51 protein-coding genes and 1 rRNA gene (1 of these 52 running past the window's edge) are annotated in these 57,671 nt (G+C 34.7%); 29 read left to right on the forward strand and 23 right to left on the reverse strand.

Annotated features, from left to right (window positions below):
* Positions 1–75: ribosomal RNA gene (locus BC781_RS00005) — 16S ribosomal RNA — on the reverse strand; the annotation flags it as partial.
* Between the two features lie 767 nt (positions 76–842).
* Here BC781_RS00005 and yaaA point away from each other — a divergent pair.
* From yaaA to BC781_RS00020, 3 genes are all read left to right on the forward strand, one after another.
* Positions 843–1,613 carry a peroxide stress protein YaaA gene (yaaA, locus tag BC781_RS00010; RefSeq protein WP_109615198.1) on the forward strand — a complete coding sequence of 257 codons (771 nt, stop codon included), beginning with the start codon at positions 843–845 and terminating at the stop codon, positions 1,611–1,613.
* 34 nt (positions 1,614–1,647) lie between these two features.
* Positions 1,648–3,222: a S8 family serine peptidase gene (locus BC781_RS00015; RefSeq protein ID WP_158281353.1), complete on the forward strand. Its 1,575-nt coding sequence runs from the start codon at positions 1,648–1,650 to the stop codon at positions 3,220–3,222.
* Positions 3,223–3,361: 139 nt separating this feature from the next.
* Positions 3,362–3,796, forward strand: a complete 435-nt coding sequence (locus tag BC781_RS00020) for an FKBP-type peptidyl-prolyl cis-trans isomerase (protein WP_109615200.1) — start codon at positions 3,362–3,364, stop codon at positions 3,794–3,796.
* 124 nt (positions 3,797–3,920) lie between these two features.
* On the opposite strand, the gene BC781_RS00025 is transcribed toward BC781_RS00020, so the two are convergent.
* Positions 3,921–5,309 carry a hypothetical protein gene (locus BC781_RS00025; protein WP_109615201.1) on the reverse strand — a complete coding sequence of 463 codons (1,389 nt, stop codon included), beginning with the start codon at positions 5,307–5,309 and terminating at the stop codon, positions 3,921–3,923.
* Positions 5,310–5,582: 273 nt separating this feature from the next.
* Here BC781_RS00025 and BC781_RS00030 point away from each other — a divergent pair, with 273 nt between their 5' ends.
* The gene (locus BC781_RS00030; protein WP_109615202.1) at positions 5,583–5,813 is read left to right on the forward strand and encodes a hypothetical protein; all 231 of its coding nucleotides are present in this window, start codon (positions 5,583–5,585) and stop codon (positions 5,811–5,813) included.
* Positions 5,814–6,055: 242 nt separating this feature from the next.
* The gene (locus BC781_RS00035; RefSeq protein WP_158281354.1) at positions 6,056–6,646 is read left to right on the forward strand and encodes a biliverdin-producing heme oxygenase; all 591 of its coding nucleotides are present in this window, start codon (positions 6,056–6,058) and stop codon (positions 6,644–6,646) included.
* Between the two features lie 4 nt (positions 6,647–6,650).
* On the opposite strand, the gene BC781_RS00040 is transcribed toward BC781_RS00035, so the two are convergent.
* Entirely contained in the window at positions 6,651–7,259 is a 609-nt protein-coding gene (locus tag BC781_RS00040; protein WP_109615204.1) for a HupE/UreJ family protein, read from the reverse strand.
* 137 nt (positions 7,260–7,396) lie between these two features.
* Here BC781_RS00040 and BC781_RS00045 point away from each other — a divergent pair, with 137 nt between their 5' ends.
* The 7 genes from BC781_RS00045 (at position 7,397) to BC781_RS00075 (ending at position 16,881) form a co-directional block, all read left to right on the forward strand.
* The gene (locus BC781_RS00045; protein WP_158281355.1) at positions 7,397–8,071 is read left to right on the forward strand and encodes an SOS response-associated peptidase; all 675 of its coding nucleotides are present in this window, start codon (positions 7,397–7,399) and stop codon (positions 8,069–8,071) included.
* Positions 8,072–8,327: 256 nt separating this feature from the next.
* Entirely contained in the window at positions 8,328–9,095 is a 768-nt protein-coding gene (locus BC781_RS00050) for an EI24 domain-containing protein (protein ID WP_109615206.1), read from the forward strand.
* A gap of 74 nt (positions 9,096–9,169) precedes the next feature.
* Entirely contained in the window at positions 9,170–10,054 is an 885-nt protein-coding gene (locus BC781_RS00055) for an NUMOD4 domain-containing protein (protein WP_109615207.1), read from the forward strand.
* 170 nt (positions 10,055–10,224) lie between these two features.
* Complete coding sequence (locus tag BC781_RS00060; RefSeq protein WP_109615208.1) at positions 10,225–12,858, forward strand: TonB-dependent receptor; 2,634 nt, start codon at positions 10,225–10,227, stop codon at positions 12,856–12,858.
* A gap of 2 nt (positions 12,859–12,860) precedes the next feature.
* A complete protein-coding gene (locus tag BC781_RS00065) occupies positions 12,861–13,682 on the forward strand; it encodes a DUF4249 domain-containing protein (protein WP_109615209.1) in 822 nt (273 codons plus the stop codon).
* Between the two features lie 559 nt (positions 13,683–14,241).
* Positions 14,242–15,579 (forward strand): ammonium transporter, encoded by a 1,338-nt coding sequence (locus BC781_RS00070; RefSeq protein ID WP_245935557.1) that lies wholly within the window; start codon positions 14,242–14,244, stop codon positions 15,577–15,579.
* A gap of 123 nt (positions 15,580–15,702) precedes the next feature.
* Entirely contained in the window at positions 15,703–16,881 is a 1,179-nt protein-coding gene (locus BC781_RS00075) for a porin (protein WP_109615210.1), read from the forward strand.
* A 159-nt stretch (positions 16,882–17,040) separates the two neighbouring features.
* Here the strand turns inward: BC781_RS00075 and BC781_RS00080 are convergent, their stop codons facing one another.
* Positions 17,041–18,255: a saccharopine dehydrogenase family protein gene (locus BC781_RS00080; RefSeq protein WP_109615211.1), complete on the reverse strand. Its 1,215-nt coding sequence runs from the start codon at positions 18,253–18,255 to the stop codon at positions 17,041–17,043.
* Between the two features lie 363 nt (positions 18,256–18,618).
* Between BC781_RS00080 and BC781_RS00085 the strand changes: the two genes are divergently transcribed.
* Positions 18,619–19,086: an NDR1/HIN1-like protein gene (locus BC781_RS00085; protein WP_109615212.1), complete on the forward strand. Its 468-nt coding sequence runs from the start codon at positions 18,619–18,621 to the stop codon at positions 19,084–19,086.
* Positions 19,087–19,153: 67 nt separating this feature from the next.
* Positions 19,154–20,962, forward strand: coding sequence for an AMP-dependent synthetase/ligase (locus BC781_RS00090; RefSeq protein ID WP_109615213.1), 1,809 nt, complete (start codon positions 19,154–19,156; stop codon positions 20,960–20,962).
* Positions 20,963–21,046: 84 nt separating this feature from the next.
* On the opposite strand, the gene BC781_RS00095 is transcribed toward BC781_RS00090, so the two are convergent.
* Positions 21,047–22,312, reverse strand: coding sequence for an AGE family epimerase/isomerase (locus BC781_RS00095; protein ID WP_109615214.1), 1,266 nt, complete (start codon positions 22,310–22,312; stop codon positions 21,047–21,049).
* Positions 22,313–22,449: 137 nt separating this feature from the next.
* Positions 22,450–24,693: an NADP-dependent isocitrate dehydrogenase gene (locus BC781_RS00100; RefSeq protein ID WP_109615215.1), complete on the reverse strand. Its 2,244-nt coding sequence runs from the start codon at positions 24,691–24,693 to the stop codon at positions 22,450–22,452.
* 448 nt (positions 24,694–25,141) lie between these two features.
* On the opposite strand from BC781_RS00100, the gene BC781_RS00105 reads away from it, so the two are divergent.
* The 3 genes from BC781_RS00105 (at position 25,142) to BC781_RS00115 (ending at position 29,797) form a co-directional block, all read left to right on the forward strand.
* On the forward strand, positions 25,142–25,807 hold the full coding sequence (locus BC781_RS00105; protein WP_146201583.1) for a class I SAM-dependent methyltransferase: 666 nt from the start codon (positions 25,142–25,144) through the stop codon (positions 25,805–25,807).
* Positions 25,808–25,961: 154 nt separating this feature from the next.
* Positions 25,962–27,632: an AMP-binding protein gene (locus tag BC781_RS00110; RefSeq protein ID WP_109615217.1), complete on the forward strand. Its 1,671-nt coding sequence runs from the start codon at positions 25,962–25,964 to the stop codon at positions 27,630–27,632.
* Between the two features lie 191 nt (positions 27,633–27,823).
* Positions 27,824–29,797 carry an LruC domain-containing protein gene (locus BC781_RS00115; protein ID WP_109615218.1) on the forward strand — a complete coding sequence of 658 codons (1,974 nt, stop codon included), beginning with the start codon at positions 27,824–27,826 and terminating at the stop codon, positions 29,795–29,797.
* A 100-nt stretch (positions 29,798–29,897) separates the two neighbouring features.
* Here BC781_RS00115 and BC781_RS00120 read toward each other — a convergent pair whose 3' ends face one another.
* The 4 genes from BC781_RS00120 to BC781_RS00135 all read right to left on the reverse strand — a co-directional run bounded on the left by BC781_RS00120 (position 29,898) and on the right by BC781_RS00135 (position 33,144).
* A complete protein-coding gene (locus BC781_RS00120; RefSeq protein ID WP_109615219.1) occupies positions 29,898–30,341 on the reverse strand; it encodes a hypothetical protein in 444 nt (147 codons plus the stop codon).
* A gap of 4 nt (positions 30,342–30,345) precedes the next feature.
* The gene (locus tag BC781_RS00125) at positions 30,346–31,248 is read right to left on the reverse strand and encodes a haloalkane dehalogenase (protein WP_109615220.1); all 903 of its coding nucleotides are present in this window, start codon (positions 31,246–31,248) and stop codon (positions 30,346–30,348) included.
* 120 nt (positions 31,249–31,368) lie between these two features.
* A complete protein-coding gene (locus BC781_RS00130) occupies positions 31,369–31,875 on the reverse strand; it encodes a flavodoxin family protein (protein ID WP_109615221.1) in 507 nt (168 codons plus the stop codon).
* A 228-nt stretch (positions 31,876–32,103) separates the two neighbouring features.
* On the reverse strand, positions 32,104–33,144 hold the full coding sequence (locus tag BC781_RS00135) for a serine hydrolase domain-containing protein (RefSeq protein WP_109615222.1): 1,041 nt from the start codon (positions 33,142–33,144) through the stop codon (positions 32,104–32,106).
* A 301-nt stretch (positions 33,145–33,445) separates the two neighbouring features.
* Between BC781_RS00135 and BC781_RS00140 the strand changes: the two genes are divergently transcribed.
* The gene (locus tag BC781_RS00140) at positions 33,446–34,933 is read left to right on the forward strand and encodes a DUF389 domain-containing protein (protein WP_109615223.1); all 1,488 of its coding nucleotides are present in this window, start codon (positions 33,446–33,448) and stop codon (positions 34,931–34,933) included.
* A 70-nt stretch (positions 34,934–35,003) separates the two neighbouring features.
* Here the strand turns inward: BC781_RS00140 and BC781_RS00145 are convergent, their stop codons facing one another.
* The 3 genes from BC781_RS00145 to BC781_RS00155 all read right to left on the reverse strand — a co-directional run bounded on the left by BC781_RS00145 (position 35,004) and on the right by BC781_RS00155 (position 36,998).
* Positions 35,004–35,630, reverse strand: coding sequence for a MarC family protein (locus BC781_RS00145; RefSeq protein ID WP_109615224.1), 627 nt, complete (start codon positions 35,628–35,630; stop codon positions 35,004–35,006).
* A 36-nt stretch (positions 35,631–35,666) separates the two neighbouring features.
* Positions 35,667–36,632 carry a helix-turn-helix domain-containing protein gene (locus BC781_RS00150; RefSeq protein WP_109615225.1) on the reverse strand — a complete coding sequence of 322 codons (966 nt, stop codon included), beginning with the start codon at positions 36,630–36,632 and terminating at the stop codon, positions 35,667–35,669.
* A 129-nt stretch (positions 36,633–36,761) separates the two neighbouring features.
* Positions 36,762–36,998: a hypothetical protein gene (locus BC781_RS00155; RefSeq protein ID WP_109615226.1), complete on the reverse strand. Its 237-nt coding sequence runs from the start codon at positions 36,996–36,998 to the stop codon at positions 36,762–36,764.
* A gap of 288 nt (positions 36,999–37,286) precedes the next feature.
* Here BC781_RS00155 and BC781_RS00160 point away from each other — a divergent pair, with 288 nt between their 5' ends.
* Positions 37,287–38,315, forward strand: a complete 1,029-nt coding sequence (locus BC781_RS00160) for a LacI family DNA-binding transcriptional regulator (RefSeq protein WP_109615227.1) — start codon at positions 37,287–37,289, stop codon at positions 38,313–38,315.
* Positions 38,316–38,393: 78 nt separating this feature from the next.
* Here the strand turns inward: BC781_RS00160 and BC781_RS00165 are convergent, their stop codons facing one another.
* From BC781_RS00165 to BC781_RS00185, 5 genes are all read right to left on the reverse strand, one after another.
* Complete coding sequence (locus BC781_RS00165; protein WP_109615228.1) at positions 38,394–39,449, reverse strand: aldose epimerase family protein; 1,056 nt, start codon at positions 39,447–39,449, stop codon at positions 38,394–38,396.
* Positions 39,450–39,455: 6 nt separating this feature from the next.
* Positions 39,456–40,514 (reverse strand): UDP-glucose--hexose-1-phosphate uridylyltransferase, encoded by a 1,059-nt coding sequence (locus BC781_RS00170; protein WP_109615229.1) that lies wholly within the window; start codon positions 40,512–40,514, stop codon positions 39,456–39,458.
* A gap of 13 nt (positions 40,515–40,527) precedes the next feature.
* On the reverse strand, positions 40,528–41,691 hold the full coding sequence (gene galK, locus BC781_RS00175; protein ID WP_109615230.1) for a galactokinase: 1,164 nt from the start codon (positions 41,689–41,691) through the stop codon (positions 40,528–40,530).
* A gap of 225 nt (positions 41,692–41,916) precedes the next feature.
* On the reverse strand, positions 41,917–42,948 hold the full coding sequence (gene galE, locus BC781_RS00180; protein ID WP_109615231.1) for a UDP-glucose 4-epimerase GalE: 1,032 nt from the start codon (positions 42,946–42,948) through the stop codon (positions 41,917–41,919).
* Between the two features lie 277 nt (positions 42,949–43,225).
* Positions 43,226–44,953, reverse strand: a complete 1,728-nt coding sequence (locus BC781_RS00185) for an L-dopachrome tautomerase-related protein (protein ID WP_109615232.1) — start codon at positions 44,951–44,953, stop codon at positions 43,226–43,228.
* A 256-nt stretch (positions 44,954–45,209) separates the two neighbouring features.
* Between BC781_RS00185 and BC781_RS00190 the strand changes: the two genes are divergently transcribed.
* Together BC781_RS00190 and BC781_RS00195 are read left to right on the forward strand one after the other, a co-directional pair.
* On the forward strand, positions 45,210–45,836 hold the full coding sequence (locus BC781_RS00190; protein ID WP_109615233.1) for a peroxiredoxin-like family protein: 627 nt from the start codon (positions 45,210–45,212) through the stop codon (positions 45,834–45,836).
* Positions 45,837–46,004: 168 nt separating this feature from the next.
* The gene (locus BC781_RS00195) at positions 46,005–47,258 is read left to right on the forward strand and encodes a pyridoxal-dependent decarboxylase (RefSeq protein ID WP_109615234.1); all 1,254 of its coding nucleotides are present in this window, start codon (positions 46,005–46,007) and stop codon (positions 47,256–47,258) included.
* Between the two features lie 123 nt (positions 47,259–47,381).
* Here BC781_RS00195 and BC781_RS00200 read toward each other — a convergent pair whose 3' ends face one another.
* Complete coding sequence (locus BC781_RS00200) at positions 47,382–47,573, reverse strand: cold-shock protein (protein ID WP_109615235.1); 192 nt, start codon at positions 47,571–47,573, stop codon at positions 47,382–47,384.
* Positions 47,574–47,852: 279 nt separating this feature from the next.
* Positions 47,853–48,659 carry an O-methyltransferase gene (locus BC781_RS00205; RefSeq protein WP_109615236.1) on the reverse strand — a complete coding sequence of 269 codons (807 nt, stop codon included), beginning with the start codon at positions 48,657–48,659 and terminating at the stop codon, positions 47,853–47,855.
* 185 nt (positions 48,660–48,844) lie between these two features.
* Here BC781_RS00205 and ychF point away from each other — a divergent pair, with 185 nt between their 5' ends.
* The 7 genes from ychF to BC781_RS00240 all read left to right on the forward strand — a co-directional run bounded on the left by ychF (position 48,845) and on the right by BC781_RS00240 (position 54,656).
* Positions 48,845–49,945: a redox-regulated ATPase YchF gene (ychF, locus tag BC781_RS00210; RefSeq protein WP_109615237.1), complete on the forward strand. Its 1,101-nt coding sequence runs from the start codon at positions 48,845–48,847 to the stop codon at positions 49,943–49,945.
* A gap of 104 nt (positions 49,946–50,049) precedes the next feature.
* On the forward strand, positions 50,050–51,153 hold the full coding sequence (locus tag BC781_RS00215) for a glycosyltransferase (protein ID WP_109615238.1): 1,104 nt from the start codon (positions 50,050–50,052) through the stop codon (positions 51,151–51,153).
* Complete coding sequence (locus tag BC781_RS00220) at positions 51,144–51,749, forward strand: RNA polymerase sigma factor (protein ID WP_109615239.1); 606 nt, start codon at positions 51,144–51,146, stop codon at positions 51,747–51,749. Before BC781_RS00215 ends, BC781_RS00220 begins: the two co-directional genes overlap by 10 nt.
* Positions 51,750–51,918: 169 nt before the next feature.
* The gene (gene rsmG / locus BC781_RS00225) at positions 51,919–52,539 is read left to right on the forward strand and encodes a 16S rRNA (guanine(527)-N(7))-methyltransferase RsmG (RefSeq protein ID WP_109615240.1); all 621 of its coding nucleotides are present in this window, start codon (positions 51,919–51,921) and stop codon (positions 52,537–52,539) included.
* Between the two features lie 39 nt (positions 52,540–52,578).
* Positions 52,579–53,553, forward strand: coding sequence for a polyprenyl synthetase family protein (locus tag BC781_RS00230; RefSeq protein WP_109615241.1), 975 nt, complete (start codon positions 52,579–52,581; stop codon positions 53,551–53,553).
* A 137-nt stretch (positions 53,554–53,690) separates the two neighbouring features.
* The gene (locus BC781_RS00235) at positions 53,691–54,179 is read left to right on the forward strand and encodes a hypothetical protein (protein ID WP_109615242.1); all 489 of its coding nucleotides are present in this window, start codon (positions 53,691–53,693) and stop codon (positions 54,177–54,179) included.
* Positions 54,180–54,245: 66 nt separating this feature from the next.
* The gene (locus BC781_RS00240; RefSeq protein WP_109615243.1) at positions 54,246–54,656 is read left to right on the forward strand and encodes a GNAT family N-acetyltransferase; all 411 of its coding nucleotides are present in this window, start codon (positions 54,246–54,248) and stop codon (positions 54,654–54,656) included.
* Between the two features lie 23 nt (positions 54,657–54,679).
* Here BC781_RS00240 and BC781_RS00245 read toward each other — a convergent pair whose 3' ends face one another.
* From BC781_RS00245 to BC781_RS00255, 3 genes are all read right to left on the reverse strand, one after another.
* Positions 54,680–56,011: an ankyrin repeat domain-containing protein gene (locus BC781_RS00245; RefSeq protein ID WP_109615244.1), complete on the reverse strand. Its 1,332-nt coding sequence runs from the start codon at positions 56,009–56,011 to the stop codon at positions 54,680–54,682.
* 111 nt (positions 56,012–56,122) lie between these two features.
* Complete coding sequence (gene lpcA, locus BC781_RS00250; RefSeq protein WP_109615245.1) at positions 56,123–56,704, reverse strand: D-sedoheptulose 7-phosphate isomerase; 582 nt, start codon at positions 56,702–56,704, stop codon at positions 56,123–56,125.
* A gap of 62 nt (positions 56,705–56,766) precedes the next feature.
* Entirely contained in the window at positions 56,767–57,546 is a 780-nt protein-coding gene (locus BC781_RS00255; protein WP_317047217.1) for a helical backbone metal receptor, read from the reverse strand.
* Between the two features lie 114 nt (positions 57,547–57,660).
* Here BC781_RS00255 and BC781_RS00260 point away from each other — a divergent pair, with 114 nt between their 5' ends.
* On the forward strand, positions 57,661–57,671 hold the start of the coding sequence (locus BC781_RS00260; protein ID WP_109615247.1) for a mechanosensitive ion channel family protein. Its footprint extends 811 nt past the window's final position; 11 of the gene's 822 nt are visible here — the first part of the coding sequence; it begins with the start codon at positions 57,661–57,663; its stop codon lies beyond the right edge, outside the window.

Consider the following 57,671-nt stretch of genomic DNA (forward strand, 5'->3'; position numbering starts at 1 on the left):
CTGTTACCCCTCGACTTGCATGTATTAAGCCTGCCGCTAGCGTTCATCCTGAGCCAGGATCAAACTCTCCATTGTAAGATCCTTAACATGTATATTTCAACATGTCGCTGTGTGACTCTAAGGTTGACTTCGTGTTTTCGATAAAATAACCTTGAAGACTAATCTCCAGAGTCACTTACCTGATTACTACATAACTATTCTTTCAAAGAACTTTTGAGACTTTCTATCAGAATTTTAAAGCATTTAAAACTCTCAATCTCAATGTAAAAACTGACTTCTTCAGCCTCTATTTATTTCGTTTTCTGAGTCGTTTTCCTCAGAAGACGGATGCAAAGGTAAGAACTTTTTCTTTTCAACTCCAAAACTTTTTTCAAGTTTTTTTTTTGGAGTGTTTTGAGAAGCATTTCTTCAAAACCTTTACGCATGACATTGTTTTACGTCTTTTCTGTGATCGTTTTCACCAAAGACGGCTGCAAAGATAAGAGATTTAATTCGATCTTTCCAAATCTAATTTTGTTAAGCGATTTAAATAAAATGAACTGACTTCATTTTCAGCATTAAAAAACTTAAGCTCTTTCTTATTTCTTTAGCAAACTGGTGCTTGAATCTCGTTTTTCAAGCGTGCTTCTCGTTTGAAGCGGGTGCAAAAGTGAGGGTTTTATTTGGACTGTGCAAATCATTTCAATTAAACACATGCAAATGGCTTGATTATCAGATTGAATAATTCAAACTATAGATTAATACTATCCAACTATAGAAAGATAAACTAACTAAAACTAGTTGAGAAAGATGGATTCTGATTACTTTTACTCTCATAATTAAAAGACTAAACAATAGAGAATATGATTAGTATTATTTCCCCTGCGAAAACACTAGATTACGAAACAAAGGCGAATACTTCTGATTTTACGATTCCAAACAAACTGCAAAAATCAGAACAACTGATAAAAGAACTCCGAAAACTAAAAGTTGAAGATATAAAGGGATTGATGAAAATTTCTGATGATTTATCAGCTTTAAACCATCAGAGATTTCAAGATTGGCATAAAGACTTTAGTATTGACAATGCTAAACAGGCTGTTTTAGCATTTAAAGGAGATGTTTATGTTGGACTTGATGCATACAACCTTAATGATAAAGATTTTGAATTTGCTCAAGACCATCTAAGAATTTTATCTGGCTTATACGGAATACTAAAACCATTGGACCTTATCCAACCATATAGATTAGAAATGGGTAGCAAGTTCTCATTCAAGGAGTATAAACACTTATATGATTTTTGGGGTAACTCACTTACAGAAGAAATAAATCATGAATTAGAATCCCACAACTCTAAAAACATTATAAACCTTGCCTCTAACGAATATTTTAAAGCAATAAAAAAGAAAGAATTAAATGCTGAAATAATTACTCCAATTTTTAAAGACTCTAAAAATGGACAATATAAAGTAATTAGCTTTTTCGCGAAGAAAGCGAGAGGTAAAATGGCTGCTTTTATTATTAAAAATCAAATTGATCAAGCTGAAGCACTCAAAGATTTCAATGATGAAGGCTACATCTTCAATCAAAACTTATCTAAAGGCAATGAATGGGTTTTCACAAGAGAGGAATAATACTCCTCTCTCCCATTTTTTAAAAATTACAACTATGAAAGTCTTCATTACAATATTTTTTATCTTATCCACTCCGCTACTTTCATTTGCTCAATCTGAATACAAGCTTATTCTTTTAAAAGATAAAACATCGTCAAACTATTCAATTGATACCCCCTCAGAGTACCTCTCTGAGAAATCTATCCAAAGACGGAAAAAACAGAATATTCCAATTAACGAAACAGACCTCCCTGTATCCAATTATTATGTAGAAGAAATTAAAGAAACTGGAGTTGAAATTGATTACACAAGTAAATGGCTTAATGCTGTTTTAGTTAAGGGGAATGATGAACAAATAGAATTGATTAGGAATCTAGACTTTGTTGGGAACATAGCTTCTCTTACTTCAAAAGCAAATGATTATTTTCAGAGCCCAAATGAACTAGAATTTAATGGTAGCAACTCGGTTACTACAACTGAATTGCAAAATAAACTATTAGGGATACCTCAGATGCATCAAGATGGATTCAAAGGTGAAGGAATTAACATTGCTGTTTTTGATGCAGGTTTTATACACCGAGATTGGAATTCTTATTTCGGGCACATTAATATTAATGATGAATATAATTTCGTAGGTAAGAATACAGACATTAATCTATATCATCATCATGGATATTCAGTATTATCTACGATTGCATCTTATAATAAAAATGAAATGATAGGTACGGCATACAATGCTAACTTCTCTCTTTATATCACCGAAGATGTTTCTAACGAAACTCGGCTAGAGGAGCTTTACTGGTTGTTTGCGGCAGAAAGAGCTGATAGTGCAGGGGTTGACATCATAAACTCATCTTTAGGGTATTTTACTTTTGATAATTCATCTGAAGATTATTTTCAAGACGAATTAAATGGTAAGACCTCATGGATAAGTTTAGCTGCAAATTTTGCATCAACAAAAGGTATGCTTGTAGTTACTAGTGCAGGAAATGAAGGCAATAAAAATTGGGAGAAAATTATATTCCCTGCCGATTCCCCATTTGTACTTAGCGTAGGTGCTATAAAAAGCGATATGGATTTAGCTGCATTCAGCTCCATTGGCCCAACCGCAGACAACAGAATAAAACCTGATGTAGTCGCATTAGGACAATTAGCTACTGTCCTGAGTAGCTCATCTAACCCCGTTCTTTCAAATGGGACCAGCTATTCTGCTCCTCAAATTGCTGGACTTGCTGCCGGACTATGGCAAAGACAACCAGAGTTAACAAACTTGGAGTTAATTGAATTGATTAAAAGCTTAGGTAATAATAAGCACACCCCAAACAATAGCTACGGGTGGGGTCTACCCACCTATGATTCATTGATCACTTCGATAGAGTCTCCTTTAAAAAACATTAATGTTTACCCAACTCTTGTTGAGGGCAAACAAATAAGTATCCATAATATCCCACAAAATGTAAATGATCTAACTTGTAACATTTACAATATTGAAGGTAAAAATATAGGAATACACCATTTTAAAAGCCCTAATGAAATAGTAACGGTTAACATTCCCAATAAACGCCAAGTCTATTTTTTGCAAATTATTGCGGGCAATGCACAAAAAACCATACGTATCTTTAAGAAATAGTCACAACCTTAAATATTTGCTGATTTCTTAGTAAGAATCTAAGTCCACAAATAGCAAAACAAACTAATTATATAGAATATGCCATAGATTCTCAGCCATTCTATTATCTTTGAGCTTTCAAATCACGAATCATAATATAATGAGCGTAGCAAAAAAAGGTGACAAAGTAAAAGTACATTACGTAGGTACTTTCGACGACGGAGTAAAATTTGATTCATCTGTTGATAGAGGAGAGCCAATCGAATTCGAAGTTGGCGCTGGTCAAATGATCAAAGGTTTTGACGTTGCTGTTGAGGGAATGGAGTTGAACGAAAAGAAAAATGTTCACATCCCTTGCGAAGAAGCTTACGGACCTGCTTCAGAAGAGAACGTGGTTAAATTCCCTATTTCTCAAATTCCAGAAGGAATGAATCCTAAAGTAGGTGATCAGCTACAGCTCTCTGATCCAGAAGGTAGACCAATCCCTGTTGTTGTAAAAGAAATCAACGCTGAGGAAATCATCTTGGATGCAAACCATCCAATGGCTGGTAAAGACCTTAACTTTGAAATTGAATTAGTAGAAATCGTTGGATAATTACTTAAAAGTTCATTTCGTAAAATCCTTCTCAACATCATTTGGGAAGGATTTTTTTTATCAAAAAGCCTAACCAGTTCAACTGATTAGGCAAACACACACTTACAAATACATACAGCTAGTTTTATATCTTAACTTGAAGCTGTAAAATAAACATTCCTTTATGATCATCAATTGTCAAAGACTCACTATTATAAATTGGCCTTGTAGAATACTGTCCTGTTACTTTTAGGTTGTTTCCATGAATCAAATAGTGCATACCTAAATCACCCTGCCATGAAGCTTCATTCAAACCTTCTAAATCTTTATAAGTAGCAGCAGCAAATGGCATCAGTTTTTTATTAGTATTTGGAATCACATATCCAGCATTCAAATAAAATACATTACCTGTACCAAAAGTATACTGTTGAATTCCTCCCCCTTGAGCCGGAACCACATCACTATTTGGATCATTTGCAGCAAAACCTCCCATTACAGTTGTTTTCCACAAATAATTATCTCCATAGTCATAATGATAAAAAGCAGAATAAACTGTCAAGGCACTTTCATGTGGTAAAGGAGTCTCAAACAAAACATCTGCAGCTACAGCAGATTGACTATGAAAACTCACATCATTTGGAGATTCTTCAGAAACAATTGCAGAAGCATCATTTACGTACTGAAAACCCGCTCCAAGATTAAGAATCAGACCTTTGTTGCCAAAATAACTCATCGCTTTATATGGAGTAGTTGCTACCTTTTCATTGTAGAAAAAGTTATAAGAAACATATCCTTTATATGAGAAATTATTGTGATATGTATTTTGAGCTACACCGTAATTCTCAGGATTAGATTCAACCAATTCTAATAATTCATCTTTTGTATATATTTTAGAAGAACCACTTTCTAAGAATGGCTGATTAACTGCAAACTGATACTCTAAACGACCTGCTTTACCTTGCCAAAATACACCAACTTGACGAACAACCTGATCACCTACATTTACATTTGGAAAATTAAATCCAGGATTATCTAATGTCATAATAGAGGCATAACTCACATTTGATAGCCTTGAAAGACCATTCCACATATGAAGCCCTGCTCCTATATACATATCTTTAGCTATCTTATATTTCCCCCAAAGTGAGTGAAAATGCATCCCCTTTCCATTCGTTCCGTAAGTAGGATAACTAGTATTACCAAATTGAGTGTAGAAAATAAGTTTATTGTCAAAGTTTGCCATCATTGAAGCACGCAATCTCCGCATCTCAAAATCACTGTAATGATCGATTGCTTCCCCTGTATTTTTATCAATTGTCCCAGGATTCATTTCCATAGACCTAAACCAAAAGTTCATTCCCATACCAAATGAAAGATAAGAAGAACCTGAGTCATTTAATTTCAGTTTCAAACCTTTACCTAAAACGGCTAACGGATCTTTATTCTCCTCTTTTTTCTCCCCAATCTCTTGTCCATATGTAGTTACATATAATGTAATTAAGACTACACTGAATAACCATTTTAACTTTTTCAAAATATCTCTTGTTTGTTGCTGTGTATCTCCTAACTAAAGGATAATTATTAGACACAAATTTCATCCTTTAAGGATTTTTAAGAAGTGAGAACAATCACCTATTCATGGTAATCTTTTATTCATGAATAAATACAAGTAAAAAACACACTGACTATAAGTACATTAAGCACAAAAAACTACCCTTCATTTAAAAAAGAAAGGCTACAATATATAATAAGTAAAAGTTTTACGTTTTTCTATAGTAAAATGCCAACATCTAAACTACTTCACATAATGCACTTCAAAAATCTTTCATTAGATAATAGAGCTGAATTAATATTCACTTATGGTACATATCTTGGTTATCAGTTAGAATACAACATGTTAAAAGAATTATTTTACTACAAAGACCTTTATGTAGAAATGATTTATGAAATGGGAACAGATTTTATTTTAGACATCAGAACGATTGAATTTAATCAGATTGATGAAGATTATCACTTTAGTCAAAGATTCGCTCTTTAAAAAATAATAATCTACATTCTTTCATACACGGTTCAATAACTACTTATACACTTCATAAATTATTTATATTATCATAAAATTGACTCGTATAAAGTAACATTTGCATAAAACGGATAGCATTGCATGGATTTTCAGACATTAGAAGAAGATTTCTTACAGAGATATTAAATTGATAATACTAGATCTCTCGAAATCATTCTTTTACTATCAACCCAAAAGCCATGTCTGTTCTAATGAATACGATGAGCAAAATCCGGAAGGAGACCCAAAGTCAACGAATAAACATTGAAAATCATTCGTATTGGAGTCAAATAAGAATGCAAATACTTGACAGATCAGCCTACAACGAACTCATCTTAAAAAACTACTCTTTCTACCGGATCATTGAAAAAGAGCTAAAAGATAAACTTGATAAAGAACAAAGCCCTCTCATCTTTAAAAACAGAAAACTCCGGTCAACTATTTTAGAAGATGATATCATTCAAATTGGCCTCGAAAATATTGCTGAAAGTATTATCCTACCAGGAAAAGTAGAAATTCATAATTTCTACGAGGCACTAGGCGTACTTTATTCAATAGAAGATATATCCCTTCTCAATATCATGTTCAAAAAAGATCTTGATTTGAATAAAAGCATTAGCCAGCAGAAATTAAATTTCTTTGATAACCTCAATCACAATGTTTCTCAAAATTGGACTACTGTCACACAATTAATTGAAGAATATTGCGATTCATATGAAAAAACAAAGCAACTCATCGAAAAATCTAATGATACATTTAGATTCTACAATAAGTTGCTCAATACGGATTTATTCTTACAAGAAGCGTTCTAATTATTTACCACCTTTCTATCATCATCTGACAAGCCAATGTAAAAGCTCCACCTGAAATCCAAAGATTCCAATCTCGCTGTCTAGCTCTGAGAAACTCAACTACAAATGTTGACACCAATAATAGAACAAGAACAATAGCGATTTGCCCCAATTCCAAACCAATATTAAATGACAATAAAGGCAATACAATTTCAGCTTCTTTCCCTAAAAGGCTACTTAAATAGTTAGAAAAACCTAATCCATGAATCAAACCAAAAAGTAAAGCTGAGGTGTATCTCAATATATCTTTATTAGCAGTCTTTGAATTTCTATTTTCATATATTCTATTCTTAGAATTCTTATTATAGAAAATATTAGAAAAAGCAGTAAGTGCTATTGTCAATGGAATTAAAAATTCAATTAGACTTGCATTCACATCTACTACATCCAATACTGCCAACACTAAAGTAATACTATGCCCTAGAGTAAATGCTGTTACCAACCAAAGTACTTTCTTCCAATCCACAAGACTATAGATAGCACCCAAAGTCACAATAAATAATATATGATCATAACCATTCGGGTCAGTGATATGCTCTAAACCTAACTTTAAATAAATACTTATCTCCTCCATGTTCTGTGTGTTATTTTAGTTGCAATCAAAAATAAGAAAATTTATAGGAAATCATTAGATTCAAAGGGATTTCCACAATGTTATATCACAATAATTTCATACCTTATCCGTACTTACAATCAAAGATCAACATTATCATGTGTGGTAGATATAGCTTAATTACAGATGAAAAAAGTCTTTTAAAACAATTCAGATTAAAAGACTCAACCAAACCTATAATTCCAAGATTTAACGCTGCACCAGGTCAACTACTCCCAGTTGTCACAAATTTAAACAAAGAAAAAATACAACATTTTCATTGGGGATTTATTAGTAAATTCAACAGCACCCTAAAACCAATAAATGCACGTACTGAATCGATTAGAGAGACTAAAATGTTTCGGAATGCATTCAACACTCAAGCTTGTATTGTTTTTGCTGATGGTTATTATGAATGGGAGAAAAATGCAAAACAGAAAATACCATATAGGATTCAATTAGAAAGTAAAAAAGTGTTTGCTATGGCTGGAATTTGGAGCACGATTAACACTTCAAATACGATAATTGAGTCTTTTTCCATCCTTACAAAACCCGCTTCAGAAAGCATAAATAAAATTCATGATAGAATGCCCGTTATCCTTAATGATCAAAATATTGACTTATGGTTAGACAATAATCTCAGTACCAATCAACGTTACGACCTAATCACAAACCCTAACATTCTAGATTTGAGTTTTTATACCGTAAATCCTAAAATTGGTAATGTTCGTAATGATTCAAAAACGGTGATTGAACCTTACAAATACTACAAACAAAAAAGTTTATTTTTATAAAAAATGCAACCAAAATATTATATCTCCGTAGCTAAAGAAGAAAGCTACAATAACTTAGCTTCGCACAGTTTAAACAAATATTTACGTTCGTTCCTTTTCATATTACAATATTTTATTCTATAATCGCACATATATTAAACTTATATCCCTAAGACATCATAGAATATATGGGAATCTGAGTTTTAAATCATCACATAATAGTATACATCTACACACATTAGAATAATCATCTGTTCAATAAAGAAGCCGAAGACTTATGTTCAGTGAAACGACCAAGGATAAGCGTTCTTCAGCTACATTTATTTCAGCTTTGAGGACATATCCCCTAGCAATAAAGTGGCTATTCGCTGATGGTAAAAAATATTTATTTCATTTTGGAGTAATTGCTCTATTAGTTATCCTTCTTTTAGGATTCTTTGCTAGTCAGACAAGTTATTGGACTTCTCAGTGGCTAAGCACATTTTTCTCTGAAAGCTATGGAGGTGAATACGGCCAATATTACACCATCCTTACTGGAATACTTATTTTCATTCCACTTATATGGATAAGTACCTACTTGTATAAAACACTTTATCTGTTATTTGCAGGATCGTACATCAATCTATTTGGAGAACATATTTACTCTGATTTGTTGAAAAAACCAGCTGCTAAAATTTCTTTTGGATCTGCTCTAAGAAGTTTTTGGATAATTTCAATTCCGATTATATTTATTGAAGTTATCATTACTACATTACTAGGAGGAATTAGCCTTATTCCTGTGATTGGAATTCCAGCAGCTATACTAGGTATGATTATGAGTAGCTATTTTTGGGGTGCTAGTATGTTTGACTTATACCGAGAAACATCAGGAGTAGACATACCTACTCGAAAGAGAGATTTAAAATCTAATAAGATGTTTTCAATAGGAAATGGCATTGGCTTTTTTCTATTATTACTTATACCGATTGCAGGACTCTTTATTGCTCCAGCCGCTTCATTTGTTGCAGCTTTTATGGCTGCTGATAAAGCTGAGATTTCAAGGTAATTAAAGTCATTTATTGAATGTTCGATCAACAATTTCACTAAATAATTAGATAACTTAAGAAACAATCCATTGTTATGAAACCAAACGATCATGACAAACAGTCAACAATAGAAGAAATCGTGGAGGAGTGGAAACAACTAGACTTCACAGACCACAAATATGAGATTTCCAATTATGGAAAAGTAAAATCATTCGCCAGAAATAGTAAAGGTGAGCTTATAAAAGGGCGTGATTCTACAGGATATTTACAATTAGACTTACGAGTTAAAGGGAAAAGAAAATCGTTCTTTATCCATAGGCTTGTAGCTGAATATTTCTGCCGTAAATCATATGCAAATTCTACTATCGTTATCCACAAAGATGGCGATAAGAAAAATAATCATTTCTCAAATCTTGAATGGTGTCTACCTGAAGAACAGATCAAGGTTAAAAGAAAATATTTACCTAAGCATCTACATAGTAAGTTAGGAGGTAGTGTCAGTAAAAAATCTGATAAAAAACCAGAAGATGGAAAAGACTACTTCATGTTTGGGGATAAATACCATAGAATTTCAGACAATGGTAGCTGTTTATTTATTCGTGTAAAATTCGGAGATAAGTGGAAAAGCTTAGCCCTTGCCGAAATTATCATGGAACGAGACGACAGACCAAAACCTTCAAATAAACACAAACTAGGATATATAGATTGGGATTATAAAAACTTAGATCCTAATAACCTTATTTGGGAAACTCAAGCCGATAAAACTGAACGTTTATATGACGTCCGTCCTCTTCAAAAGGAACGAGTAAGACAAATGGGGTTATCGCACACTAAAGATATTCACCCAAAAAAGAAACAGAAAATAGATGAGTATTTGAGTAAAGGAAAGACAGTTAGTTTTATTTCTAGAGTCTTAAATATGCCTTACTCAAGAGTTAGAAAATACGTTTTAGCTCAAAAAGAAACTGAGCAAAGTTAATTAGATGAAGACTACCCACTGTGGTAGTCTTTTTTTTAACCTTTTCCTTAATATGATTTCTTTGTAGAAATCGTATATTTACCTATAACACTATATTAAATACTATTTCTCAATATGTGTTTATATTTTCATTCAGACTAAGCATCATTCAAACTATTGTATTATCCATAATGTCTAAGGACTTCTTTCATAAATTTTTTCTGTTTTTTTTAACTTTCACCTTTCTATTCTTTGGGCACATCAAGAAATCCATTGCTCAAAGCGAAAAACTATATACACTTACTATTTCAGATCTATCTTATGAAGAAGCAATAGAAAGTATTAGTAAAACGACCGACTTAAATTTCATTTATAGTTCTGATCAAATTCCTCAAATCAAAAGGGTAAACATACAGCTAAAAAAAGAACCGATATCAAAAGCTCTAAACCTTCTATTCGATGGAAAAAAATTATCTTATAGATTAAATGGAAATGATGTCATCATCAAAACAATCACAAAAGCTGAAAGAGAGAAATTAAAATCCGTATTAAGTGGTGTAATAAAATCTGCTGACCAAAAAGACCGTTTGATCGGTGTCTCTATTTATATAAATGAATTAAAATCAGGAACTATCTCCAATGAAGATGGTAAGTTTTCACTAGCTATACCCAAAGGAAAATACACATTCCGTTTTAGTTATCTAGGATATAAACCCATCCAAAAAATTATTGAACTAGATGGAAATAAAGAGCTTGAAGTCTTGATGGAAAGTAAAGACGAAGAGCTTGAAGAAATTTGGGTCTATGGTAAAGAAGAAGAATGGCACATCCGAAAAATGGAAAGTAGCAACGGTATAAAAGGCTACTTTGTAAAAGAAGCTCCTGCCATGCTTGGAGAAGCTGATGTAGTAAAATCACTACAACTGCTTCCCGGAATTACCGGAATAGAAGGACACCCAGGTTTTTATGTAAGAGGTGGAAATAACGGACATAATCTTATGCTTCTCGATGATATCCCAATCTATGGGAGTTCTCATATGCTAGGCTTCTTTTCTATTTTCAATCCTTACATTGTAAATGAAGTAGAACTATATAAAGCAGGATTACCAGCTAGATACGGAGGACGATTATCCTCAGTGACCAATGTGAGTTTAAAGGAAGGTAACAATGAAAGACTTGCAGTTTCTGGTGGCTTAGGTTCTTTAGCAAGTAATCTTATGCTTGATGGACCACTCTTTAATAAAAAAGCTAATTTCGTTTTTGCAGTAAGAAGAAGTTATATTGACTTATTATTCAGAGATATTTCAAATACATCCTCAGCTACCAATGACCTTTCATTCTTTGACTCAAACTTTAAATTCAGTTATGATTTCGATAAATCTAATTCATTTGATGTCGAATCTTACTTAGGCTCTGATCATACTGGAGTCAAAAATATATTATCTAATGATTGGTCTAGTTACTTTATTTCTGGAAAATGGACACATACATTTTCCCCTCAACTTTACGCAAAACTTTCGGGTTGGCATTCAAAATACAATGCAGAATACAGTGTAAACTTCATTCAGCTTTTAGGTTATAAATCTGGCTACTCAATTAAAGATAATGGGCAAAAGTCCGAACTGCTTTATTATCCCAGCCCAGAAACAAGCATTGTTCTTGGCAATGAACTCATCTCTCATACATTTGACTATGGAGATATTCAACCTATATCTGATGTTACAGTTGTAGATGGAAAACCAGCAACACCACAAAATAATCTTGAAACCAACTTCTATGGAAGTATCGAACAGCAATTAGGAACCAGATTCTTTTTGCGAGCAGGATTGAGATACTCTAGATTTACGAGTATTGGAGAGGCTAGAGAATACGTATACGATTATCACGAACAAGACATCAATGGAAATTTCTACACAATAACTGACACTCTTTTCCATGGCAAGGGAGAAAGATACCATTATTATGATAATTGGGAACCCCGAATTTCCCTCAATTACATTGTTAACAACCAAAGTTCAATCAAACTTTCCTACGACAAGACTGTTCAATACCTTCACCAGTTAACCCAAACTAACACACCATCAGATGCACAAACTTGGGTACCATCAAATAGATATTTGAAACCTGAGATCAATCATCAATTGTCTTTTGGTTTCTATCATTCACTACCTAAACTAAAGTTAGAGTTCTCTTTAGAAGGCTATCATAAGCAGATGTACAATATTCTTGACTACAGACCTAACGCTGATCGTCAACTTAATGATAACTTTGAAACTCAATTATTATCTGGAGAAGCTTCAGCAAAAGGATTAGAATTTCTTGTAAGAAGGAACAAAGGTAGACTTACAGGCTGGGTGGGCTACAACTTAGCTTTTGTAGACCAACAAATAGATGGGATAAATGATAACAATCTTTATCCTGCAAATAATGACAGTAGACATCAAGTCAATATTGTAGGTAACTACAAATTCAATGATCAGATAAATGTTTCAATGAATTGGAACTACGCATCAGGCCTTCCATCTACTTTTCCAGTAGGAAAATACGAACAAGATGGTTTCATCATTCCATACTATTCTGAAAGAAATGGCTTCAGACTACCACCAACCCATCATTTGGATGTTGCCGTGACAGTATACAGAAGGATGAATCCATACAAGAAAAATGAAAGTAGTTTTCAATTTTCAATTTATAACCTATACGCAAATAAGAATACTTATGCCTATATATTTAGGCAAAGTGAAACAGACCGAACACAGATAGAGGCGGTAAAAATCTATTTATTTACCATTTTACCTTCATTTTCATATCACTTTAAATTTTAGACATGAAACACCCATACCTTATATTATCAATCTTTATCATCACTTTTTTCAATTCTTGTGAACAACTAATAGACTTAAAATTAACCTCTATACCACCAATACCTGTAGTTGATGCTTGGATTTATAGTGATTCTGTTTTTGCTTATATCTCTGAAACTACTCCTTATGATAATAATAACAACACTCCTTTATTAGATGTAGACTATATCAAATTAGAAGTAGGTAATAATTCTATTTATTTGAATAAAATAGAAACTGGAAAATATGGTGTTAAGCTCTCTGAAACACCACCTTCATTTACCCCAATTAACTTAGAAATTAAAGTAAAAGACAACACATTTATATCTGCAAGTAACTCTTTACCTTCAAAAGTAGCTATAGACTCAACTTACACTGTTTACAAACCACAAGGAGGTATTTGGGGATCTGGGTATTATATCACGATTCTTTTTGAGGATATTTTTGAAGAAGAAAACTTCTATAGAATCAAAATCTTTAACAATGGTATAGAACTAACCGCAAACAATATTTTATTGGAGTCAGATATCAATAAAAATGGCGTTCAAATTCCATACGAGTTACCTTATGCTTTTTCATTAAATGATTCAGTAGAGGTTGAATTATTAAGTCTATCAAAGTCTAGCTATCAATATTTAGTAAGTCTTGATCAATTAAGTGCAATCGGAAGCCCTTCTCAAAGTACCCCTGAAAATCCTCCTTTCAATGTAAAAGGTGATGCTATTGGTTTTTTTGGTGCTGCCACAAAAGATCAAAACAAATTACGTATTCACGTAGAAAATGATTCTTCAGTATTCTCCAATTAATACACCAAACTTACTTAATCTCTTAACGAACACAGCTTCAGCTTAAAAACTCTTAGTAAAGAATGAAATTCGCATTATAAATAACACTATAACAACTTCAAATTGAATCTTTACAAGTATTTTTAACACTTGTTAAATTTAAATATATTTATTTTAAAACCCCTTCATTTACAATATTCACATTAATCAGTGTGTTATTTTTTAATTTACGTAATTATGTAAATATTTTTCACAATTCTTTTCATTTACTAAGTATTTACTTAATTTTACATTAAAGAAATAGGAAATATTATTAATTAATTTCGTTTCTAATCAATCCCTCAAAATAATATTCCTTTTCCTGACAACTAACATCATTTAATTACTCTAAACCATACTGCACATGAATTCTACTAAAACAACAAATTTAAGTATATACACTTAACACAATTACTCTTTAGTTAAGAACATTTCTTCGTGAGCTTTGCTCACACTTAAAAAATCATCGCTGCCATTTTTTCCCTTTTGTCACAAAAGGGGTTGGCTAAATACATTCTAAAGTTTTCTAAAAACTATAATTATGCTTATTACTCAAAACTTGATGCATGTAGCCTCAACATTTGCGGCTGAAGCTACTGCTGGAACTGCTGCGACAGCTGAATCTGCTGCAACTCTTGCGTCTCAAATTTCTGCAAATGCACTAACTACCAACAATGTATGGATGATGCTTGCTACAGCATTGGTATTCATCATGCACCTTGGTTTCGCTGGTGTAGAAGCTGGTTTTACGCAAGCTAAAAACACTGTAAATATTCTATTCAAAAACACACTTACTCCTGCTATAGGTCTCCTATCTTATGCGGTTGTAGGTTTCGTTATGATGTATCCATCTGAATGGATTGTTGATGGTGTATTTGGTATTGGTTTCGGACTTTCTGCTCCTACTGGTGCTGATGGATCTTTAGACCTTACTTACAATGCTGGTTATACGTATTGGACTGACTTCCTTTTCCAAGGTATGTTTGCTGCTACTACAGCTACTATTGTATCTGGTGCTGTTGCTGAAAGAATCAAAATCAGCTCTTACTTGATTTTCACTGCTATCTACGTAAGCTTTGTATATCCTTTAGTAGGATCATGGCACTGGGGTGGTGGATTCCTTGCTGAACTAGGTTTCCATGACTTTGCTGGTTCAACTATTGTACACTCTGTAGGTGGATGGGCTGCTCTTGCTGGTATCATCGTTTTAGGTCCTCGTTTAGGAAAATATACAAAAGATGGTAAAGCAAATGACCTTCCTGGTTCTTCAGTGCCTTTGGCTGTAATTGGTGTATTCTTATTATGGTTAGGATGGTTCGGATTTAATGGTGGTTCTGTATTGAGCGCTGACCCTGCATCAACTTCTCTTGTATTGGTAACTACGTCTCTTTCTGCTTGTGCTGGTGCTGTAAGTAGTATCATCGCTGCAAAATTATTATTGAAAAGACTTGATCTTGGAATGGGACTTAACGGTATCCTTGCAGGTCTTGTAGGTATTACTGCTGGTGCAGATTTGATGAGCCCAATGGAAGCAATCATCATCGGTTTGATCTCAGGTGTTATCGTAGTTGTTGCTGCAATTTCTCTTGATAAATTGAAACTTGATGACTGTGTAGGTGCGATTCCTGTACACTTAGCAACTGGAGTATTCGGTACTTTAGCTGTAGGTATTTTCGGTTCTAAAGCTGGTATGGATCAAGTGATTAACCAATTGATCGGAATTGGAGCAATCGGAGCTACATCATTTGTATGTTCATTCATCATCTTCAAAGGACTTGATATGATCAGAGGTATCAGAGTTTCTGAAGAGCATGAGAAAACTGGTCTTGATAGCCACGAACATGGCATGAGAGGCTACACTATCGTCTTCGACGAATAGAATTGACGCTACATTACTATTATATACTTACTTTTCTTAAGCATGGAGCTTAATCCCCTCCATGCTTTCCCCCCTACTGCATATAGAACTCTACTATATATATAAACCAAACACTCTACTATTATGAAAATTCTTAATCTAGTAGTCACAGGACTATTACTGATCTCGTACACCCAATTGTTTGCTACAGACAAAGACAAGGACAAAGAGAAATCTAATGAAGTAACAGAAGAAACTAAAGTTGATGCGCCTGTTTTTGGAGGTCTTCAAATTTCAGGTTTCGTTGATACTTACTACAAGATGAACTTTGGCGAATCTGGCGTACCTACTTCGTTTATGGAAGAAAGTAATTCGTTTGCTCTAGGTATGGCTAATATTGTTTTATCAAAACAAACAGGCAAGGTAGGATTTGTTGCTGATCTAGCATTTGGTCCAAGAGCTGAAGTTGCTAATGGTTACACAGGTATCTACACTGATTTATCAACTGGTGAAGGAGTTTCATCTCCTACATTATCGATAATTAAGCAATTGTATGTTACTTATTCTCCAACGGAGAAATTAACTTTTACAATGGGTAATTTCTCTACGTTTGTAGGTTACGAATTGATTGATTCTCCAGGTAACTTCAACTACTCTACTTCTTACATGTTCTCAAATGGTCCTTTCTACCACACAGGGGTAAAAGCTGACTATGCCATTTCAGATAAAGTTGGCGTTATGGTTGGTGTATTCAATGAGACTGACTCAAAAATGTCTTTCCAAGATCCTAAGTTATATGGTGCTCAACTTTCATTTGCACCAAATGAAAAGACGGCAATCTACTTAAACTACTTAGGAGGTAACTATGAATACAGTGATATCGATAAAGATGCTTTTGCTCAGATCGACCTTACTGCTACATTCCAAGCGAATGATCAATTATTGATTGGTGTAAATGCTACAAACCAGTCATGGAATTACCAAATGGAGGGACAAGACGATATTAAAACTTCATGGTTTGGAGGAGCTCTTTATTTGAATTATATGCTTACTGAAACAGCTGGAATCGGTTTCAGAGGTGAATATATTGGCGATGATGACGCACTAATTCTAGGAGGTTATGATACAGGTGATGTAGAAGATATGGGCGGAAGTATCACTTCATTCACTCTATCAGGAAACATCAACATAGGAGACCTTAAACTTATACCAGAAGTTCGTTATGATATGGCTTCAGACAATGTTTCTGAATTCCTTGACGGCGATGGTATGGCGACTAACTCAACAGGCTTCCTAGGTTTAGCGGCTGTTTACAGCTTCTAACATCGCAGTATGATAAATCTGTTCCTAGTGGAAACACAAGAAAGAGAACAGTAAATTACAACACCTTACAGACAGATGTTTGTAGGGTGTTTCTTTTTAAAAGAAAAAAGACAACGAATATATCGCTGTCTTTCATCTTAACTACACCCTTTGAGATTATTAATAATAATCTTCGTGAGGTAAAATAGGATTGAATTCTTCTTTCCAAGGTAAACCTTGTACATTCAATTGGTGCATAAATGGATCAGGGTTGAACTCTTCTACATTATAAACACCGGCTCCAGACCACTCTCCTTTCAATACCATCATGGCACCGATCATAGCAGGCACGCCTGTAGTATAAGCAACTGCTTGCCCTCCGACTTCCTTGTATACTTCTGCGTGGTCACAGTTGTTATAAACATAATATGTTTTTTCCTTACCATCCTTTAGGCCTTTCAATTGACAACCAATAGATGTTTGCCCTTCGTAATTCTCTCCTAGTTCAGATGGCTCAGGAAGAACAGCTTTAAGGAACTGAAGAGGAACAATTTCTTTTCCTTCATAAATAATTGGATCAATACGAGTCATTCCAACATTTTGAAGCACTTCTAAATGCTTGATATACTCTTGTCCGAAAGTCATCCAGAAACGAGCACGTTTCATATGAGGAATATTTTTCACAAGAGATTCCAATTCTTCATGATAAAGCAAATAAGATTCTCTAGGACCAATATTAGGATACTCAATTGGTTTATGAATCTCTAGAGGCTTTGTTTCTACCCAAGCTCCTTTTTCCCAAAATTTACCATTCTGCGTAATCTCGCGAATATTAATCTCGGGGTTAAAGTTTGTAGCAAATGCTTTCCCGTGATCTCCAGCATTACAATCTACAATATCCAAGAAATGTATTTCGTCAAATTGGTGCTTTTGGGCAAATGCTGTAAACACACCAGTAACTCCAGGGTCAAAACCACACCCTAGCACTGCAGTAATTCCAGCTTCTTTAAATCTTTCTTGATAAGCCCATTGCCAACTATACTCAAACTTAGCCTCATCAATCGGTTCATAGTTAGCGGTATCCAGGTAATGAACCTTTGTTTCCAAACATGCATCCATAATCGTTAAATCTTGATATGGAAGTGCCACATTGATCACAATAGCAGGTTTTACCTTATTGATTAGTTCCACTAATTCTGGAACATTATCAGCATCAACTTGAGCTGTGGAAATTTCCACGCCTGTACGTTGCTTTACTTCAGCTGCAATCTCATCACATTTGATTTTACGGCGACTAGCCAAAGTAATTTCAGAAAAAACTTCTGAATTCATCGCACATTTATGAGCTACGACGTTACCTACGCCACCAGCTCCAATTATCAATACTTTACTCATTTTCTATGAATAGAATTTAACCTATCCTTTCAACACATACACGATTGAAATAATTTTATTATTAGCTTAAAACCATGTTTGTATTTAGGCTAATAGCTAACTTTTCCGCAAAAATAGAAGGTCAAACCAAAACTGCAAAAGAGTTGTCAGATTTGATTGACAATTGTCAAGTATTCATTTAAAAAGGCGTGATTTTAACACCTTATTGGCTTAATTATGAAAATTTCTCTCCATTAAATCATATCATATGTGAAAAAAAACATATTTTTGACCTGTATTAGTGTTTATGCTCTGTGTAGTAACATTGAGTGTTTATTATTTTTCACTCGATAATGTAAAACAACATTTTATTACCTAAAATTTATGGCTAAAAGAAAGAATTACTTGTCGCTTATTGTTTTATCATTACTAATGATTTTTGGTCTTGTTTCATGTAAGATTCACGAACCAGAATTTAAGAGCATAGATAACCTGAGTGTTAAACGTATAAGTAGCGGAGACATCCTACTTACTGCAGATGCTGAATTTTACAACCCGAATGGGATTAAAATGGCTCTAGACAGCGTAAGTATTGATGTAATCATTAACGATGAGATTGTAGGTTCAATCAATCAACCTTTGAAAACAACAATGCCATCAAAAGCTGATTTCACACTACCTTTGGAGGTTAGATTTCCTTCAAAGAAGTTATTCAGCAATGTATTAGATGGTCTTTTCAAGGTTCTATCGAATGAAAAATTTGAAGTGAAATATAATGGTTTTGTTCAGACCAAAGCAGTAGGTATTCCTGTAAAAGTACCTGTGAGAGCAAAATCGACCATTGAGATTTAGAAAATACACTGTCTGTATTTTTTAAGTATTATCAAAAAACATAACAAACAAATCAAAGTAGCAAAACATGAACGATTCAAAAAGAGTGCATCTCGTTGAGGCGATAAGGGCTAACGTTCAGAAGTATGGAGAGCGAGCTGCATTCAAATATCAATCTCCAGGATCAAATGAATGGGTTGCCACTTCTTGGAAATCCTTTGGTGAGAAAATAGATAAATTAGCAAAGTCTCTAATCAAACTTGGGGTTAAATCTCAAGAAACGATTGGTATCTTTTCTCAAAATATGCCACAATGGTCTATCACAGACCTTGGCGCACTTAGTGTAAAAGCCATCACAGTTCCTATTTACGCCACAAATACAGCCGAACAAGCTAGTTATATCTTAAAAGATGCTGCTGTCCGAGTATTGTTTGTTGGAGAGCAGGATCAACTTGATAAATCCCTAGAAATTCTTGATCAACACGAAGAACTACTGAAAATTGTAGCCTTTGAAAAAGACATTGATCTTAGAGGTTGTCAGAAAGCAATTCATTTTGATGATTTAATTGCTCAAGAATTCACTGCTGAAGAAGAAGCCGAATATCAAGAAAGATTAGCAAATGCAAAATTTGACGATCTTCTTACCCTAATCTATACTTCTGGTACTACAGGTACGCCTAAAGGGGTAATGCTAGACTACAGCAACTTTGCTAAAACTTTTGAGATTCATGATATCCGAGTTCCTGTAAATGAGTCCGACCATTCTTTATGTTTCCTTCCACTTAGCCACGTTTATGAGCGTACATGGAGTTTCTATGTATACTACAACGGAGCTACAAACTTCATTTTGAAGGATCCAAAGCAAATTGCACAAGCAATTCCTGAGGTTGCACCAACAGCCATGTGTTCTGTTCCTCGTCTTTATGAAAAAATCCATACAGGAATTCTTCAAAAAGCTGGACAAGCAACTGGCGTTAAGAAAAAGCTATTTGATTGGGCTATTGCTACAGGATTAGAATTTGTTGAGCACAAAATTGAAGGAACTTCTCCTTCTATCATCTTAAAAGCTAAGAACTCAATTGCCGACAAACTTATTTTCTCAAAATTGAGAAATGCCATTTTTGGTGGTCAACCTCGTCTACTTCCTGTAGGTGGTTCTAAACTTTCTGATGAAATCACGAAGTTTATGCATGCCATCGGTCTTCCTATCAATTATGGGTATGGAATGACTGAGACTGTAGCTACCGTTTCATGTTTTGTAGAGAATGAGACACCTATCGGTTCAATCGGTACACCAATGCCAGATGTTCAAATTAAGATTGGTGATAACAATGAAATCTTAGTGAAAAGTGAAACAGTAATGAAAGGTTATTACAACCTTCCAGAAGCTACTGCTGAAGTTTTCACAGAAGATGGCTGGTTCAGAACTGGAGATGCTGGTTACATCGATTCTAAAGGTCATATGGTACTTACAGACCGTATCAAAGACTTGATGAAGACCTCTGGAGGTAAATATATTGCTCCTCAATTAATTGAAGCAAAAATCTCAAATGACCAGTTTGTAGAACAAATTGCAGTTATTGGAGATGAAAGAAAGTACGTTTCTGCTTTGATTGTCCCTGCCTTTGAAGCGTTGGAAGAATATGCTAAAAACATGGGTATCATGTTTAAGAACAGAAAAGAATTGATCGAAAATGTTCAGATCAAAGAAATGTTCGATCAGCGTATTGAAGAACTTCAAAAGAGCTTGGCTAAATTCGAGAAAATCAAGAAGTTCACTCTTTTACCAGCAGAGTTTACAATTGAAAAAGGTGAAATCACTCCTACACTTAAAGTTAAGCGTAAAGTAGTGATTGATAACTATAAGAAACTGATTGAGAAAATGTATAAACATTAATCTCAACTTTGTTTAAAAATAAAAGAGTCATTCCGATTTTAATCAGAATGACTCTTTTTGTTTATCTAAAAATTGACTTTTACCTTACTCACTTTCTTTCTCCATCAGAAAACGAATCATTTCAGTTGTATGATAAGTAGATTTTCCGATACTGCCTTTCCACTCTGTCCTCACAGGCTCATTATCTTTAGTGATAAAGAAATACTCTCCACCATATTTATGGTCTGGGAAATGACTGAAAAAGAAATTCTTTAGCAACTTTAACTCTTTTTCATATCGATCATCTTTCACTAAAGATAATGCTAAAATAGCTTCAGCATGTTGCCACCATGTTTTTCTTTCATCTAAGATTTCATTTGTGAATGGATTTACCTCGCTGTAAAAACCATTTTTAATTTTCCCTTCATGATAAATACTTCTCTTATTCAGCGTAGCTTCTAATATTTCAATTCCTCTTCTTTGATATTTCTCGATTTCTTTATCTGTAAAAAAAGTAAATCGATCAGTTCTTAGAAAAAGAGAGGCTAACTGAAAATTATGACCAGGGGTAACTGTAAAACATGGCTTATTTGGATCTTCAGAATTGCAAACTGACCAATCATCATTGAATTTGACATTCACCCAATTTGTGTCTTCATTCCATGCATTTTTATAAAGAAGTGCTATATTTTCTTGAATGAAAGGCTCATACTTCTTTCTATTCTCTTTGTCAGCAAGCCATAAATTGGCTGTATAAGCTGTTATCGGATACATCAGAGATTGTAAGGATTTACTGCCCGATTGTCCACCTTTCCCTATCTCATAGTTACTCCAAAAACCACCATTAGTTACATCATGGAATCGTGATACAAAACCATCGTGTAAAGCATGGATTTTTTCTAATAGCGCTTTATTAGGTTTTTGTCTGTAAAATTCACTCAAACCACACAAACCATAAGCTTGTTGCCAAATATCTAAAACTTGAGTTGAATCCTTTACCCCATTTTCAATTGAAGAAATAGAATAAAGCCCAATAGTGTCAGAAGCAATCAAAGATTCTAACTGGAACTTGATGAGTCGTTCAGCTTTATCTAAATTTTCTGGGTAAAATTCTGAGGTATATGACAAACCATAAATCAATCTACTCAGAGCAACTGTATATACTTTTTCAGACTGTAAATTCCCTTCATTATCAAGCTCGGAATAATACACACCCAAGGAATCATTCCAAGCATTTTTATCAAAAAAGCCAATTAAGTTTTCGATATTCTGCTTATAGACATCTGGTAACTTTGGTGTACTAACTTCTTTTTGGGGAGCACAAGAAAATACTGTCAGAAAGAAAACAGAAAGTAATGTTTGTCGAATCATAATTTAGTTTTGATCATTATTTAGACAAAACTACGCTTTCTATTCTTAAAAAAGAGGGGGATTTGTTTCAATTTGGAAACAAAAAAGGCAAGAAGTATATAACTCCTTGCCTTCATCTATTCTTAAAGAAGTGACAATTAGATCACTGCTTTTGAAATTGAGTCTAATGCATTGTTCAATGTAGCACTTGGTCTCATTGCTTTAGAAGCTAGCTCTTCGTTAGGGCTGTAGTAACCTTCAACGTTTACAGCATTTCCTTGAACAGCGATAAGCTCTTCTACAATCTTAGCTTCGTTGCTAGACAATTCAGTTGCCAAAGGAGCAAAAATTGCTTTCAACTCAGCATCTTTATCTTGAGCTGCTAATGCTTCAGCCCAATAAAGTGCAAGGTAGAAGTGGCTACCACGGTTATCAATCTGACCTAGCTTACGCGCAGGAGATTTATCTTCATCCAAGAATTTACCTGTAGCTTCATCCAAGGTATCTGCAAGAACTTGAGCTTTGTAGTTTCCAGTTTTTGCGCTTAGGTGCTCCAACGAAACTGCCAATGCCAAGAACTCTCCCAATGAATCCCATCTCAAGTAGTTTTCTTCCTCAAACTGTTGAACGTGCTTAGGAGCTGATCCACCTGCACCAGTTTCGAACAATCCACCACCGTTAATCAATGGAACAATTGAAAGCATTTTCGCACTTGTACCAAGTTCAAGAATTGGGAACAAGTCAGTCAAATAATCACGAAGTACATTACCTGTTACTGAAATTGTATCTTTTCCTTCTTTGATACGCTCTAGAGAGAATTGAGTAGCTTCTACTGGTGCTAAGATATGGATTTCCAATCCTTCAGTATCATACTCAGGAAGGTATTGCTCTACTTTCTTGATCAATTCAGCATCATGTGCTCTGTTCTTATCCAACCAGAATACTGCTGGAGTACCAGTTGCTCTCGCTCTGTTTACTGCCAATTTCACCCAGTCTTGAACAGGAATATCTTTCACTTGACACATTCTGAAGATATCACCTTCAGCTACTGATTGCTCGATCAAAACGTTTCCTTCTGCATCAATTACTTTTACAGTACCCTTACCTTCCAATTGGAACGTTTTGTCATGAGAACCATATTCTTCTGCTTTTTGAGCCATCAAACCAACGTTTGCAACTGAGCCCATTGTAGAAGGATCAAATGCACCATTCTTCTTACAGAAGTCGATTGTAGCTTGATAAACACCAGCATAAGAACGGTCTGGAATAACCGCTTTTGTATCTTGTTGATTACCTTCTTTGTTCCACATTTGACCAGATGTACGGATCATTGCAGGCATAGAAGCATCAATAATCACATCTGAAGGAACGTGAAGGTTTGTGATTCCTTTATCAGAATTCACCATTGCCAATGCTGGACGAGTAGCATAAACAGCATCGATTGCTGCTTTAACTTCGTCTTGTTGAGCTGCTGGTAACTTTCCGATTTTAGCATATACATCACCAATACCGTTGTTAGCATCAACACCCAATTCAGCAAATAGCTCTGCATATTTTTCGAAGACTTCTTTGTAATACACTTTCACTGCAGCACCAAAGATGATAGGATCAGAAACCTTCATCATTGTAGCTTTCATGTGAAGAGAGAAAAGAACTCCTTGTGCTTTTGCATCTTCGATCTCTTTTGCAATAAAGTCTTGAAGTGCACTCATGCTCATTACGGAAGCATCAATGATTTCACCCGCAAGAAGAGATACTTTTTCTTTTAAAGTCTTAGTTTGTCCGTTTTCAGCTACGAACTCAATACTTACGTCCGTATTTTTCTCAATTGTCACTGACTTTTCACTTCCGTAAAAGTCATTACCTGGCATACTTGCCACATGCGACTTTGAATCAGCAGACCAAGCGCCCATGCGATGTGGGTTTTTCTTGGCATAATTCTTAACTGCTTTCGGCGCACGTCTATCTGAATTTCCTTCTCTTAGTACTGGGTTTACAGCACTACCTTTAATCTTGTCATAACGAGCCTTAATATCTCTTTCAGTATCGTTTTGTGGCTCTTCTGGGTAATAAGGAAGATCGTAACCTTGTGCTTGTAATTCTTTAATTGCAGCTTGAAGCTGAGGGATAGAAGCACTAATATTTGGGAGTTTGATAATATTTGCATCAGGTGTCTTTGCCATTTCCCCCAATTCAGTTAAAGCATCTCCAATTTTCTGAGCCTCTGTCAATCGCTCAGGAAAATTAGCGATGATACGTCCAGCCAGTGAAATATCACGAGTTTCTACCTCAATGTTTGCTGTGGAAGTATAAGCTTTAATGATAGGAAACAAAGAATAGGTAGCTAATGCAGGTGCTTCGTCTGTTTTCGTGTAAATAATCTTTGGCTTCTTTTCAGTCATTTGTTTCAAGTCGTTTAGAGGTTATGTACCAAGGTAAAAGTCTTAATAAAAAATCTTTACCTAACCAATTAATCGCCATTTGGTAGGAATGGTCTAACAAATAGTAATTGCGCAAATATATAAATTGATATTGCTACTTTATAATTGTTACTCAAAATACTTCAACAAGTTAAAACAAGATTTATAGTGGTTTGTTCCTAAATTTTAAAAAAATCAGTCAATTTCTTCCAACTTCTTAAATATTACAGTATTTGATTCTATTCACTTCTACAGAAGAAATTGTAGATTTTATAGCACCGTAAATTATGTAAGCACTTAAACTAAAAAATCTTTTTATAATTCCTTAGTTAGAAATGTAATTTATTTCGGAAAATGATAAACAATGGCAAGATTTGTGATTGCATTTTACACAGAGAGGAATGTATTATTTATTCTTAATTTGTAGGTATTGCAGGAACTTGACGAACAACAGGAACGATTTGTAGCATCCAACATCACATTTTATAATAACATGGAGATTTCGCAGTTTAAAAAATTTGCGAATCTTATCGGGTTGGATCAAGGTGAAGATATTGACGAGATTTATGATGAAATTTCGAAGGCTGATCGTGTCCTAGAATTAGGTTCTGGTTATGGTCGCGTGATTGAAGTTTTACGTCGTAAAGGATTCAAAGGAGTTATATCGGGTGTAGAAAGATCCCTAAAACTACGCGAATATGTTCAAAATACCTTTAACGAAGATGTTAGACTTTTTAAAGAACTTCCTTTAGAATTAAATGAGAAATTCGATGCGATACTTTACGTATGGTCGGGTATTCTAGAACAAGAAAGAGACATTCAGAAAGACATTGTTAAACAGTGTGCAGAACTGTTAGACGAAGGGGGGAAATTATTGATAGAAACTCCTTTTAAGGAAATAAAAAAACTAGGTGACTTAAAAGAAGACACCAAAACGATTAGGGTGAAAGAAGAATGGGGTACACTCTCAGCTTATTTTACTTCTGCTCAAGACATTGAAGAATATGCCAAAGAAGCAGGATTTAAAAACATTAGAGAGGTTTACTATCACACAAGGACAAATCTGTCTCGTATTTTTTACATTCTTCAAAAATAATCACTAAAATTGCTGTTCTTAGTTTGTACACTATGAACTAGATAATTAACAAACTCCTAATCTATACTAACTTTTTGGCATTAAAATGTGCTTTCAGAGTTGGAGAAACTGCGTGGGTTTAAAGAAAGAAAGGTATTACTAATTTTCAATAAGAATGTTGTTTCCTTGGTATGCAAAATACGATGAACAAGTAGTTCATGACATCGATTTAACGAAATACAATTCAATCCTAGATATATTAGAAGAAGGCTTTGAGAAATATGCTGACCAACTCGCTTATGAGTGTATGGGGCAGCAAATGACTTACCGCCAAGTTGACGAAGCCTCCAAACAGTTTGCCGCTTATCTACAAAAAGACCTTGGTTTACAAAAAGGTGACCGAGTAGCTATACAGATGCCTAACACATTGCAATACCCTATTGTAATGTTTGGTGTACTTAGAGCTGGTATGATTGTAGTAAACACCAATCCTCTATATACAGAAAGAGAAATGAAGCATCAATTCAATGATGCGGGTGTAAAAGCAATTGTTATCTTGGCAAACTTTGCTTCAAAACTAGAGCGTATTTTAAAAGACACTCCTGTTGAGCATATCATCGTAACAGAGCTTGGAGATCTTCATTCGCCATTAAAAGGTTGGTTTATTAACACTGCGGTGAAGCATCTCAAAAAGATGGTCCCAGCTTATAATTTACCAACTGCAATTGGATTCAAGAAGGTAATGAAAAAAGCAGCTTCCTTGACTTGGGATAAACCTAAGGTAAAACAAGAAGATGCAGCATTTTTACAATATACAGGAGGTACTACAGGAGTTTCTAAAGGTGCAATTTTATCTCATAGAAACATTATTGCCAATGTAGAACAGAATTACCAGTGGATGCGCTACAAATTAAATGAGGGCGAAGAAGTTGTTATTTCTGCATTGCCTCTTTACCATGTCTTCTCAATGTCAGTAAACTGTCTGACTATGTTTAGAATGGGCGCATTCAATGTACTAGTTACGAATCCTAAAGACATTCCTGGATTCATCAAAATCTTATCTAAGCATAGATTCACCTTCTTCACAGGAGTAAATACATTATTTAATGCTTTGATGAATGATCCATCTTTTGCTCAACTAGACTTCAGTGGACTACATATTTCTATTGGTGGAGGTATGGCTGTACAACAAGCCGTTGCTAACCGTTGGGAAGAAATGACTGGATGCCCTCTAATGGAAGGCTATGGACTTTCTGAAACATCACCTGTAGTAAGTACACAGCCTTTTAAAGGTGAAGTAAGATTAGGTACGATTGGTCTACCATTCCCAAGTACACAAATGTCTGTTCGTGATGATGATGGAAATGTGGTAGAACAAGGTGAAGCTGGAGAAATCTGCATCAAAGGCCCTCAAGTTTTTAGCGGATACTGGAATTTACCAGAAGAAACTAAAGAGGCATTCTTCGAAGGTGATTGGTTCAGAAGTGGCGATATCGGGACAATGGATGAGGATGGATATTTCAGAATTGTAGACCGTAAAAAAGATATGATCTTAGTTTCTGGTTTCAATGTATATCCAAATGAAGTAGAAGATGTACTCGCTATGCATGAAAGTGTAGCAGAAGTAGCTGTAATTGGTATTCCTGATGAAAAAACTTCTGAAGCAGTAAAAGCATATATTGTATTTAAAGAAGGCAAAGAAGCTACAGATAAGGAATTACAACAACATTGTAGAAACTACCTTACAAACTATAAAGTGCCAAAGCATTACTCTTTTGAAAAAGAACTTCCTAAGTCAGGTGTAGGTAAGATCTTAAGAAGATTATTAAAAGAAGATGCTAAATAAAAGCAATACAACGATATAACTTCTTGCCCTTGGCAGTTGAAAGTACTTAGAAAATGAAATTAGGAGACCTTATAGTGAGGTCTCCTCTTTTTTTACAATTATCATTAGGAGTGTAAGAATGGTTTTGGCTTATAATTAAAAATTAAAAACAATCCTCCCACCTTTGAGCTACCAAACCTATTATCACCTAAATGAAAAAACTAAGACACTTTATTTTAATCAGCTTTTGTATTAGCTTTTTGGCTTGCCAAGATCAAACTTTAGATACAACACCAGATAACACAGATGATGCATCTTCTTTTGAAAAGCTAAATGTCGACCCAGACTTTAACTACAAAACTGCAGAAGGTTTTGAAATAAATTTCTCAGAAGAAAGTACTGATATTTCAGCTGTATATACATTTTTCTTGCTAGACGACAGTCGTCAAATGATTGAAATAGGAAAAGGGAGATCAATTGAGGGTAATTTGTACATGAAAATTACGCTCCCCACTTCTACTCAAAAAATCTATGTACAACGCAGTGAAATGGGTTTAGTAAGAGGGGCTTCTTTTCCAATTTCAGGAAATACCCTTGAGCATACTTTTAATGCAGAAGAAATACCATCAAACACTCAAGTTTTCTCAAATAATACTAGAATTTCGTCAGGTTGTACTGAAAAACTATATGCAGTAAATGGTAATGGAGAATTCTATTGGATAAATTCCGAATCTGGAGATTATGAAGCTACACAATTATCCGACTTGGCAGGAGGAAGTTCTATTGCCTGTGCTGTAGATCGTGAAAATAGAATTGTATACTACAATACAGGAACTACGCTTCGAAAGTATGATATCGATGCACAAACCTTCCATGTGGCACAACAAGGAAATCCTTTTAATGGAAACTATCCTCGAATGGAGTATAACAATACAAATGGGCTTTTATACATAGCCAAGAATGAAGATATGTACATTATCAACCCCTTAAATAACAATGTCGTGTCTACTATTGACATTGTAGGGCTAGAAGAACCTGTAAGTGGTGGAGATATGGCGATATCTTTGGATGGAACAATCTATATGTGTTGCTTTTCTGGCTTATACCGATTAGAAGTCACTGGTAATACAGCAAATGCGACTCGTATTAGTGCAGAAAACCTACCTTTCCAACCTACTTCTATGGCTATTGATAGAAACGATCGTTTGTACCTAGCTACAAATGATAATAATTCACAGGTCATTGAAATGGATAAGTTTGATGGAGCATGGGTCGTTAGAGAAACATATAACCATAAAATAAACGACTTGGGTTCTTTACCTTGTGCCGCTGATGAACTTGATCAAACAGACTCTGATGGAGATGGAGTAATTGATATTGAAGATGACTATCCTAACGATGACACCAAAGCAACAGATATTTATACTCCTAGTAAATTAGGATGGGGTTCTTATGCTTTTGAAGATTTATGGCCAAGAAAAGGTGATTATGACTACAATGATCTAGTTGTAAATTACAGATACACTGGTGTTCATAATTCATCTAATGAATTAGTAGAGTTCAAATTATCCTACCAAATAAAGTCTCTCGTTGGAGGATATCATAATGGGTTTGGTATAGAGATTCCGATAGATGCTTCATTGATTTCATCAGTTACTGGTTCAAAACAAACACTCGGACTCACTACCCTTAATGCAAAAGGACTTGAAGATGGTCAAGCAAGTCGTTCAGTCATCGTCGTTTTTGAAGATGCCTATCATCATACCACGGCGGGTAACTGTAACAATCAAAACTCTGAATTGCTAGAATTAACAGTGGTATTTAACAATCCTGTAGCATCAAGTTCTTTTGATATGACAGCGCTTAATCCGTTCATATTTACCAATGGCGTTAGGTCACGAGAAGTACATTTGGCTGATAAAGCACCAACTGAACTGGCTGATCCTGGACTATTCCAAACAGAAGATGATAACTCAGATGCTAACGAATCAATTTATTATAAGTCAACAGAAAACCATCCTTGGGCAATCGATATTATTCACAGCTTCAAACCTCCTAGAGAAGGTAGGGCAATTACCTTAGGCTACAGAGAATTTGGTAACTGGGCTGAATCTCGTGGAGTGAACAAAAGGGACTGGTACAAAGATAACTCTGGTTACAGAGATGAATCTAAGCTATGTAACTAACTCAGACTTCCTAACTTTAGTTGATATTATCAATTACCTTAATTAAATAAATGAAATAACCACTTCATCATGTGAAGTGGTTATTTATCTTATTTTGATTTTACTTTTTATCTAAACGATGATTTTCAAACATCTCAATTGCAGACTTTAAAAGTCCCAAAAAACCAATACCAAAAACTATAATCCCAAATGACAATTCTTCTAATTGTGGATTTTCTGTTGAAAAATAGGCATACATGCCGCATCCTAGGATAAAGAAGGTAAACAAAGAAAATAGCAGCAACACAACCTTTCCTTTGACAGGATTCTCCCAAATTCTCCTAGAAAACTGATTTTGAGTCTTTGTGGTATCTTGTAACGTAGAAAAGCTGATTCCTAAGCCTATAAAAACTAATACATTATTCAAGTTTTTGAAGATCATATCTAGACTTTCCTCACTTTTATCAATACTATTTAAATATGGCAAAAACATAAAGTAACAAGCTCCAAAAATAAAAGGATATTGGAGGTAGCTGATATAATGAAAAAACAATTTAACTTTCATAGAATTAAGAATTATGACCAACAGGACTCTTCAACTTCTCTTTGATAAATAAATCGATATAATTGGCTATTTCTTCGCCACTTTCTTCTTGTAAGAAGTGTCCAGCATTCTTGATAATGATTCTTTCTTGCTCCTTACTGCTCGGAATTAATTTATAGAAAAAATTTTCTAAACCAGACATAATCTGATCTTTATCAGAAAAAAGAACTAAGGCAGGCTTATTCCATTCAGAAAGGACTTTTCTTGCTTTCTTCATTCTCTCCACTCCTTGTCCATTTGGACTTGTTGGTACTAAAGATGGAAATGCCTTAGCACCATCTTTATATCTTTTACTAGGGAAAGGAGCTTTGTAAGCTTTTTTGACTTCCTTCGGTAGAAAGTTATATGTTCCCATATCCATAATGTACCCTATTGGTAAAGACGGATGGAATTTTGAAAATAGTTGCCATACTTTAAAAAACGGAGACAAAGGCTTTCCGATAGGAAGAAAAGTATTCATAATTACAACTCTCTTAAATCGGTCTGGATACTCTCCCAATAAGCTTAAGCCTAATAAACCGCCCCAATCTTGCACAACTAGAGTTATATCATTCAACGCTAGCTTATCAATAAAATTGACTAACGACCTGAAATGTAATTCAAAAGTGTAATGCTTCTGCCCTACTATTTTATCAGATTTCCCAAATCCAATTAAATCGGGAGCAATAAAACGGTATTGATCTAGCGTTGGTAAAAACTTACGATAAAGGTATGACCAACTTGGTTCTCCATGTAAAGCAAGAATAACCTCTCCTTTTCCTTCATCTATATAATGCATATCCATGCCTTCAAACTCAACATAGTTTTCTTGATAAGGAAAGTCTTTGATAAATTTGAATTGGCTTAAATCCGTTTTTAGTATTTCCATGTGCTTTTGAGTTTACTATCAATCAATTTAATGGAATATTGATACTGTTAATAGAAATCAGATAAAAAATATAGTAATCTCATTGCCTGCTAACCCAAAATAGGAAAAGGTAACCAGCTACTAATTTAAGCTAGTTACAAAATCACCTAATTTCTGTTTTACCGTTGTTGGTATTTCACCATCTTCTAACCAACCATGGACGTCTGCTAGATAATTCATCCCTAAGTAATTTGCACTTTCCTTAAAAGGCATATGAAAACCCTCTTTCAAAATATGATCAGAACCACAGCTTATAACCGCCATATTCATCCCTCTCAATTTTCGTCCTGTTTCTTTCTCAATCTTTAAACAATCTGAAATTCGGTCAAAGAACGTTTTCATTATACCGCTCATTGTGTACCAATAAACCGGGGTAGCAAACAATATTGTATCATAACTTTCAACTATAGTTTTAATCAGCGGAAGAAAATCATCTTCTTGATTCTTAAACTCATAATCAAATTCAGCAATATTTTTAGTCTTTAAATCTACTATATCAAAATCAGTCTGACCATTGATATAAGATACTAATTGGCTAGTCTCTCCTTTGCTGTTTGAACTGCCTAAAATAATTACTCCTTTTTTCATACTATCGTTAGTTTTATTTCAACTCAAACAACAAACCTAACTGATTGTTTGAATAGTGACTGACTTTAAACTTAATAATCAGAGTAGAATTAAAAATGGATATAACACTTAAGTAATTCCTTTTACTCATTGTTATACCCATTTCTAAATGATATAAGAAGTAAGACTGAACATTAAATTTCAGCCGATTCTTTGTCTTTTATTTACTTGAGTTTCTCCTGTTCTATACTATTGTTCTGAAGCCATTATTTCAATACCTAATGAAAGATGCCTTTCAATGAGTACTTTGTTAAGTTGACTTCCATTATCGCCATTTGAGAAGATAATCAGCCCCTCCTTTGTATCAGGCAGAAGCATAATAAGTGTTCTAACTCCGACATCTCCTCCACCATGGAGAACGGCTTTTTGGCCTTGTTTAAGATCCGGTAAAATCTCCCAACCTAATCCCATTTTGAATTTCTCATCAGGATAAAGAGGTTTCACCATTTCTTGGTATAGAGGATTATCTGAATGGATTTTACTTAAGACATAAATGCCAAATTTGGTATAATCTTCCACCGTAGTTACAAGATCATCAGCGGCACTTGTTCTGATATTTTTATGTGTAGGATAAGTATTTTCACCATCTGAGTTATGCCATACTGCAAAACGACTTTCATCAATTCCTGTATTCCAGTTAAAAAAAGTATCATTCATTTCTAGAGGCTTAAAAATGTACTCTTTAGCTAACTCATCCAATCCTTTTTGAAATTTATTTTCTAAGGCTTTTTGCAAATACTCAAAACCTTCTCCCGAGTAATTATGCTTTGTTCCTGGTTCAAAATCAAAAGCCAGCTTCTTGTCTTCGTACTCCCAACGCCAATTTCTAAAGCCTGTCCGATGCGATAAGACATGTCTTGTACTTAAAATATTCGTATATGGATGCTCACCTACATCTGGATCAACCCAATATTTTTTTAAAGGTTCATCCAAATCCCACTCTCCCATTTCAACCAATTTAAGAGTTAGCATACTTACAATTGGTTTAGCTAAAGAAGCTACATTAAATAGGGTATTTTTTGGTGCTTTGACTCCCTCTTTAATTTCACCGTAAACAGTAATTTCATTGATCTCACCATCTTTGATAGTCCCAATACCAAGTGCAGGTACTTTCTTTTCATTGAGCCATACCTCAACACTAGCGCTATCGTCTAGGAATGAGTGCTGTTTTGTCTGTGCCAAAGCCGAAAAAGTGCAAAGGAACAAACATAGTAGTTTCAAAAATTTCATAGTTCTAAAAATTGACACTGATAGTAAACGAGCCTCTTTTAAAAGACTCTCATTTAATAACAACTTAGTAAAAAGTAGTGTAAAACAGAAGATTTTACTACTCCCTTTTACTAGTGAACTATAAGACACTTCTATTACAAATATATCTTAATGAGATGAATGACTTAACTATCTAATTCTCTATAATTGCGGGATTTTTTACGATTCAGTCTTGAAATTATTTCATAGGCACCTAATAATGAAGGGGTTTCATAGACTGTTGGAGTAACAAAATCAGGTATGATGATAATTGGAATGTCTTATGAAGGCAGCACAACAACCACTCAATAAAACGAAGCAAAAAGGTACGGGTTATCTTTTGCATTCCCTCAAGAAATACACCTATGACATCTTAAGTATTAGTGATGGTGTAAATCATGAGCAAACACTAGAAGATATTAAAAAGGACTTAACTTTTAGAGGTCCTTCTGCTTGGATTTTGATCTTTTCTATATTCATAGCTTCTATCGGATTGAATGCGAATAGTACTGCTGTGATTATTGGAGCCATGCTTATTTCTCCATTAATGGGGCCAATTTTGGGTATTGGTACAGCTGTTGCAATTCAAGATATCGAGATGCTTACACGCGCATTGAAGAACCTTGGTATTGCAGTAACTATTAGTTTACTTACCTCTACTCTGTACTTTTCAATCACACCTCTTGATCTAGAACAATCAGAATTATTAGCTCGAACAAAACCGACTATACTAGATGTGTTAGTTGCTATTTTTGGTGGTTTTGCTGGAATTATTGCCAGTTCTAGAAGAGAAAAAACGAATGTAGTTCCTGGTGTAGCCATAGCCACAGCCCTTATGCCTCCTTTATGTACTGCAGGCTTTGGAATTGCAACAGGTAGATATATGTATTTCTTCGGAGCATTTTATTTATTTTTCATCAACTCTGTATTTATCAGTCTAGCAACTTTTATTGTCGTTAAGTATTTAAAATTTCCTGTAAAACAGATTATCGATGTCAATAAATACCACAGATATAGAGTATTCTTACTTTCATTTCTCATCGTGACGGTGATACCTAGTGGTGTTATTTTTTTCAATGTCATTCAAGAAACACGTTTTAAAATCACAGTAGATCAATTCATTCATGAAACTACGGCATTCCCAAATAGCGAGTTAATTACTTCTAAAGTTTCGTACTCCGATTCTTTGTCTATCATAGACCTTTATTACATGGGAGATGAAATCACAGGCGAACAAATCACTTATTTGAATGATCGTCTGACTAATTACGCTTTAGATAATAACGACAGTAGATGGTTTCCATTAACTCATAAAACAGTAGTGCAAGTACACCAGCAAAAAGGAAATAGCATAGACTTAGACGAAACTTTCAGTGAGTATAATGACAAACTCCATATCAATATTCTTGAAGATCTTTACAAGAAAAATGAAGATGTAATTAAGTCTAAGGAGCAAAAAATAAAGTTGCTTGAAGCTCAAATAGTAGACATGAACAGGCAATTGAGTAAGGTTTCATCAGATACTATCCCTGTAACTCAGATCATCCAAGAAGTTAAACTTCAATACCCTAAAATTCAGAGTGTGGGCTTTAGCGAAGGGGAAAGTTTCAATTTAGTAAAAGGAACAAAAGGTGATCATGTCACTACTGTATTCATGTATATGAAATCTGGCTATCCTTACAAACAACGTAAAGAGTATGCTAAATCTCTGGAACAATGGCTGAGAGTTAGGTTAAATGATCCTAAGTTGAATGTTATTGAGTACCGATAAAATTCAAAATATGAAAGCCCTTTCTCAATCTTTAGAATGGAAAAAGGGCTTTTTCCTAAATAACACATCATTATAAATTATAAGAAAGTTTAATCCCTTCTGTCACCATTCCTGTACCAATAATCGCCAAAATCAAACCCATTAACTTTCCGATCACTGCAATCATGTCATCACCCACTTTATCTACTATGTAATCACTGAGAGAAAATGCGAAGTAGGTTAAAACAATCATTACTCCAAAAACAGCAATCACAATACCGACATGAGATACATTAGCTTCGGTTACATAATTCATGGCTGTCACAATTGTTCCTGGCCCTGCCAAAATGGGAATAGCCAAAGGTGAAACCGCAATGTTTCCATCATCAGAGTCATTATCTTCTAAGTTTTCATTGGTATGAATCTTTGATGTTTTTGACATCAACATTTCAAATCCTACATAAAAAATCAAAATCCCTCCAGTAATTTTGAAAGCAGGTATAGTTATACCAAAAAGTTGAAAAATGTATTTACCACCCAAGACAAAACAAACGACAATAATAAAAGCTGTTATTGTAGCTGTTTTAGCAATCTTTTTCTTCTTTTCAGCCTTTTTACCTTCTACCAAACCCAAAAATATTGGCGTATTCGCAATTGGATTCATGATGGCAAAAAAGCCCATAAATACGCTCAATGCATATGTAATAAGGTTATCCATAATTTTTGAGAAGAATATTTTTACTTGAATTAATTCCTACTTAAGTCTATATTTTGACGGAGAAACACCAAACTCTTTTTTAAATGCTTTTGTAAAATGACTAACATCCGTAAAACCCAAATCATAGGCTATTGCTGAAATTGACTTTTTCCCTCTTTTCACTTCTCTATATGCTATCTGATACCGTTCTCTCAGCACATATTTGTGAGGAGGTAAACCAAAAAGCTTTTTGAAATTACGCCTTAATCGACTTTCACTCATTCCATACTTTTTTGTCAATTCTTCAGCTGAAGGTGGATCACTCAAGTTGGATAGCAATTCTTCTTTAATTAAGAACAAGCTCGCTACATCTTCAGTCAGTAATCCGATACTATCCTTTTCATCTTTCCGTTCTAATACTTGTAACAGAAAATGAGTCATCAGAATAAATGTATGACCAAGTGTAAAGCCAATTTTAGCCTCCTTTTGATACTGAGCTGCAAATATTTCACTGATACAATCTTCCATTTGTAAGCTCAAAGACTCAAAAACCAACCATTTATCTTCACTCAAAACCATTTCATCTAATTTGGGCCAAGTAGATTGGGTAATTTTAGTCCAAGCATCCATACTTATTCGCACAGCTATCCATTCAACCAACTCATTTTTTGGCGTAAATACATTGATCGGATGAAGTGTACTGTAAAGCGTAGCTCCCCTTCTAGCATAGGTTGTTTCTTCAGATAGACCTTTTCTTTCTTCCGATATAGAGTTACGCATGAAACGAGCAATCAATTGAGGAGATTCCCCAACTTTTTCTACAAAGAGAAGATCTTCTGCACTCAAAAAATGATTTACGGTTATCTCAATTCCATCAAGATTATCATAACAAAATATTTCTCCTTGAGCAATCTCATTGTCAACAGTAAAACACAGGCCTTCTACCTTCGATCCTTTTATCTGTTTGGTAAGACTGTCAAAAGTGTGTTGAATAGAATCTTGATAGAGATAGATAGTTTTCATTAGCTTGGATACAAGCACAAACTATTATTCGTTCGGGGAGGTATGAAAAAACAAAGAGCTAAATGCTCTAAAGCATTTAGCTCTTATCTCAAGGAATAAATTTCTTGTTGAGAGTAGTTTTTAGTGTCTTTAGACTGCTGCATAAGAAGTACACAACATTCCTTCAACTGCTGTAGATGGGTGAGCACAAGATGTTTGCTCATGTTTCACACAGTTACCACAATCAGAGTTTTTGTGGATTACAAATCTAGCGTCAAAGCTTTCGCAAGTTTGGTTGAACGTAACCTTTACATTATTAACGCTACACATGTTTCCTGCCATTAAGTTGTCACAGTTAATACAAGAATTTAAAGTTTTGATTTCCATAACTAAGTGATTGATAATTGTACTTATAATTTCCTAAATCAAATAAATATAATATTGTACTTAGAATCATTTTAAATGACTGATTTCAGGTTATTTATAACTAATCTTAATCAAGTGTAAGGTTGAAAAATCGCATCAACCTAAATGATAATAAAAGTAAATCTTATGCTTTTCATTTTTGAATAATAAGAATCTGAGCTAAATTTTTACTCCTTTGAGCAATGGCATAATTATTTCGACAAAAAGTTATATTACTTTTGAGTAACCTATAATTTTTAGACTAAACCAATGAGCAAAAAAAGATACACAATAAAAGACATCGCTATAAAATTAGACATTTCAGTTTCTACTGTTTCGAGAGTACTGAGAGGAGCTCCAGATGTCAATGAAAACACACGTAGAAGGGTTTTAAGTATGGTTGAAGCACTTAACTACAAACGTAACCCTCTTGCCATGAGCCTTGCTAGTAAAAAAAGTTATACAATTGGGGTTATCGTTCCTGAACTGAGTGTTCCTTTTTTTGGTGAAGCCATTACAGGTATGCAAGATTACTTACAAAATAATGGATACAAGGTTATTGTCTGCCCGACAGGAGAAAGCTATGAAAATGAAGTCAATCAAGTTGAAATGCTTCGAGAAAACAGGGTCGATGGTATCATTATTTCAGTTTCAAAGGAAACCGAGAACTACGAACACTTGTACTTGGCTAAAGAAGATTTACCTGTCGTGATGTTTGATAGAGTGATACCAAGCTTAAAAAAAGACTTTTCTAAAGTTATTGTAAATGACAGAGAGGGGGCTTTCAATGCTACTGCACACCTTATAGAACACGGGTATAAACGCATTGCTCATATCAGTGGTCCGAAAAATCTTTTTATCTGTCAAGAAAGATTAATGGGCTACAAAGAAGCCTTAGAAGTGTATGGTTTAGAATTCGACGAATCATTGCTTATTCATTGCAATATGAGAATCAATGCATCTAAAGCAACTCTTCAACTTCTACACCTAGAAAATCGTCCTGATGCTATTTTCGCAATTAATGATCCTGTAGCTTTTGAAATCATGAGTAAACTCACTCGCTTAGGAATTAAAATACCTAATGAGATGGGCGTAATTGGGTATACAGGAAGTAAAATGGCCAAACTCTTCAATCCTAGTCTGAGTACAATTCGTCAGCCTGCACAACGCATGGGAGAAGAAGCGGCTCGTCTGATTCTTGACGAAATCACGCAACGTTCAAGAAATGAAAAAAATATAGAACCTAAACAAATTGAACTTCCAACAGAGCTTATCTCAGGAGAATCAAGTATAAAATAACAAAAGAGGTCTTACCAATTTGGAAGACCTCTACTCACTTTTCACTTTAATTATGTATTCACTTCACCTGCAAAAGCATTATATCTTCGAAAACTTGTAAACCGTTTTCTGATAATACTTCTCGCCTTTTTTTAATGCTGTTGTTGGAAAATTACTTTGGTTAGGTGTATCAGGAAAATGCTGAGCTTCAAAACAGAAGCCATCTCTTTCTTCATAAATCACCCCAGCTTTTCCTTGAGTACCCCCAATCCAATTTCCCGAATAAAATTGCATGCCTGGTTCAGTCGTAAACATGCTTAACTTTCTTCCCGATTCTAAACTTACGGCTGAAGCAGCCAACTCAAGAGCGCCATCTTTCGACTTATTCAAGACATAATTATGATCGTAGCCCTTTCCAAACTCCAGTTGTTGGTCTTCTTCGTATAAATCTGTACGAATCAATTTTTGAGTCCTGAAATCCATGACGCTATTCTCTAAATCTTGGAGCTCTCCAGTTGGGATTGAATATTCATCTGTTGGAGTAAACCTATCTGCATTGATCTGAATGGCATGATCTAATGCTGTACCTGTGCCATTCAAATTGAAATAGGCATGATTAGTCATGTTCACTATTGTATCCTTATCAGATACCGCCGAATACTCTATTTCCAACTCATCGTCTTCAGACAGGTGATAACTAACTTGAACCTTCAAGTTTCCTGGATAGCCTTCTTCACCATCTGCACTTTCATATGAAAATACGATGCGATCATCAACTATTTCCGTAGCCCAAATCTTTCTATGAAAGCCTTCTATTCCACCATGCAAATGATTAGGGCCATTATTGATCACAAAAGAATAGTCTTTTCCGCCTATCTTACACAGACCTTTTGCTATTCTATTCGCATGTCTACCGACAATTGCCCCCATGTATAGCTGATCATTTTGAAGTCCCTCCAAATCATCATAACCTAGCAATACATCTGTTCTTACTCCTTGAGTATTTATATGAAAAAATGAAACCCAATTCGCTCCATAGTTACTCAAGACGGCTTCATTACCATTTTTATTTTTTAAGCTATAAAGGTAGATTTCTTCTCCATTGATTTCTCCCCAGAGCTTTTTACTGATTTTAGAACTAACAACACCTCCCATAACATTTTAGCTAAATACTGATGAACTTTGTTTGTAGTGTACAGTGGATAATGATCGTAAACGGTAAGCTGCTTGTTCTGGAGTAATATCTCTCTGTGCATTTGCTAGCATTTCATACCCTACCATAAACTTTTTCACTGTAGCTGAACGTAACAACGGTGGATAGAACAACATATGCATATGCCATTCAGGATGATCTTTTCCATCTGTTGGTGCCTGATGAATACCTGCAGAATAAGGGAAAGAAATCTCAAAAAGGTTATCATAAAGCGTAGTCAACTTTTTATACGCATCTGCAAAAGCATCTTTTTCCTCTTCTGTAAGATCTGTGATACGCTGAACATTCCTTTTCGGAACAATCATAGTCTCAAATGGCCAAGTAGCCCAATATGGCACCAAAGCAACAAAATGATCATTTTCAAAAAGTAAACGCTCCTCTTTTTCTAACTCCGAAGCAATATAATCTGACAATAAAGTTCTGCCCTTTTTATCAAAGTATTCGGATTGTTTTATCTGCTTCTTTGCTGGCTCTTGTGGAATGGATTCTTGTGCCCAAATTTGACCATGTGGATGCGGGTTTGAACACCCCATTACAGCTCCTTTATTTTCAAAAATCTGAACATGATTGATAAAGGATTTCGAACCTAGTTCTTCGTATTCTTTTGCCCATAAATCAATCACTTTTCTAACCGAGGGAAGCTCTAATTCAGGTATTGTAAGATCGTGTCTTGGTGAAAAACAGATCACTCGACAAATACCTCTTTCACTCTTCGCTACAAATAAATCATTCTCGTTCACCTCTCCTTCTGGGGTATCTTCCAACAAAGATGAAAAGTCGTTTTGGAAAGAATATGTATCTGAATAATCTGGATTTACCTCACCTCCTATTCTCGTATTTCCTGCACACAAGTAACAAGAAGGATCATGCTCTGGACGACTTTCCTCTTCCATTTTCTCAACCTGCCCCTGCCAAGGTCTTTTTGCTCTATGCGGTGATACTTGAACCCAGTCTCCAGTCAATGGATTAAGTCTTCTATGTGGATGATCTTCTGTTGAAAATTTCATTCTGTAATTGTTTTTAGCTAAGAATTTCTACACTTTCTGAACGCGCACCTTCACCGATCACAACCACATATGCGTCCATTTTCTTTGATAGTTTTGATTGATAAGCTTCAGTCATTTCATCAATGAATTGATCTACAGCTTCTTCTTTGACCAAATTGATAGTACAACCACCAAAGCCTCCGCCCATCATTCTTGCTCCAAGAACATAGTCTTTGTCTCTCGTTTGCTCAACCAAAAAGTCTAGTTCATCGCAGCTTACACCATATTTTTTACTCAAACCATCATGAGAACCGTACATTTGAACACCTAAACCGTCAAGGTCATTTTTCAACATACAATCACAGGCTGCTTTCAATCTTATATTTTCTTCAATGACATAAGAACAACGGTCATAAACCTCAGCATCAAGCTCGTCCTTAAACTCATTTAGCATTTCTAAAGAAATATCTCTGAGGCTATTTACATCTGAGTATACTTTTTTCACAACCGCAACACCTGCCTCACATTGAGCTCTACGTGTATTATACTCAGAAGAAGCCAATGAATGAGTCACGTTTGTATTACACAATACAAGTTTGTGACCTTGAATATTTAATGGAAAATATTCAAACTCTTGTGATCTACAGTCTAACTGAATCACTTGATTTATTTTACCAAAAGTTGATGCAAACTGATCCATGATTCCACATTTCACTCCGGCAAAATTGTGCTCAGAAGCTTGACCAACTAGTGCAATTTCTTTTTGAGTCAGACTGCCTTCAAATAAAGTATTCAGTCCTATACCCAACCCACATTCGAGAGCTGCAGAAGAAGACATACCTGCACCGAGTGGAACATCACCAGCAAAAACAACATCGAAGCCTTCGACAGCCAATCCTTTTTTCTGACTCTCTGCAACTACACCAATGATGTAATTTATCCACCCTTCTTTGGGTGACAGTTCTGAAATCAGGAAATCAGACGCTTCATTGAGATCAAGAGCATAAGCTCTCACCTGGGCTGTACCATTTTTTGCAAGCGCAAAAACCATTTCTTTGTCAATAGCTGCAGGAAGTACAAAGCCTTCATTGTAATCCGTATGCTCACCAATGATATTTACTCTACCTGGTGCTCTAGATATTAGACTTGGTGTTCCATAAAGTTCTTCAAACTTCTTAACGATGTTGTCTATCTGCATGATCTTAATATTTAATGTGAATTGTTTGTTTGTTAGAAATGTGTTGTCCTAACACTTCTGAAATTCCAAGTTCTTGACTGATTAGAAAAATTTTCAAAAGGTTAATTTGAATCAAAACATTAAAAAGCGTTACCGGTACCGTTTCCGAAAACCGTCAAAAAAAGACGATCATTAAAGAATGATCGCTTTTCATAGTTGTACTAAGTCAGTTGATTTTGCCTGAAATTAAATCTTCGCAGTGGCATCTGCTAAATGCTTTTCCCACTTCCAAGCGGAAGCCGTCATCACATCTAAATCTAATTTAGCGTCCCAATTAAGTTCTTGATTGGCCTTTGTTGGTTCAGCCCATATTTTCTCTACATCACCAGCTCTTCTTTCAGCTAAAATGTAGTTTAATTTTTCTCCTGAAGTCTTTTCAAATGAATTGATTACTTCTAAAACCGTTTGACCATTTCCTGTACCCAAATTAAAAAACTCGAAAGATCCGGTCATCTTTTCTTCGAGCATCCGCTCAACAGCATTTACATGTGCTTTTGCAAGATCTACTACATGAATATAATCTCGAATACATGTACCATCTTTCGTCTCATAATCAGTCCCAAATACTTTTAATTGAGCCAATTTCCCAATAGCTGTTTGCGTGATAAAAGGCATCAAGTTATTTGGTGTACCTAAAGGAAGTTCTCCAATTAGTGCAGATTCATGTGCGCCTACAGGATTAAAATATCTTAGAGAAATTCCTTTCAAACGATCATATGCGTTTGTGCTATCTTCTATAATTTCTTCCCCTATTTGCTTCGTATTCCCGTAAGGAGAAGCTGCTTTTTGGAATGGTGAATCTTCGGTAACTGGCAATACTTCTGGCTGACCATAAACCGTAGCTGATGAAGAAAAAACGATATTTTCAGTTCCTGTAAGCTTCATTGCCTCTAGAACATTAATTAAAGTCATCAGATTGTTACGATAGTATTTTAAGGGTTTTGCAACGGATTCACCTACCGCTTTAGATGCTGCAAAATGAATAACCCCATTAAATCGATGATCTTGAAATAGCTCTAAAACATGAGCCATATTTTTCAAATCTATTTTTTCAAAAGTTGGTCTAGCCCCACAAATTTTCTCAATACGAGATAAAGTATCTATTTCAGAATTTGAGAGATCATCTGCAATGACTACTTCATAACCTTTATTTATGAGTTCTACTGTCGTATGCGAGCCAATATAGCCCATACCACCTGTTACAAGAATCTTTGCCATAGTAATGTATTGCTTTTCGAAGTTTTAATTGAATACAAGGTATAGCAGAAATCAGATACAGTAGTTATTCTAGGTTTTGATTTTTCTTTTCAGATACAAAATAACGTTGCCGGTAGCGTTCTCGGAAAACGTCATTGTATACCAAAAGTTGAATTCTATTTGAATACTACTCCTTGATTTTATTCAAGAATGAAAACACTTAGGCGTAAAAAAAGCAGTTCTGAATGGATTAAAAAACTCATTCAAAACTGCTTTAATTCTCTTTATTATTAAAAGCTTAATTCCCTTGAAGAAGCTGAATCATTGCCTCGGCAACTCCTTTTGCTGAAGCTGGATTTTGTCCGGTAACTAGCCTTTTATCTACCACAACTTTAGACTCCCACTTTGGTCCTTCTTCAAAAATACCACCTCTTTCTTTCAATTTATCTTCTAAAAGGAAAGGAACAATTTCTTCTTTATTGATCGCTTTTTCTTCTTCATTTGTAAAACCATTCACCTTCTTCCCATCTACCAAATAACTTCCATCTGCTAGTTTTATATTTACTAAACCTGCAGGTCCATGACAAACAGCTCCAACTACAGCACCAATATCATACAACTGACTGGTTAATTCAGATAGTAACTCAGCATCAGGTAAATCCCACATGACACCATGACCTCCAGCATAATAAATCGCCTCATAATCTATCACATTTACTTGATCAGGTGTTAAAGCATTATTGATATTTTGTTGTGCTACTTTGTCTTCTACAAACTGCTTATTTTCTGGATCAGTCAAATCATAACCATCAACAGGTGATTGCCCCCCCATCGGACTTACAAAATCGACATAATAACCTGCATTGGTAAATGCATAATAAGCATGTGCGACTTCAGACAAATAATAACCTGTTGCATCTCCTGTCGAATCCCCTAAAGTACCATGATTTGTCAAAGCGATAAGGACTCTTCTTTTAGGAAGTTGCTCTGTTGGTTTTACATTAATTCTATAGACATGGAACTTCCCTCTATCCCATTCGGGTGTATTAATTTGCGAAGTTGTAAAATACATATTCCCTTCTGCATCTTTTGCGAAAGAGTCCGCCCACTTTATCTTCTCATCAGTAACTAAAGGGTAATATTTTCCTTGGTTATCCAGCACACAGATCTGATTTCTTTCCAATCCACCCAAATAAAGATTCCCATTGTTATCGAACATCATTCCATCTGTAGCTCTGATTGCACAAACTGTTTCTACCATACTCGATACTACTTGTTCATCATCACTTTGGAATAAGGCCCTTGTTGGAATTTTATATAATGTATGCCCTACTAAAGCAGCATAGTAGAGTGTCGACTTATCAGGACTTAAAGCTATTCCGTCGGAATTAACCTTATTATTCCATACTCCGTTAGGAAACTTCAAATAATCAGCCTCAGCTTTCACCGAAAAATGATCCTTTAACGGCTTTCTAACTTCTCCTGTTTTTAAGTTTAAAACTAAGATTCCCCCTATGCCCGAATCTGTGATATAAACAATCTCTTTGTCTGTATCTATTCTGAAATCATTTAGGTAAGAATCTTTCTCTATAAACTCTTTAGGAAAACTATATTCTTTTACCATCTTATCCGATTTTAAATCGAACTGATATAATCGGACTTTTTCTTCAATTACTCCCTCAAATTTCGGATTAGCAGGGTCTAAAACCCAAAGTCTGTCTTTATCGTCAACTACCACACTTTGTACACAAACGAATTGATGTTTTTTTCCTTGGTGAGAATTCCACTTTTCATTTGGGTAAGGAACAACCTCATTATCTATCACCTCTCCTACCGACATTTGAATATTATCACTCCAAGTAGGGAAATTCACAAACATTCTTCCATCCTTACTAATTGCAATACCTGTCAACTGTGTATCGGAATATGCAATTTCTGTTAAAACACCATCTTCTTTTTGTTCTTTTTCTTTTACAGTACAGGAGAAGAAAATTAAAAGTATAGGAAGTAAAAGTAAGCGCTTCATATTTACGGATTCTTTTTCAATTACATGAGTGGAGCAAATCAACTTTTTCTATTATATAGTACATATTCTATAACACAGCTTGCCTCTAACATGGTAGAGATACCTAAGAATTACTCCAAATATTTGTACCGCATCAAGGTATAATTCATATTTTAAAATTCAACTACTGAATTGTATAACATATTTTAATAGTTCTACTACAAAACTTTTTATTGTGTTGGGAGTTCTTTTCTCGTAATACAATCAGAAAATTGATATGAAAAAAATCTACTTACTCTTTATTACTTTATTTACAGTATTATTTCAATCTAATGCTCAAGATGTTGCACAAACTGCAAATGACATCAATCCATTATTGATTGGCCAAAATATTCCGGAGGTACTCCTTAAAACTGCAGACAACAAAGAAGTGTCACTTATTGACATGGTAAAAAAACAACCTACTGTTATTGTATTTTACAGAGGTGGATGGTGTCCTTATTGTAACAAACAACTTTCAGGTCTTGGTAAAATTTCAGCAGATCTTGTAGAAATGGGCTATCAAATTTTAGCAATCAGTCCAGATAAACCAGAAAACTTACAGGTAACGTTTGAAAAACATAAAATGACATATACGCTTCTTTCAGATAGCAAAATGGATGCTGCGCGTAAATTTGGTATTGCATTCCAAGTAGACGATGCTACTTTAGAAAAGTATAAAAGTTATAACATCGATTTGGTAGATGCTTCTGGTAATAGCCATAATCAGCTTCCTGTTCCATCGGTTTTCTTTGTAGATAAAACAGGTGAAATCAAATTTGAATATGTAAACCCTGACTACTCAGTGAGAATCAGCGATTCTTTATTGATGAGCGCAGCTAAGAGTTTACTTGAAGAGAATTAATTCAAACACATCTCATAACTATTTATAAAGATCTTGTGGTAAAACTGCAAGATCTTTTTTTTATCATATGATAATTTTTCTAATGACAGATGATAACGCATTCGTATTAAGAAAGTGTAATTTTGCATAAAATTAAATAGCACTATTCAAACGAACGATTTCTCACTTATGTGGAAAAAATTATCGAAGCAAGAAATTAACGAGGCCGTTTTCTCGGCATTAAGACAAAACAGACACTACAAACATGAGCATGTTCTAGGTATTCCTGTTTCACACCTAGATGACAAAGTCTTTTATGACAACTTTGAGATGCTGAAAGATGCTCCTTTTTTATCTACAATGGTCGACAACCCTAACCACATTGGTTGTCATACACTAGGGGAATCCGAAGCATTTTTTGCTGGTACACAAGCAATCGAACGTGAGTTGGTAGCAATGTGCGCAGAAGATATATTTAAAGGTGATGAAGGAGAATTTGATGGTTATGTAAGTTCTGGAGGTACAGAAACAAACATACAAGCTGTATGGATTTTCAGAAACCTTTTCAACAGAGAGTTTGGTGCTAAAAATGAAGAAATAGCCGTTATCTGTTCAGATGACACACATTACTCAGGAGCTAAATCTGCAAACTTACTAAACGTAAATTACATCACTGTCCCTGTTGATCAAGAAACAAGAAAGATTGATGTAAAGATACTTCACCAAACAGTTGCGGAAGCTAAAGCTAGAGGAATCAAATATTTTGCTGGTATTGTCAATATGATGACCACTATGTTTGGTTCAGTAGACAATCCTCAAGATTACATTGATGCCTTCCAAGCAAATGATGTCAAATTCCATTTGCATGTAGATGCTGCTTTTGGCGGTTTCATGTATCCTTTCTCAAACAACAATAATCCTGTAAACTTCCAAAATCCATATATTACATCTATTGGAATGGATGCCCACAAAATGGCTCAAGCGCCATTTGGTACAGGTATTTTCTTAATCAGAAAAGATTATATGCAATATGCCCTTACTGAAGAAGCGCAATATGTTTCTGGTATGGACATGACACTAGTGGGAAGTAGATCTGGAGCAAATGCTATTTCTGTTTGGATGATACTAAAAACTTACGGTTACTACGGATGGACTGAAAAAATCAATATGCTTCTCTATCGTACCAACTGGCTATGTAAAAAATTGGATCAATTGGGTGTAGAATATTACAGAGACGAGCATTCAAACTTGGTAACGATGAAAAGTAAATTCATCCCTACTGAATTAGCTCAAAAATACGCTCTTGTTCCTGAAAGTCACACTAAAGAAAATAAGTGGTACAAGATTGTCGTGATGGATCACGTTTCTATCGATGCCCTAAATCTTTTCTTAGAAGAACTGGAGCAATCACTAGCACAGACTGATGAAGGCGTTTTAGTCTAATTCGCAATAATTATTATAACAAAAAAGAGACTTTCTCATTACGAGAAAGTCTCTTTTGATTGGTATTAAAATACAAAAACCTTTTGGGGTTAAATATGTATTGAGTTGAATGGTAAGCGTAAATTAGATTACTTTTACGTTCACAGCATTCAATCCTTTTCTACCTTCTGTTAGTTCAAACTCTACTTTGTCACCTTCACGAACGTCATCGATAAGACCTGAGATGTGAACGAAGTATTCTTTGTTTGAATCATCTTCGATGATGAATCCAAAACCTTTAGACTCATTGAAGAATTTTACTGTACCTTTATTCATTGTAATAATTAAATAGTAATATAATACCCCAAAGGTAAGTCTATAATATTTGATCTTATAGTTTTTTGTAAACTATTTTTTATTAAAAATGCTAATAAGCCTATATATCAAACCTTTTTTACAATAAAATAAGCTGAAGAAAACACGCTATTAATTCTCAAAAAACAAGCTTTATGGTATCTTAAAGCTAGAATATTCTAACTAAAGCCATTAATAAACATTTGTTTTAGGAGCATAAAATGTGATTAGATTTTTTTTAAGGTTTTTGTAGCTCAATGGCTAGTTTTGGAAGTAAATCTCTTTCAAAAATAGATGCAAGTCTTCTTTGGTCTTATACTTATTCTGAAAAAATACCATTCCCACTTTATGCAGATCAATAGAATGACTCACTTTCGGATGTGATTTAATTTCATTCCATGCCTTATTCATTTCTTTTGACCAATAGATATCATCAAAAATAAGAACAGAATCTTGATGTACTTTTTCTAAAAATTGATGAAAGTACCGCACAGTTGGTTCATACCTATGATTAGCATCTATAAATGCAATGTCTACGTTATCTACTTTTGCCAGTTCATTGGGTAAAGTCTCATCTATATTACCTGCCACTGTCTTTACATTAGAGTTAAATCTAGAAAAAGCCTCTTCTGCAATTTTTTGAAGTCCTTCATTTCCTTCAAACGTTCTCACATAGCTTTTGCTAAAACCCTTCGATAAATACAGAGCCGAAAAACCTAAACACGTTCCGAGATCAAAAATTGTTTCTGCCTTTTTATAGATGGTCAATTTGTACAATATCTCACCAATGGCCAGCGGACTTCCAGAATTTTTTGCAAATGTTCTTACCTCCTTTTCTTTAGCTGTCTGTACTAATGAGCCTGCCCCCAAGTCGAGTCCTTCAATCTTTCTTTTATCCGATTTGAGTTCTTGTCTGTAAGCATTGATCTCATCAAAAAAATAGAAATGTTGGTCATTGAAAATGACTTCTTCCTTCAATTTTTCTATAAAATCAGAATTCTTTTTGTTGAAAAATGAAGCCTTAAAAAAGTGTTCTAAATACTTCAAACCCCACCATACTTTAGACATCTTAAGGAATATTTTAGATTTCGACAGTCAAATGACTTCTCAAAAAGTGATACAATTAAAAATCTATATACTTACAAAAATAAGTTTTTATATCTTTGCAAATTCAGAATCAGCACTAACTAAAATTGTTTGTTAGGTAGAGCATCTGAAATCTTATTTAGAAATAAAGTTTTAAAGATAATATAATGGGTCTGAAATGTGGTATCGTAGGTTTACCAAATGTGGGAAAATCTACGCTTTTCAACGCGCTAACAAGTGCCAATAATGCAGAATCTGCTAACTTTCCGTTCTGTACAATCGAACCAAACGTAGGGGTAGTTACTGTACCAGACCCTCGTTTGAAAGTACTTGCAAGTTTAGTAAATCCTGAAAAAGTTTTACCAACTGTATTTGAGTTTGTAGATATCGCAGGTCTTGTAAAAGGAGCCAGCAAAGGTGAAGGTCTAGGAAATAAATTCTTGGCTAACATCCGTGAAGTTGATGCAATCGTACACGTAATCAGATGTTTCGAGGATGACAACATTGTCCATGTAGATGGTAAAGTTGATCCTGCTTCTGACAAAGACGTAATCGATATGGAACTTCAACTTAAAGATGTTGAGTCTGTTGAGAAAAAATTAGCTAAGACTGCTAAAATGGCTAAGACTGGAAACGCAACAGCTAAAAAAGAAGCTGACGCGCTTACTAAGTTTAAAGAGCATTTGGAAGGCGGAAATAACGCTAGAAGTATTGAAGCTACTGAGGATGAATGGGCTACAGTTGCGGATCTTTTCTTGCTTACAGCTAAGCCAGTGATCTACCTTGCAAACGTTGAAGAAGAATCTGTAAACACAGGTAACCAACACACTGAAGCACTTCAAAAAATTGCTGATGCAGAAAATGCACAGGTAATCATGGTTTGTGCATCTTTGGAAGAGCAAATTTCTTCATTAGAAGATGATGATGAAAAAGCGATGTTCTTGGAAGAATATGAGCTTAGCGAGTCAGGTCTTGATAAATTGATTCGTGCATCATACGCATTATTGAACTTGATCACTTACTTTACAGCTGGTGTAAAAGAAGTTCGCGCATGGACAATCACTAAAGGATGGAAAGCGCCTCAAGCAGCGGGTGTAATTCACACAGACTTCGAAAAAGGATTTATCAAAGCGGAAGTTATCAAATACAATGACTACGTTGAATATAAATCTGAGAATGCTTGTAAAGAAGCTGGTAAACTTTCAATTGAAGGTAAAGAGTATATTGTTGGTGATGGTGACGTAATGCACTTCCGTTTCAACGTTTAAGAAAATATACTTTACAATTTATATATTAGGGATGCATTTAGGTGTATCCCTAATTTTTTACTTTTAATTGAAGACAAACTGACTTTTTTGAATTACAGCCTTAAATGATCGAATTAGTTTCTTATTTATTTTTCTTTAGTCTAGGCATTCAAATTCTATTTTGGATAGTTACACTTTTCACACCTTTCAAAGATGAAAAGTATACTTCTCAAAATACAGAAGGTGTAAGTATCATTATCGCTGCTAGAAACGAATATCATAACCTTAGGACATTTATCCCTAAAATTTTAGAACAGAATCACCCACAATTTGAAGTAATCATAGCCAACGACAGGTCAACGGATAATAGCTCAGAAATTCTAAGATCATTTGAAGAGAAATACGCTAATTTTCACTATGTCGAAATCGAAAATCAACATTCGGATATAGTGCCTAAAAAATATGCCCTAAGTACAGCCATAGCTAAAGCATCTTACAATACTCTTTTATTTACCGATGCTGATTGCATTCCTGCTTCTAATTCTTGGATTCAAGAAATGAGCGACGGTTACCAAAACGATAATGATCAGATTGTTTTAGGAATAGGAAGGTACTTTTCTGAAGACGGATTTCTGAATAGAGTTATCCAGTTTGAGACGCTTTGGACTGCCATCCATTATATCACTTTTGCAATATTAGGAAAGCCGTATATGGGCGTTGGAAGAAATTTATCTTTCAGAAAAGATGTTTTTAATACCTCCGAAGGATATGGAAAACACAAAAAAATTCTTAGTGGCGATGATGATCTTTTGATCAATCGGATTGCAACCGCAAAAAATACGAGAATCCGAGTAAACCCTAATGCTCACACGATTTCTGTACCGAAATCGTCATGGCATGAATGGCTAAAGCAGAAAAAACGTCACCTTTCAGTAGGTAAATATTACAAAATGGCAGACAAAATCATTTTGGCAGGATTATCGTTCAGCCATTTAACTAGTTGCTTAAGCCTTATTCTCTTATTTTTTCACAAAATTAATCCCATAGTGATATGTTTGTTATTCGGGATTAGACTTTGCTTAGTAACTTTGGTAATTAAAAGAAGAGGGGAATATTTAGATATGCCAATGAAAATCTGGGAAATTTGTATTTTCGACTTCCTTTTCCCTTTTTATCAAACAAGTATTGGCATCATCTCACAGTTGACAAAAAAGATAATATGGAAATAAATAAGAAATTTTCTGATAAAGCTTTAGAAGACTTTGAACTTATAGACAAAGCGATTGAAGGCGATGAAAAGGCTTATGCAAGTCTTATGAATCGTTATCGTAAGTCTGTATACCATACTATTCTAAAGATGATCAGAAATGTAGATGATGCTGAAGACTTAACCATCGAAGCTTTTGCGAAGGCTTTCAAGAACCTTCATAAGTTCAAGAAAGACTATACCTTCAGTACTTGGCTCTTCCGTATCGCTACAAATAATACTATTGACTTTATCCGTAAAAAGAAATTGGATACTATGAGTATTCACTCGGGTATCACTACTAAAGATGGCGATGAAGTTACTTTCAACATTAAAGATTCGGGTAGAGACCCTCAAGAAGAAGCGATAAGAAGTCAGAAAATTGAAATTGTACGTCAATTTGTCAGCTTACTACCTCCAAAGTATCAGCGTTTAGTGAAACTCAGATATTTTGATGAATTATCTTATGACGAAATAGCCAAAGAATTAAATGCTCCATTAGGAACTGTGAAAGCTCAATTGCACAGAGCCAGAGAGTTACTGTATGACTTGGTAAAAAATAAAAAGAATGTTATCTAAAGCATTCTTAACTGAATGAACCTTTATAACCGCAAGAAAAGTTATTTTCTTGCGGTTTTTTATTAAATCAAGAATAGTCTTACCCAAAATAATTCAATAAATTAGCAGTTTAAATACATTACTACCTTTGTGTAGTTATTCATGGAGGTCATAAAGAGTGTCAGTTGATATGCAAATCATCGAAAAATACTTTCCAGATATTACGGAGGATCAAGCAAATAAATTTGCTCAGTTAGAAGAGTTGTACAAAGAATGGAACGAGAAAGTAAATGTTATTTCTAGAAAGGATGTTCAAAACCTTTATGAAAGACATGTTTTGCATTCGTTGAGTATTGCCAAGTTTGTCACTTTCAATGACGGCGCAAGAGTTTTAGATGTTGGAACAGGAGGAGGTTTCCCAGGTATTCCTTTAGCAATTCTGTTTCCTAACACACAATTTCACTGTGTAGATTCTATTGCCAAAAAAATCCGTGTAGTAAATGGAGTAGCAAGCGAACTTAAATTGGATAACCTGCTTGCAGAGCAATGTAGAGCTGAAAAAGTTAAGGGTGAATTTGATTTTGCCGTTACTCGTGCTGTTGCAACTATTGACATCTTACATAGATGGGTTCAGAAGAAAATCAGTAAAAGCCAACAACATGAGGTAAAAAATGGTTTATTCTGTTTGAAGGGGGGCGACTTAACTGAAGAGTTTGCCAACTTCAAGAAACACTATCGTTTCTACGACCTAAAAGACATCTACGAAGAGGAATTCTTCGAGACGAAAAAGGTTGTATACGTTCCAATGTAAGATTATTGAGTTTAGATTTTTACCCTCAAAAAATATAAAATGGCTGCTAGTATGAAAAGTATCCAAAATCCGATTTCGAAAGAAATGGAGATTTTTGGAAAAAAATTTAAAGCAGAACTGAAAAGTAAGGTTTGGATGCTAGATAAAATCACTTCCTATATGCTTAAGCAGAAAGGAAAGCAGGTTCGTCCTGTATTGGTTTTTCTATCGGCAGGTCTTGCTGGAGGTATTTCCGAGGCAAGTTATAGGGGAGCTTCTCTAATTGAATTGTTGCACACAGCTACTTTAGTCCATGACGATGTAGTCGATGCTTCAGAACAACGAAGAGGGTTCTTCTCTGTGAATGCTCTTTGGGGCGATAAGGTAGCGGTCCTACTAGGCGATTACCTATTAGCTAAAGGGCTATTACTTTCCTTAGATCATAATGATTTCAAATTACTTCAGATCGTTTCTAAAGCAGTCAAAGAAATGAGTGAAGGTGAACTTCTTCAGTTGGAAAAAGCTAGGAAGCTAGACATCACAGAAGATGTATACTATGAAATCATTCGTCAGAAAACGGCTACTTTGATTGAAGCTTGTTGTGCTGTTGGGGTTGCCTCTACTGGGGCTGATGATGCCACAGTTCAAAAAGCGGCTCTTATGGGGGAAAAAATCGGTATGGCATTCCAAATCAAAGATGACCTGTTTGACTTTGGTACAGATGAAATCGGTAAACCACTTGGCATAGATATCAAGGAAAAGAAGATGACTTTACCTTTAATCTATGCTCTTTCTCAAGCCGATAAATCTACCCAACGCAAAATCCGAAAGATGATGCGTAACCATAATGAAGACCCTAAAAAGATCAATGAAATCATTGATTTTGTAAAAAAATCTGATGGTTTAGGCTACGCGACAAAAGTGATGAATCAATACATTACTGATGCACGAAAAATCTTAGATAGCTTTCCGGAGTCCGACTATCGTACCTCAATGCATGACTTAATTAGTTATGTGATTGAGCGTAAAAAATAAGATCAAAAGTCTTCAATAATATAAAAGCTGTTTCAAAAGTAGATCATCTATCTTTTGAAACAGCTTTTTTTTATTCATTTTAGGACAAATTCATAAATATGAAGTATAATGCATAACTAAATTTATTTCATATAACTATGCGATTTTTACTTTTTTTCATTGTCTCTTCTTTTTTCCTTACTTCGTGCGGTAGTAACAACAATACTCGATTTAAATTTGAAGGCTTTACCTACAGAGATCCAGTTGGTAATATACTTTCCATCGACCCTACGGATTGGAACTTTACTGATAATTGGAATAGCCAAGAACATGCACTCTTTGAAGAATCCAAACAAACTTGTATACTCAACAACGATATGTTACGGATATTAGCGTTTCCGAACCCCATCGTTTCTGATTTTAATTTACAGATAGATAAGAATAATGAAAGCTTATTTTCTTATCGTGTAGTAGATCAAAACTTCAACTTATACTTTTCTGGCGACTCTATTACTGATCAAAGTATACGTTTCAAGCTAAAGGAAAATATAGATGTAAAAGGTAATATTCTAAGGGTTTATTATAAAGTTATTGAAGAAAACTGCGAGTATATTGGACATGGAGATATTGAAATATATCCATATTAAGATCGTAAGACGAAAACTCGACTCTTTTCAGACTAACAAAGTGACTATTTTTTATTCTTATTTTTAATGACACAAATTACAATTTCAGAAACTAGAGATATCAAATTAGAAGATATCATCCAACTGTATAAAGCCAATGAGTGGAGTGCTGCCCAAAAACCACAAAAGCTTTACAATGCCCTCATCAATTCTCATGGATTAGTTTCTGCTTGGGAAAATGAAAAACTAGTAGGTATTGGAAATGCAATCTCTGATGGACACCTTGTCGTATATTATCCACATTTACTGATACTCCCAGAATATCAAGGAAAAGGAATTGGCAAAATGATAATGAATAAAATGCAAGAAATCTATGGCGATTTCCATATGCAAATGCTAACGGCAGATGGAAAAGCAATTGATTTTTATCAGAAAATGGGATTTGAGCGCGCAGGTGAAACAGAACCTATGTGGATTTATAGTGGTGGAGAACACTAAACTTGACTTTTACCGACAACTGTTTACCTATTTAAGGATTTTAAATAAGTATACACTTCTTGTTGCCTATGTTGAAATGCCATTTCTTCAGCGGTTTTACCCATGTAGTTCTTGGCATTTCGGTCGACACCACCTCTAATCAAAAGTTGAGCTACATCCACATGATTACTCACAGCAGCTAGGTGTAAAGGTGTATCCCCTTCTGCATTTTTCTGATTGGCTTTTGCTCCTTCTCTCAGTAAAAGATTTACGATTTCGGTATAGCCTCCCAACGCTGCCAAATGTAAGGCTGAATTTCCCATATCAGAGATTGCCAAGATATCGACATCATTGTTTATTAGCATCCGAACAATTGCAGCATGCCCTTTAAAAGCTGCTAAATGAAGAGGTGTTAAGCCTTTTTCATCCTTCACATCTTTATTAATATCTTTTTCTAGAAAAAGCTCTAATACACTAATTTGATCATTTTCACTTGCTAGATGTACTGGCGTACGTCCTTCATTATTTGCTACATTTATATACGCCCCTTCATTAATCAAATAATTAATACAAGAGACATGACCGTGTTTAGCAGCTAAATGTAGAGGAGTGTTATCATGTTTATCTCTAATATCGACTTTTCCTCCATATTCAACTAAAAATGCAGCCATTCTTAATTGTCCATTTCTACAAGCAGTATGTAAAGGAGTCCTACCCAAAATATCCCTTTGTTCTATAGAGGCTCCATGGTCTATCAAAAAACGAGCGGTCTTTAAATCTCCTCTTTGTACTGTGATATGAAGAGGCGTATAACCAACATAGTTAGGGCGATCTACCCAATCATCCTGTACCAATAATCGGGACAAGGTGGTTGTATCAAAGCCTATGAAAATTGCTTGATGGAATGGTAGATTTCCATTTTCATCAATTAGAAGTCGATCAGCTTCATTATCTAACAGATAATTCACAAAATCTGTATTCGAGTTATTGATCGCAATAAATAACGGGGTATAGCCGTGATTATTTTGAGGGTTTATCTCACTATCATTTTCTAACAATAACTTCCCTACGCTTACTTCTCCACTTTTAGCGGCCATATGAATTGGAAGATTCTCTGAGAAATCAGCCAATTGAACATCTGCTCCATTGAACAGAAGATAGCTCACTAAAGAAGAGTCACCTCTTTCACTTGCTAAGTAAAGTAAGGTTTTCTTCTGTTTGTCTTGTGCATTTACAGATGCTCCTTCTTCAAACAACTTTTCAATTGTTTTCTGATTCGAATTTTCAATCGCTTTTATAGCTTTTTTATCCAAATCTTGAGCAGTCAAAAACTCACAACTCAATAATGTCACCAATAGGAAAAGTAAATTCTTCATAATGTAGCATTATAATGAAAAAAAGGGCTATCAAGTTCACCTCTTGACAACCCTCCTACCTATTGGAAAGGTAAATTATATCTGATTAGAAACCAACCTTAATGAATTGATTTAAGCTTCCATGTACTTTTCAATCAATTGTATCATGATATGAATCACTTTGATATGGATTTCTTGAATACGATCAGCAAATCCAAAATGAGGTACACGGATTTCAACATCAGCACTTCCTGCTAATTTCCCTCCATCTTTACCCGTCAATAATACAATCTTCATTCCTTTATTTTGAGCGACCTCAACAGCTCTAATGATATTTGCAGAGTTACCACTAGTACTGATACCTAGCAAAACATCATTTTTATTGCCCAAACCTTCCAAGTAACGAGAAAAGATTTCATTATAACCAAAATCATTACTCACACAAGACATATGACTAGGGTCTGAGATTGCTATGGCAGGATAAGCAGGTCTGTTTTCTCTATATCTTCCCGTCAACTCTTCTGCAAAATGCATGGCATCACAGTGTGAACCTCCATTCCCGCAAGAGAGTACTTTTCCTCCTTGTTTAAAAGAATCTGCAATCATTTTTGCCGCAGTCTCAATACGCTCAATGTTTTGCTCATCGGCTAAAAAATTCTCCAAAACTTGTTGTGCCTCTTGGAGTTCCTGACGTACAATCTCTCTATAATCCATCACTAATTATGATTCGATCCAAAATTTAGGTTCTAAAGTTATAAAAACTTTTGTTCGTGAGCTTACTTTAACTCCTTAATTAAATCATTAAAATAAGCTGGAGCGTATTTTATTCTACTTCCAACCCAAGAAAATAGCTCGCCATCAACTAGCTTTATTGTTGTTTTAGGATAGCTTTTTTGCAATTCCTCTAAATGCTTTTCTTTAAACGGATATGGCTCCGAAGAAAGCAAAATTGCATCTAAATCATTGTACTCAGATAATTTCACTTCTGGGTATCGACTCTCTTTCACTACATTTTCAAAACCACATTCAGCAATCATCTTATCGATAAATGTATCTGTCCCCACAGCCATATAAGGCTCTCTCCAAATGAGGTAAGCAACTCTAGCACTTTTATTTTCATTTTTCACAATGCTAGAAAAATTGGTTCTGATTTCTTCATTCAATTCATTTGCTTCCTTTTCTACAGCTAATACTTCCCCTAAAAGAGTATTCATCTCATAAAGTTCTTCAAGAGTATTCACATCTGCAATCCAAACAGGGTAATCCTTCTCTAAGGTTTGTACAATTTCAAGTGTATTTTCCTCTTTATTCCCAATCACTAGATCAGGTTGAAGTTCTTGAATTCTATCGTAATGTACAGACTTTGTCCCCCCTATTATTTTCCTTGACTTTGCTTCTAGTGGATGATGGCAAAACTTTGTTACTCCTACTACCCTTTCTCCTAAACCTAAATCAAAAAGTAATTCAGTCATAGAAGGTACAAGGCTGATAATTCTTTTAGGTACACTTTCTAAAGAAATCTTACGTCCTGTTTGATCTGTATATGCGAACATCATCTTAAATTTTTTACTCTTTCAAAGAAAAATATCTGTCTTCCCTCATCGGTTGGTCAAAGTAAAACAAAATCTTCTTAAATAATTATTAATAAATAGATTAACCCAAAACAAAAAATGGAATTTGA

This window comes from Sediminitomix flava, assembly GCF_003149185.1.
Lineage (GTDB): Bacteria > Bacteroidota > Bacteroidia > Cytophagales > Flammeovirgaceae > Sediminitomix > Sediminitomix flava.

Bases quoted from the DNA above. Each gene is read 5' to 3' on its own strand.
- BC781_RS00255 (WP_317047217.1), bottom strand. From the start codon at position 57,546: ATGATGTTCGCATATACAGATCAAACAGGACGTAAGATTTCTTTAGAA.
- BC781_RS00170 (WP_109615229.1), bottom strand. From the start codon at position 40,514: ATGAAATTTTCAACAGAAGATCATCCACATAGAAGACTTAATCCATTG.
- BC781_RS00190 (WP_109615233.1), top strand. From the start codon at position 45,210: ATGAAAAAAATCTACTTACTCTTTATTACTTTATTTACAGTATTATTT.
- BC781_RS00150 (WP_109615225.1), bottom strand. From the start codon at position 36,632: ATGAAAACTATCTATCTCTATCAAGATTCTATTCAACACACTTTTGAC.
- BC781_RS00215 (WP_109615238.1), top strand. From the start codon at position 50,050: ATGATCGAATTAGTTTCTTATTTATTTTTCTTTAGTCTAGGCATTCAA.
- yaaA (WP_109615198.1), top strand. From the start codon at position 843: ATGATTAGTATTATTTCCCCTGCGAAAACACTAGATTACGAAACAAAG.
- BC781_RS00245 (WP_109615244.1), bottom strand. From the start codon at position 56,011: ATGAAGAATTTACTTTTCCTATTGGTGACATTATTGAGTTGTGAGTTT.
- BC781_RS00125 (WP_109615220.1), bottom strand. From the start codon at position 31,248: ATGGAAATACTAAAAACGGATTTAAGCCAATTCAAATTTATCAAAGAC.
- BC781_RS00090 (WP_109615213.1), top strand. From the start codon at position 19,154: ATGAACGATTCAAAAAGAGTGCATCTCGTTGAGGCGATAAGGGCTAAC.
- BC781_RS00220 (WP_109615239.1), top strand. From the start codon at position 51,144: ATGGAAATAAATAAGAAATTTTCTGATAAAGCTTTAGAAGACTTTGAA.
- BC781_RS00235 (WP_109615242.1), top strand. From the start codon at position 53,691: ATGCGATTTTTACTTTTTTTCATTGTCTCTTCTTTTTTCCTTACTTCG.
- BC781_RS00200 (WP_109615235.1), bottom strand. From the start codon at position 47,573: ATGAATAAAGGTACAGTAAAATTCTTCAATGAGTCTAAAGGTTTTGGA.
- BC781_RS00100 (WP_109615215.1), bottom strand. From the start codon at position 24,693: ATGACTGAAAAGAAGCCAAAGATTATTTACACGAAAACAGACGAAGCA.
- BC781_RS00140 (WP_109615223.1), top strand. From the start codon at position 33,446: ATGAAGGCAGCACAACAACCACTCAATAAAACGAAGCAAAAAGGTACG.
- BC781_RS00070 (WP_245935557.1), top strand. From the start codon at position 14,242: ATGCTTATTACTCAAAACTTGATGCATGTAGCCTCAACATTTGCGGCT.
- BC781_RS00065 (WP_109615209.1), top strand. From the start codon at position 12,861: ATGAAACACCCATACCTTATATTATCAATCTTTATCATCACTTTTTTC.
- BC781_RS00015 (WP_158281353.1), top strand. From the start codon at position 1,648: ATGAAAGTCTTCATTACAATATTTTTTATCTTATCCACTCCGCTACTT.
- BC781_RS00205 (WP_109615236.1), bottom strand. From the start codon at position 48,659: ATGTCTAAAGTATGGTGGGGTTTGAAGTATTTAGAACACTTTTTTAAG.
- BC781_RS00060 (WP_109615208.1), top strand. From the start codon at position 10,225: ATGTCTAAGGACTTCTTTCATAAATTTTTTCTGTTTTTTTTAACTTTC.
- BC781_RS00050 (WP_109615206.1), top strand. From the start codon at position 8,328: ATGTTCAGTGAAACGACCAAGGATAAGCGTTCTTCAGCTACATTTATT.
- BC781_RS00155 (WP_109615226.1), bottom strand. From the start codon at position 36,998: ATGGAAATCAAAACTTTAAATTCTTGTATTAACTGTGACAACTTAATG.
- BC781_RS00080 (WP_109615211.1), bottom strand. From the start codon at position 18,255: ATGAGTAAAGTATTGATAATTGGAGCTGGTGGCGTAGGTAACGTCGTA.
- BC781_RS00120 (WP_109615219.1), bottom strand. From the start codon at position 30,341: ATGAAAGTTAAATTGTTTTTTCATTATATCAGCTACCTCCAATATCCT.
- lpcA (WP_109615245.1), bottom strand. From the start codon at position 56,704: ATGGATTATAGAGAGATTGTACGTCAGGAACTCCAAGAGGCACAACAA.
- BC781_RS00195 (WP_109615234.1), top strand. From the start codon at position 46,005: ATGTGGAAAAAATTATCGAAGCAAGAAATTAACGAGGCCGTTTTCTCG.
- BC781_RS00240 (WP_109615243.1), top strand. From the start codon at position 54,246: ATGACACAAATTACAATTTCAGAAACTAGAGATATCAAATTAGAAGAT.
- BC781_RS00165 (WP_109615228.1), bottom strand. From the start codon at position 39,449: ATGGGAGGTGTTGTTAGTTCTAAAATCAGTAAAAAGCTCTGGGGAGAA.
- BC781_RS00160 (WP_109615227.1), top strand. From the start codon at position 37,287: ATGAGCAAAAAAAGATACACAATAAAAGACATCGCTATAAAATTAGAC.
- BC781_RS00040 (WP_109615204.1), bottom strand. From the start codon at position 7,259: ATGGAGGAGATAAGTATTTATTTAAAGTTAGGTTTAGAGCATATCACT.
- BC781_RS00075 (WP_109615210.1), top strand. From the start codon at position 15,703: ATGAAAATTCTTAATCTAGTAGTCACAGGACTATTACTGATCTCGTAC.
- BC781_RS00110 (WP_109615217.1), top strand. From the start codon at position 25,962: ATGTTGTTTCCTTGGTATGCAAAATACGATGAACAAGTAGTTCATGAC.
- BC781_RS00185 (WP_109615232.1), bottom strand. From the start codon at position 44,953: ATGAAGCGCTTACTTTTACTTCCTATACTTTTAATTTTCTTCTCCTGT.
- BC781_RS00115 (WP_109615218.1), top strand. From the start codon at position 27,824: ATGAAAAAACTAAGACACTTTATTTTAATCAGCTTTTGTATTAGCTTT.
- ychF (WP_109615237.1), top strand. From the start codon at position 48,845: ATGGGTCTGAAATGTGGTATCGTAGGTTTACCAAATGTGGGAAAATCT.
- rsmG (WP_109615240.1), top strand. From the start codon at position 51,919: ATGCAAATCATCGAAAAATACTTTCCAGATATTACGGAGGATCAAGCA.
- BC781_RS00095 (WP_109615214.1), bottom strand. From the start codon at position 22,312: ATGATTCGACAAACATTACTTTCTGTTTTCTTTCTGACAGTATTTTCT.
- BC781_RS00045 (WP_158281355.1), top strand. From the start codon at position 7,397: ATGTGTGGTAGATATAGCTTAATTACAGATGAAAAAAGTCTTTTAAAA.
- BC781_RS00145 (WP_109615224.1), bottom strand. From the start codon at position 35,630: ATGGATAACCTTATTACATATGCATTGAGCGTATTTATGGGCTTTTTT.
- BC781_RS00055 (WP_109615207.1), top strand. From the start codon at position 9,170: ATGAAACCAAACGATCATGACAAACAGTCAACAATAGAAGAAATCGTG.
- BC781_RS00035 (WP_158281354.1), top strand. From the start codon at position 6,056: ATGAGCAAAATCCGGAAGGAGACCCAAAGTCAACGAATAAACATTGAA.
- BC781_RS00135 (WP_109615222.1), bottom strand. From the start codon at position 33,144: ATGAAATTTTTGAAACTACTATGTTTGTTCCTTTGCACTTTTTCGGCT.
- BC781_RS00230 (WP_109615241.1), top strand. From the start codon at position 52,579: ATGGCTGCTAGTATGAAAAGTATCCAAAATCCGATTTCGAAAGAAATG.
- BC781_RS00085 (WP_109615212.1), top strand. From the start codon at position 18,619: ATGGCTAAAAGAAAGAATTACTTGTCGCTTATTGTTTTATCATTACTA.
- BC781_RS00130 (WP_109615221.1), bottom strand. From the start codon at position 31,875: ATGAAAAAAGGAGTAATTATTTTAGGCAGTTCAAACAGCAAAGGAGAG.
- BC781_RS00030 (WP_109615202.1), top strand. From the start codon at position 5,583: ATGCACTTCAAAAATCTTTCATTAGATAATAGAGCTGAATTAATATTC.
- galE (WP_109615231.1), bottom strand. From the start codon at position 42,948: ATGGCAAAGATTCTTGTAACAGGTGGTATGGGCTATATTGGCTCGCAT.
- galK (WP_109615230.1), bottom strand. From the start codon at position 41,691: ATGCAGATAGACAACATCGTTAAGAAGTTTGAAGAACTTTATGGAACA.
- BC781_RS00020 (WP_109615200.1), top strand. From the start codon at position 3,362: ATGAGCGTAGCAAAAAAAGGTGACAAAGTAAAAGTACATTACGTAGGT.